Raw genomic sequence first — 57,142 nt, 5'->3', positions numbered from 1 at the left:
GGCTTGGAGATCGTGCGTGCCGGCAAGGCCGCTGGCGTTCAGGTTACCTGCGAGGCCACCCCGCACCACATGTTCCTGACCGAGAACGACCTGGACGAGACCTACAACACCTCGCTCAAGGTCAACCCTCCGCTGCGTACCGAGGAGGATGCCGAGGCCATCCGTCAGGGTGTCATCGACGGCACCGTCGACGCTATCGTCACCGATCACGCTCCCCACACCCCGTGGGAGAAGGCCCGCGAGTTCGAGCTCGCGCCCTTTGGCATGATCGGCCTCGAGACCTCCCTGTCGCTCGTACTCACCGAGCTGGTCAACACGGGCAAGATGAGCGTGGGCCGCATGGTCGAGCTCATGGCCATCAAGCCGCGTGAGATTCTGGGCCTCGACCAGGTTCAGGTCAAGGCGGGCTCCGTTGCCGACCTGACCGTGTTCGACCCCTCTGCCACCTGGACGGTCGGCGAGGACGGTTATGAGTCGCGCGCCGAGAACTCCGGTTTTGCCGGCCGCACGCTTACCGGTCGTGCCACCGATGTGTTTGTCGGCGGTAAACAGACGCTTGCCGACGGCTGCATCTGCTAGCATAGCCTTATCGCTTTTGTGCGCGGCGCCCTTGCGGTGCCGCGCTTTCTGTTCGTTTGGTCCATGCAACCGCATGGGGGATTGGAGCGTCTATGCCCACACCTTCCACTGCACGCATGCACGACTTCGAGGTCGTCTCGAACCAGGAGATCGCCGACGGCATCTTCTCGCTCGTCATCTCGGCCCCCAAGCTTGCAAGTGCGCTCAAGCCCGGTCAGTTTGTGAACATCGCCGTGCCCGGCGATGCGTCCTCGCTGCTTCGCGTGCCCCTGAGCTTCTATCGCGCCGACGCCCAGGCCGGCACCGTCGAGCTGTGGTACGCCGTCGTGGGCGACGACACCCGTCGTCTGTCGCAGATGGCCCCCGGCTCCAAGTCCAACCTGTTGGGCCCTGGCGGCCGCGGCTGGCTTGTTCCCGAGGGCACCAGGAAGGCGCTGCTCGTGGCGGGCGGCATCGGCGTTCCGCCCGTGCTCTGCCTCGCCGGCAAGCTTGTCGAGCAGGGCGTGGATGTCGACGTTTGCCTGGGCTTTGGCAACGCTTCCAAGGCCGTGGGTGTCGATGAGTTCCGCGCGCTGGGCGCCACGGTTAACGTGTGCACCGATGATGGCACGCTGGGCACGCACGGTTTTTGCACCGACCCGGCAGCCGAGCTGCTCGGAGAGGGCGGCTACGACTATGTGGCCAGCTGCGGCCCCGCTGTCATGATGAAGAAAGTCGCCGCCGCTGCCGCCGAGGCCGGTGCGTACTGCGAGGTGTCGCTCGAGCGCATGATGAGCTGTGGCTTTGGCGCCTGCAACACCTGCAATGTCGAGACGGTCGACGGTATGAAGGGTGCTTGCATGTGCGGCCCCGTGTTCGATGCTTCCAAGGTGGTGGTCTTCTAGTGGGTACCGTGAACATGGCCGTCGATTTCGGCGGCGTCAAGATGCAGAACCCCATCAACACCGCAGCCGGTACCTTTGGCTACGGTTGGCAGTTCCAGAACTTCTTCGATGTCTCCCAGCTGGGCGCCATCACCACCAAGGGCTGCGCTGCCGAGCCCTGGCCCGGCAACCCCGCGCCCCGTATGGCCGAGATTCCCGGCGGCATGATCAACTCCGTGGGCCTTCAGAACCCTGGCGTGGCTGCCTTTGCCCGTGAGTCCGGTCCGTGGCTGGAGCAGCTCTCCAAGGACGGTTGCCAGGTCATCTGCCAGGTTGCCGGCCACTCCGTTGACGAGTTTGTCCGCGCACTAGAGATGTATGTCGAGCTGTGCCCCTGGGCTGCCGGCTACGAGATCAACGTGAGCTGCCCTAATATAGCCGCCGGCGGTGCCGCCATGGGCTCCACGCCCGAGGGCGCCTCTTCCGTTATGGCTGCCTGCCGCAAGGTGACCGATAAGCCGCTGTTCGTGAAGATGGCGCCGGTCAACGTCGCCGAGATTGCCAAGGCCCTCGAGGCTGCCGGTGCCGACGGCCTGTCAGTCATCAACTCCATCCAGGGCATGGCCATCGACGTCCATACCCGCAAGTCCCGCGTGGCCAAGCCCAAGGGCGGCCTTTCGGGCCCGCTGTGCCACCACATCGCCGTGCGCATGGTCTGGGAGGTTGCCCAGGCCGTCGATATCCCCATCAACGGTGTCGGCGGTGTCATGACCGGCGAAGATGCGGCCGAGTTTATCCTGGCCGGCGCCACCTGCGTGTCGGTCGGCATGGCCAACTTCGTCGATCCGTGCGCTTCGCTCAAGATCGCGCACGAGCTCGAGGCCTGGGCCGAGTCTCAGGGCGTGAAGGACATCAACGAACTGGTAGGTGCGTTCGAATGCTAGAGACCGATGCCCGCGACCGTGTTATCGTCGCCCTCGACTGCGATCGTGAGCGTGCGCTCGAGCTCGCCCACGAGCTTTCTGGTCATGCCGCTTGGCTCAAGGTCGGCATGACGCTCTATTACGCTGAGGGCCCCGAGATCGTCAAGACGTTCAAGGACCTGGGCTTTAAGGTCTTCCTTGACCTTAAGTTCCATGATATTCCGCATCAGGTTCGCGGTGCCGCCCGCTCGGCCTCGCTTGCCGGTGCCGATCTGCTTTCGGTCCACGGCTTGGGTTCGGGCGCCATGCTCGCTGCCTGCCGCGAGGGCGCCGAGGAGGCGCGCGAGGACCGCGCCAAGCTCGTCGCCATCACCGTGCTCACGAGCATGAACCAGGATGCCTTGAGCGAGATCGGCGTCGAGTCGCCCGTGGCCGAGGAGGCCGCCCGCCTGGCAAAGCTCGCTCAGGCCAACGGCATCGACGGTATCGTGTGCTCGCCGATGGAGGCTCACGACATGCGTGAGCTGCTGGGTCCCGATGCCCTGATCGTGACTCCGGGTGTGCGTCCGGTGGGTGCCGCCCTTGGTGACCAGTCCCGCGTGGCGACGCCTTCCCAGGCTATCGAGCGTGGCGCAAGCCATATTGTGGTGGGCCGTCCCATCACCGGCGCCGACGATCCGGTTGCCGCCTTTGACGCCATCGTCGCCGAGCTGGTCGAAAACGTCGCGTAAAAGATTCCCCTAAGTCACCACTTTTGGGTCTCATTAGCACAAAATAGCCCCTGTGCCTGCGTAAACTTTCCCATCCTTTGTGTGGAATCGCAGGTCAGGGGCTTAACTTTGGGCGCAGTATATTGCACTTTTTGCGGGTATCGTCTAACCTATGGAGCCGCGATTGGGCATTTTGTACGTTCTACGTGCTAAAATGCCAATTATTGAATCAGATATAACCCAACTTTTTGGAGGTACGAATGGCACTCCCTCAGCTTACCGATGAGCAGCGCAAGCAGGCTCTTGAGAAGGCTGCTGCCGCACGTCACGCCCGTGCTGAGCTTCGCGAGCAGATCAAGAAGGGCGAGAAGTCCCTCGAGTCTGTGCTCAACTCCGATGACCCCATCGCTTCCCGCATGAAGGTTTCCACCCTCATCGAGTCTCTTCCTGGTTATGGCAAGGCCAAGGCCGCCAAGATCATGGAGGAGCTCGGTATCTCCGCTACCCGTCGCGTCCAGGGCCTCGGCGTCCGTCAGCGCGAGCAGCTCCTCGAGCAGCTGACCAAATAAGTGAGCGCTCAGGATTCCAAGCTCTTTGTGATTTCTGGACCGTCAGGCGCAGGCAAGGGTACGCTCGTCACTCGTGTGCGCGAGCGCCGCTCGAACCTGGGCCTGACGGTTTCGGCTACCACGCGAGCACCACGCAAAGGTGAGGTCGACGGCGTCAACTACTTTTTTCTGACGCGCGAGGAGTTCGACCGCCGCGTGGCAAACGGTGAGTTTGTTGAGTGGGCCGAGGTCCACGGTAACTGCTACGGCACGTTGGTGAGCGAGGTCACATCCAAGCTCGCCTCGGGCGCATCTCTGATTTTGGAGATCGATGTCCAGGGCGCCCTGCAGGTGAAGGAGCGTTTCCCCGAGGCCGTGCTGATCTTTATCAAGCCGCCTTCGCTTGAGGTGCTCCGCGAGCGTCTAGTCGGTCGCGGTACCGAGACGCCCGAGACGATTGAGCTGCGTATGGCAAACGCCGCCGATGAGCTTGCCCTTGCCGACCGCTACGACGACGTCGTGGTTAATGACGATCTCGACCGCGCGACCGATGAGCTCGTTCGCGTTCTCGATATGCATGAAAGGATCTGAGGTCCGTGTCCGTTGTAAAGCCTTGCATTGACGATCTTCTGGAGAAGACCGATCACAACCGCTTCCTGCTCGCTTCGCTTGCCTCCAAGCGCGCCTGCGACATCAATAGCATGCTGCGTGGCCAGCACAACCGCGTGCTTGCCGTCCAGGATGTCGATGACATCACCATCGGGCTTTCCGGTGCAGATACCATCTCGATGGCTATGGACGAGATTGTCGACGGCGACATCTCTTACGACGAGGCCCGTTACGAGAAGGCGCTCGGCCACAAGGTTGCTGAAGCCTAAATGGCGGCTCGCGTCTGCCTGGTCCACTATCACGAGGTTGGACTGAAGGGCAAGAACCGCGCACATTTTGAGCATATCCTCATGGATAACATTAAGGCGGCTTTGGCCGCCTTTTCCGTGAACGCCGTGTCTCGAATTTCCGGTTATATCCTCGTGACCTTTAACGAGCATCAGGCCGATGATGCGGCGCGTGTCATTCGCACCGTTCCCGGCGTTGCTCGTGTGTCTTTGGCGTATCACACCAACCGCGACCCGCAGGAGTACTGCGCCGCCGCCGTCAAGGCGCTGCGCGAGTTTGGTTCCTTCGATTCGTTTAAGGTGCACGCTAAGCGCTCCAATACCGACTATGAGCTCACCTCGATTGACATCAATCGTCAGGTGGGCGAGGTGTTGTGTGAGGCCTTCCCCGATAAAAAGGTTCAAATGCACGACCCCGATGCGATGGTGCACGTACTGGTGGTCCAGGGTAGCGTTTATGTGTACGCGCGTTCCGAGCGCGGCGTGGGCGGTCTGCCGGTGGGTTCTGCCGGCAAGGTCGTGACGCTGCTGTCGTCAGGTATCGATTCTCCGGTGGCGACCTGGATGCTCGCGCGTCGCGGCGCGGTGTGCGTGCCGGTACATTTCTCTGGTCGTCCGCAGACGCCCGATACGAGCGAGTATTTGGTGCAGGATATCATCCGTGCGCTTGAGCCGGGTGTCCAGATCGGCCGCCTGTACGTGGTGCCGTTTGGCGACTGCCAGCGTGAGATTTCGGTCACCTGTCCCAGCAACCTTCGCGTGATCATGTATCGTCGCATTATGTATTCGGTTGCCGAGCGCATCGCGCATATCGAGGGCGCTAAGGCCATCGTGACGGGCGAATCGCTTGGGCAGGTTGCCTCTCAAACGCTTGAGAACATCATGGCTGTTAACGAGGCCGTGAAGATCCCCGTGTTCCGCCCTCTCATCGGTTCGGACAAGCAGGAGATCATCGCGCGCGCTGAGGAGATCGGTACGTTCGATATCTCGACTGAGGCCGCTCCCGACTGCTGCACGCTATTTATGCCGCGCCGTCCCGAGACGCACGCTAAACTCGATGCTGTGCATGAGGCCTGGGAGTTGTTCGATCACGAGGAGATGATCGAGCGCCTGCTCAAGCAGACCGAGTACATCGACTTCGAGAGCAACACGTATAAGGCCCCTAAGACCTTAAAGCGCAAACATTCGGAGCTTGCTCCGCGTGAGATTTACCAAGATCACGAGTAATTTTGTGCATAGACCGACGATGCGTCTGCATCGTCGGTCTTTTGCTATCTGGGCATTTTGCGGCTAAGTGTTCATTTGCTGACGCGTGCTTGAATAAATGGACAGATTTGTGCAAGGTTTTGGTCAGCTTTTGGTTTGACCGCTAAAACCGGTTTTGGAGCGTGGCTGTTGCAGGGCTCTTTTCCTGACACGATGTTGTTGGGAGGTTTTGCTATGGCGCAGCGCGAACAACACGAACGGGTCAAACGGATGGACCGCTTGGCGGACAAGCTGCTCGGTCATAAGGCAGTGGTGATGGCGATACTGGTTGTCATTGCGATGGCGAGCGGCTTGGCGATGGCGAACCTTGGCGGCGGTGCTAGCGGCGTGTCTTTTGAGCGGACTGATGGTTCGGGCTCGTTGGTGGAGCCGGGATCCGGCGATGCTTCGAGCGGAAAGACATCCGAAGGCTCTTCGCCTAAGGCGTCTGCTGCGGCAGAGGTCTATGTCGATGTTGATGGCGCCGTTGTGTCGCCCGGCGTATATCGTCTCAAGGACGGCGCGCGGGTGGCTCAGGCGATTGATGCCGCCGGCGGGCTGGCGCCCGAGGCAGACGTTACGGGGCTCAATCGGGCATCTAAGGTCACTGATGGACAAAAAATCCATGTTCCAACGGTAGGGGAGCAGCAGGCGTCCATTGCGGAAGCCGGTGTTGATGGTGGGGTTTCCGCATCATCGGGCGCGGGTGGCGCAACAGGCCTAGTAAACATCAATACGGCAAGCGCAGAAGAGCTGCAGACGCTTTCGGGCATCGGCCCCTCCATGGCCCAGTCGATTATCGATGAGCGGACAAAGAACGGTGCTTTTTCTTCGGTTGACGATCTGATGCGTGTGTCGGGAATCGGCGAGAAGAAGCTTGCCAAAATCAAAGATTGCATCTGCGTATGAGTGCGACCGAGCGCGAGCACGTGATGCCTCCGCGGCCCCTGATGCCGTGGACGATGGCCCTGTGTGCCGGCATGTGCATGAGCTGCGTCTTGGTGCTCAACATGGTCGCTGATGCGCTGCTGAGGGAGCGGGCTCCGGCGGTCGGGCCGCTATGGGCCATTCCCGTTGCGGCGGCGGTATCCGTTGTGCTGGCTCAATCTTGTGCGCGGCTTACCCCTTGGAAGCGGTGGCTGTATGCCGCGTCCGTCGGTCTCGTGGCGGGAGCGGTCGTCTCGGTGTGGTGGGCTGTGGGCACGCTAGGCGCCTCGAAGGCGCTCGATGGTCGAGCGGCAAGCAGCCTCGAGTTTGTCGTGCAGGGTGATCCATCCATAAACGACGACGTGTATTCCTATACCTGCGAGGCACGCGCGGACGGTAAGAACCTGGCAACGGTTCGCCTATCGTTTGACCGCGAGCTCAAGGTCGGGGCGCACGTGCGTGTTATCGGTCGCGTTTCACGTTTTGAGAACGATGCGTATGGACGATCGCGCGTGCTCCGAGGCGAGGTGCGCAAGGTTAAAGCCGTTCGGATTGTGTCGGTCGATGAGGGCTTTCCGGGGCCGCTGCTTCGGCTGCGAAATGGGCTGCTTGCGTCCATCGCGGCTGCGACCGACCCGGCGCGTGCGCTCATAGCCGGTGTCGTCTGCGGTCGTTCGGCCGAGCTGCGCGCCCAGCCGGCGGGCGACTGGTTTTCGGTGACGGGAACGGCGCATCTTATCGCCGTCTCGGGCAGCCATTTGGCTATCGTGGGGTTTGTAATCGAGGGTTTATTGCAAAAGACTCGGTGCTCACGTGGTCTTCAGCGGGCGATACTGGCGATAACGCTTGTGGGCTACGCTGCCTTTACGGGCGCGTCTCCCTCGGCCGTGCGCGCGTGCTGCATGGTGTTCGCGACGCTTGTCGTAAACGGCGCGGGGCGTCGCCGGCACGGCGCATCGGCACTCTTTGTTACCATGTCCATCTTTGTGCTACTGAGGCCGACGGTGCTGTTCGAGATGGGCTTTCAGCTTTCATGTGCCAGCGTTTTTGCCATCCTGTGCTTTTGCCCGTACGCCACCTACGCTTTGGGTGAGCTAGGTGTGCCATCGGGCATTGCCAGTATGCTTTCCGTCACGCTGTGCTCGCAGTTGGCGACCCTTCCCATTACCATTCCTGCCTTCGGAACGTTCTCGCTCATTGCTCCGCTGGCAAATGCGGTCATCGGTCCGGTGGTGAGCGTACTGCTCGCTATGTCGATCGTGCTGGTTCCCTTTTCGCTCGTGGGACCGTTGCGGACTTTGGCGCTCGTTGTGCCCATGATTGCCGCCCGTTGCGCGCTGTTTTTCGAGCAGCTGTTTGCCGCCGTGCCGGGTGCATCCGTGAGCGTGCCGCCCGATAGCATGTGGATTTACCTAGTGCCGTGTTTGCTGGCGGTTCTGCTTGTCCGGTGGCCGCGTCCCCGTGCACGTCCTATGGCGGTGGGGCTTGCATGCCTGGTGCTCTTGGCTGCGATTCCGTACGTCTACTGGGATCGATTCGCTCCGCCTTCGGTGACGGTGCTCGATGTGGGCCAGGCCGATGCGATTCTTATCCGCCAGGGCGGCGCAGTAGCACTCGTCGACTGCGGACTCGACGAGCGCGTGGTGGCGGCGTTGGTCCGCAATAACGTGCACCATATCGATGCCGTCTTTGTGACGCATTGGGATGAGGACCACTGGGGTGGTCTTCCCGATGTGCTCGAACAGTTTTCGGTTGGAACGATTGCCGTTGCGGCCGAGGCGCTAGAGGATGCTCCTGCCGAGGTATTGAACCGACCTGGCGTGGAGTATCGGCAGGTGCGCCGTGGGGATACGGTCGATATCGGCTCATTTTGCGCCCGCGTGATGTGGCCATTCGAGTCCGTGGATGGCGAGGGAAATGAGGATTCGCTTGTCCTGCTGCTCTCTTATGTTCAGGAAGGCAAGGGTCTGCGTATGCTCCTCACCGGTGATGCCGAGCTCGACCAAGAACGGGAATTCGTGCAGGAGGTGGGGGATATCGATGTCCTTAAACTTGGGCATCACGGCTCTAAGGTTTCAGTTGATGCTGCGCTGCTGGAGATTCTGAGACCCGAGCTTTCCCTCGCGAGCGCGGGCGAGGGGAATCGATACGGGCATCCGTCTGATGCCTGCATTGATGCCGTGAAGGAAGCGGGTGGTGTGTTCGCGTGCACCATCGAACACGGCGACATTACCGTCACGCCAACTGCGAAGGGCTTTGCGATGCGATGCCAGCGACCGTGATGACATCGTTGGCGCGCGGCTGGCCCCTGGGCTAAAATGGCACGGTACGAATTCGAGAGTCTGCGAGAGGGGAGCGCTATGTCCGAAACCGGTCTGCTGCCGGCATATCTGATCGTCGGTACCGACGGAGTCAAGCGCGATCACGCCGTCTCGCGTATGAAAGCGCGTCTGGAAAAGTCGGGTATGGTCGAGTTCAACCTCGACGAGCGCGACATGACCAAGGACCCCGATATCGAGTCCATTATCGGATCGCTTAACACCTTTCCGATGGGCAGCGAGTTTCGCCTGGTAATCCTTGATGGCTGTTCAAAGCTCGCCAAAGCGGTCTCGGAGCCGCTCGTTGAGTATCTGGCAAGTCCCAGCCCCACAACGGTCTGCCTCATCATCGCCGACTCGCTTGCCAAGAACACGCGCCTGTATAAGGCGATCGCCAAGATCGACAAGAAGGCCGTTATCGACTGTTCGGGTACCAAGCGCTGGGAGCTCCCGCGCCGCGTTCAGCAGATGGCGACGCAGCACGGTAAGTCCATTTCGACGGCTGCTGCTGAGGAGCTCGTCTCGCGTTCGGGCGAAAACACGCGCATGCTCGATAACGACCTGGCAAAGCTTGCCCAGATGGTCGAGGCGCCCCAGATTGAGCTTGCCGACGTTGAGCGCTGGATTGTACGTACGGCCGAGGTTCAACCCTGGGACTTTCTCAATGCGGTCTCGGCCCGTGACATGCGACGCTCGCTCGAGCTCTTCAATCTACTGCCCGCCAAGAGCTACGTGTGGACTTACACATTGCTGTGCGGCCGCATCCGCGAGCTTATCGTTGCCAAGGCGCTCGATGCGCGCGGGCAGGGTCGCGAGCTCGCCGCCACGCTTAAGCTCCAGTCCTGGCAGGTCAAGAATCACCTGACCTGGGCACGTCGCTTTTCGATGGCAGAGCTCGTTGCCGCGCTCGAGGGCGCGGTCGATGTTGAGCTCGCGCTGAAGGGTTCGGCCGATTCTCAGACCGCGCTTTTGCTCTGGATTACGAACATCTTGAGAAAATCGTGATGATACCTGCCTATTTGACAAATTCGTTCTATCCCTTTGAGGGGGAGCGTGCTATAGTAGGCGCTTGCATGACCTCACCGTGTCTCAGAGGTGTCATACATTTTTTGCAAGGAACTCGAAAGGAACTCCAGAAGTGGCAAACATCAAGTCTCAGAAGAAGCGTATCCGCACCAATGAGGCAGCTCGCATGCGTAACAAGGCTGTCAAGTCCGAGCTCAAGACGCTGACCAAGCACGTCCAGTCTGCCGTCGCCGAGGGCGACGCCGAGAAGGCCCAGGCTGCCCTCAAGACCGTCACCAAGCGTCTCGACATGGCTGCCGCCAAGCATGTTATCCACAAGAACCAGGCTTCCAACCGCAAGTCCGGTCTTGCCAAGCTCGTGAACAGCATCAACGCCTAAGTTGTAAATTTCACACCACACAGATTACGCGCATAAATGGAGCCTGTTTTATGGAACAGGCTCCATTTTTTGTATCGCTCGGGTAAGATAGTCCGCATGAATACTTCAATTGACATTTCCCACATCCGCAACTTTTCAATTGTTGCGCACATCGACCATGGCAAGTCCACGATCAGTGACCGTATCCTCGAGCTCACCCATACCGTTGACGAGCGCGACATGGAGTCGCAGCTGCTCGACACTATGGATATCGAGCGCGAGCGCGGCATCACGATCAAGTCCAATGCCGTTCGCGTGTCCTATGACGCCGACGACGGCGAGACGTATCAGTTCAACCTGATCGATACGCCGGGCCACGTTGACTTTACCTACGAGGTCTCGCGTTCGTTGGCCGCCTGCGAGGGTGCGGTGCTCGTCGTGGACGCCACTCAGGGCGTCGAGGCGCAGACCGTTTCCAACGCGACGCTCGCCATGAACGCCAACTTGGACATTGTGCCGGCCATCAACAAGATCGACCTGCCCTCGGCTCATCCCGATGAGGTTAAGACCGAGATCGAGGATGACTTGGCGATCCCTGCCGATGATGCCGTGTGTGTCTCGGGCAAGACCGGCGAGGGCATCCACGATCTGCTGGAGTCCATTGTCTTTTTGATCTCGCCACCCAAGGGCGATGCGAATGCGCCGCTCAAGGCACTCATCCTGGATTCTTATTTTGATGAATACCGCGGCGTGGTTGCCACGGTCCGTGTTTTTGACGGCTCCATCAAAAAGGGCGATACCCTGCGCATGATGCAGGCCGAGGGCGACTTTTTGGTCGATGGCGTGGGCGTCAAGCGTCCCGCCGAGACCCCGGTCGATGCGCTGACCGTCGGCGAGGTCGGATACGTGGTCACGGGTCTGAAGGATCCCGAGGCCGTTCGCGTGGGCGATACCCTCACGTGGGCGTCGAATCCCTGCCCCGAGCCGCTTCCCGGCTACCGCGAGGCTAAGCCCATGGTCTATACGGGCCTGTTCCCGATCGATAACAAGGACTACGAGAACCTGCGTGACGCGCTCGATAAGCTGCACGTCAACGACCCGTCGTTGGTGTGGGAGCCCGAGACCTCGGTGGCGCTCGGCTTTGGCTTCCGCGTGGGCTTTCTGGGCCTGCTACACATGGAAGTCGTCAAGGAACGCCTGGAGCGCGAATTCAACCTGGACCTCATTGCCACGAGTCCCTCGGTGGACTATCACGTCTACAAGACCGACGGCGAAATGATCGATGTCCGCAGTCCGCAGGACCTTCCCGAGGCCACGCGCATCGAGCGTATCGAGGAACCCTACCTCAAGGCAAAGATCATCTGCCCGCCTGAGTACACGGGTGCCGTCATGCAGCTCGCTATCGAGCACCGCGGCGTCACGACCGACATGATCCACCTCACGAGCAAATCGGTCGAGATGCGCTTCGATATGCCGCTCGCCGAGCTCATCTTGGACTTCTTTGACCAGCTCAAGAGCCGTACCAAGGGTTATGCCTCGCTCGACTACGAGTTCAACGAGTACCGTCCATCCGAGCTTGTGAAGCTCGACATCTTGCTTTCGGGCGACGAGGTGGACGCGCTGTCGTTTATCGTCCACAAGGACAAGGCCTATGGCCTGGCCCGTGGCCTGTGCGACAAGCTTAAGGAGATCATCCCGCGTCAGCTGTTCGAGGTGCCCATCCAGGGTGCTATCGGCAACAAGATTATTGCCCGCTCCACCGTCAAGGCGCGTCGCAAGGACGTACTTGCCAAGTGCTACGGCGGCGATATCTCGCGTAAGCGCAAGCTGCTCGAGAAGCAGAAAGAGGGCAAGAAGCGCATGAAGGCCATCGGCTCGGTCGAGGTCCCGCAGGAGGCGTTTATGGCGATTCTCAAGGTGGACGAGTAGGTCTATGGCAATCTCCGAATATAGTCAGCGGCTGCTGGGTGCCTATGCCGAGCAGCCGTTCCTTATGGCTCCCATGGCGGGCGTGACCGATCCCGCCTATCGCATCATGTGCCGTCGCCGCGGTGCCAATCTTGCCTACAGCGAGATGGTGAGTGTGGCGGGCCTTGCCTATGCCAGCAATAAGACGTGGCGCCTGGTGCTACCGGCCGACGAGGAGCAGCAGATTTGCGTGCAGCTCTTTGGCTCCAAGCCCGATCAGTTTGCGAGCGCCGTCGCCGCCGTCGAGGAGCGCGTGGGTGACCGCCTGTCGCTCATCGATATCAACATGGCCTGCCCGGCCCGCAAAGTCGTCACCAAGGGCGAGGGCTCGGCGCTCATGCGCACACCCGACCTAGCCGAGAAGATCGTCCAAGCGGCGGTGGGCGCGGCGCATGTGCCCGTGACCGTAAAGATTCGCAAGGGCTTTTACGCCGAAGATCGCAATGCCGCGACGTTTGCCCAGATGCTCGAGGGGGCGGGGGCAGCAGCGGTGGCGGTGCATGGTCGCTGCGCCACGCAGCTCTATACGGGCCAGGCCGATTGGTCGGTCGTCGATGAGGTGGCCGACGCCGTCGAGATTCCCGTCATCGGTTCGGGCGACGTGTTCTCGGCTGAGGATGCCGCGGAGCATCTGCGCAACTCGGGTGCCAGCGCGGTGTTTATCGCGCGCGGTATCTATGGCAATCCTTGGGTGTTCGGTGATGCTCGCGCCCTTGCGCTCGATGGCATACCGGTGCCGGCTCGCAGCTCCGTTGAGCGCCTGGACGCCCTGCGTGAGCACCTAACGCTGACGCATGAGCTCCTGCCGCTCATGTCGCGTGCCCGCACGTACGCAAGCTGGTACTTAAAAGGCATGCCCCATGCTGCAGCCTGGCGCGCGCAGGTGGTGCGCTGCTCCACGTATGAGGAGTTCATGGCATTGGTCGATGATATCGAGCGTGATGTGGTGGCCCGCGAGGCCGCGCTTGCCGCTGGCGAGTCGGTGCCCGCTCACCCGTTGGAGGCCTAAGAGTGGCCGTTACCGCACTGTATGTGCACGTGCCGTTTTGCGCTCAAAAGTGCCGGTACTGCGACTTCGACTCACGGAGTGTGGCTCCGTGTGATCTGAGCGCTGCGCTCGATGCCTATTTTGAGCAGCTGTATGCGCGCCTCGATGCGTTTGGCGACGCCGGGGCGCTTGAAGGCATCCGCACCGTCTATGTTGGCGGCGGCACGCCATCGCTGGCAGGGGAGCGTCTAGTAGAGCTTGCCCGGCGTATCTCTCTGTGGTGTGAGCCTGCTGAGTTTACCTGCGAGGCCAATCCCGAGTCGCTGACCGTCGAGCTTGCCACTGCGCTTGCCAAGGTTGGTGTCACACGCGTTTCTCTGGGCGTGCAAACGCTCGATAACACCGAACTTGCCGCCATCGGCCGCATTCACGATGCCGATCGGGCGCTCGCTGCCATCGCGACGGTCAAGGACGCTGGGCTTGACGTGTCGTGCGACCTTATGTGCGGACTTCCCGGGCAGACCGCAGCGAGTTGGAAGCGTACGCTCGAGGGCGTGCTGGCGGCGGTTCCGCATCATGTGTCGGTTTACCCGCTCACGCTCGAGGTGGGGACGCCCCTCTATCGCATGGCGTGCCGTGACGAGTCGCTCGAGCCCGACGAGGATTTTCAGGCCGCCTGCATGGACGTGGCGCGCGAGCTCCTGGGTGCCGCCGGCTATCACCCGTATGAGGTGGCGAGCTATGCGCTCGACGGCCATGAATGCGCCCATAACATTGCCTACTGGACCGGACGGGGCTACCTGGGCCTGGGCCGTTCTGCCGCCGGTATGCTTGATACTGGGGATTTCGACCGTCTTGCAGGTTTGTTCCCCGGCGTGTCTGCTCGAGGTGACGCGTACCGTGTGCGTCTAGTGCAACGTGACGATGACGCGACGTCGTTTGAGGCCGAATACCTGTCGCAGCGAGAGGCTTCGGCCGAAGACCTGATGCTCGCCTGTCGCATGACGCGCGGTATTGCGTCCGATCTGTTGGTTCGTGCGACTTGCGTCATCCCAACGGGCGAGCTGGCAGCTGCCTGCGATCGCGCGCTCGAATTGGGTCTTGCCACTTGGGTGCCCGAGACGCTCGGGGTCCATGAGGGACCCTTCACTTCGGCAGATGTCGTCGCGGGCCATGTTCGAGCTCGTCTGGCGCCGACACACCTGGGCTGGCTCGATGGAAATGTTCTGTTCGAGCTGTTTTGGGATCTAGCTTAGGCCGCTCGGGTAGAATTACCGGAATATATACGCTGCTGTGAGCAGGAGGTTGCCGCGCATGGCGACGATGAACGAAAAAGATTACTACGAGATTCTGGGTGTCTCCAAGGACGCCACCTCGCGTGATATTCAAAAGGCCTTCCAGCAAAAGGCCCGCAAGCTCCATCCGGACGTCAACAAAGAGCCGGGTGCCGAGGAAAAGTTTAAAGAGGTTTCCGAGGCCTACGCCGTGCTTTCGGATGAGCAAAAACGTGCGCGCTACGATGCTATGCGTTCTGGCAATCCCTTTGCCGGAGCTCCTACGGCTTCGCCCTATGGCGGCGGCTACGCCGGCAGCGCGGGCTATGGCAATCCCTTTGAGGGCGGCTTTCCTTTTGGCGGTGCCTGGGGCCAGCAGCGTCACGGCCAGGCTGCCTACAATCCCGAGAACGGCGCCAACGTCGTCGTCGATATCAAACTCGACGCCAAGGAGGCCAAGGGCGGTGCCCGCAAGACCGTCCGCTACACGCGCTTCGACACCTGTAGCAACTGCGGCGGCTCGGGCTCCGTTTCGTCTGAGCATGCCCATACCTGCCCGAGCTGCGGTGGCCGCGGGCACATCGACGTCGACTTGTCCTTCCTGTTTGGTGCGGGCACGTTCCAGTCTGTCTGCCCCGAGTGCGGCGGTTCCGGTAAGGTCGTGGCCGACCCCTGCCCTGATTGCGGAGGCAGCGGTCGTACTCGCGTAACCTCCGAGCAGACGATTGAGTTTCCTGCCGGCACGCACGATGGCGACGAGGTCCGCATTAGCGGCATGGGTCACGCCGGCACTAACGGTGCCGCTGGCGGTGATCTAGTCGGCCGTGCCCATGTCGAGGCCGAGCGCTTGGAAAGCAAAGCTCGTACCGGTTTTTACCTGATGGGCATCGTGGCGCCGTTTTTGGTACTCTCGGCCATCTCGGGCGTGTTCTCGGCCTTTGCCGTGATGTGCTTTATTCCGTTTACCATGGGCCTGTTCATGGTGCTTTCGGACGGCGTGCTTCATCGCAGCCTGCTGTGGTGGAAGCGCGGTGCGATGCAGTTTGCCAACGGTTTTGCCAATGGCTTCATGTTCGCGCTCGTGTCGGTTTGGTTCGCGAGCTGCTCGCAACGGGCCATGCTTTCGCCTTACGGAATGCAATAACATCAAACCCTCTGTTTGCGGTCGGCCCAGCTTGGGTATAGGACGCACTGTGACAATAATGAAAGTCGGAAGGATTCGGTCGTGTCGGAAAATAGGGATTACTACGAGGTACTTGGCGTCGACAAGGATGCCGACGCGCGGACGATTAAGCGCGCGTTTCTAAAGAAGGCCCGTACCGTACACCCGGACGTTTCGGACGACCCCGAGGCCGAGGCCAAGTTCAAGGAGCTCAACGAGGCCTATTCCGTTCTTTCCGATGAGCAGAAGCGTGCTAACTACGACCGTTACGGCACTGCCGACGGCCCTGGTGGTTCGGGCTACGTCGATATCAACGATATCTTTGGTGGTATGGGCATGGACGACTTGTTCTCGTCGTTTTTTGGCGGCGGTGCCGGCGGTGGCGCCCGCAGCCGTCGCGAGCGTCGTCGCGGTCGTGACATGGCCATCTCGCTTTCGGTGACGCTCGAGGAGGCGGCGCTCGGCTGCAAAAAGACAATCAGCTATGACCGCCTTGCTCCTTGCGAGGACTGCAATGGCACCGGTAGGGCAGAGGGCGCACAGGAAAAGCAGTGCGGCCGCTGCCACGGTACGGGCTACGTCACGACGGTTCAGCGATCGTTTTTGGGCCAGGTTCAGTCTTCCTCGCCTTGCCCCGACTGCCATGGCGAGGGCACGGTTATCGACCATCCCTGCGAGACCTGCGATGGTCAGGGCCGCACGCCTTCGCATGAAAAGATTGACATCGATATTCCCGCCGGCGTTTCGACCGGTCGACAGCTGCGTGTGAGCGGCTTTGGCGAGGCCGGTCTTCGCGGCGAGCCTTCGGGCGACTTGATTGTCAACGTGCGCGTTGCCGACCATGAGCGCTTTAAGCGCAACGGTGACGACCTGTACCTGGTGAGCGATATCTCGATTGCTCAGGCTGCGCTCGGCTGCGAGATCGAGGTAGAGGGCATTATGCCCGACGAGGTCGTTAAGGTGACGGTTCCCGCCGGCGCCCAGTACGGCGACACCGTGAGCGTCAATAATTACGGCATGCCGCGCATTGGCGGTGGCGGTTCGCGTGGCCGCTTGATCGTGCAACTGCGCGTGGTCGTTCCCACCAATCTTTCCAATAAGCAGCGCGAGCTGCTCCGTGCTTTTGCCGATGAGATGGGCGATGACGTCGCTTTCGGTAAGAAGTCGGTGACCGACCGTATCAAGAGTGCCCTCGACGATATCCTCGATTAAGGAGCCCGCGTGCTCGCACCCCATATTTCCGTCGTCAACCTCGGCTGCCGTGTCAACCGGGTTGAATCTGACCGCATCACTGCCGATCTTATGCGCCTGGGCTTTGCCATGGTGGAGCCCCAAGATGCCGACTTGATCGTCATTAACACCTGTGCCGTTACGGGCGAGGCCGAGGCCAAGACCCGTAAGGCCGTCCGCCATGCGCTGGCCCATCCAAACGAGCCCTATGTGGTCGTGACCGGATGCGTGGTCAATTTGCATCCCGAGGAGTTGTTGGAGCTTTCGGATCGCGTGATCGCCGAGCCGTCCAAGATCGATGTCGCCGAACGTGTCTGCGAGGTGCTGGGCGTTGAGTCCGATAGCGTTCCCGCCTGCAGCGATGGCGAGGTGGTCGATGCACTCGGTCGCTCTCGCCTGGGCGTGAAGATTCAGGACGGCTGCAACCATCGCTGCACCTATTGCATTGTGTGGAAGGCACGCGGCCCCGAGCGCTCCGTGCCCGTCGAGTCCGTGCTCGAGCAAGTTCGCGAGGCCCAGGAGGCCGGCGTGCCCGAGGTAGTGCTGACCGGTGTGAACCTGGGTGCCTACGATGGCAAGAGCGCGACCGACGAGCATGTCGAAATCGATGAGCTGCTCGAGGCCATTATGGAGCGCACATCTATTCCGCATGTGCGCATTTCCTCGGTCGAGCCCATGGATATCTCTGAGCGCCTGCTTAAGGTTATGGCGCGCTATCCGCAGCGTATCGCCCCGTTTTTGCACCTGCCCGTGCAGTCCGGCTGCACGGCGACTCTGCATCGCATGGGCCGTCCCTATAGCGCCGAGGCCTTTGAGGACACAGTGCGTATGATTCGTGCCAATCTGCCGCAGGCGTCACTTTCTTGCGACGTTATTGTCGGCTTCCCCGGCGAGACGGACGAGGAGTTCGAGGAATCGCTAGCGCTGTGCCGCCGTGTGGGTTTCTCGCGTATGCACGTGTTCCGCTATAGCAAGCGCCCCGGCACCCTCGCCGCCGACATGCCCGACCAGGTACCACCTGAGGTCATGGCCGAGCGCAGCCGCCGCATGCGCGCGGCTGCTCAGGAGCTCGCCATTGCCGACGCTCGTCGTCGCGTGGGAACCGTTGAGCGCGCCGTGCTCGAGTATGGTGACAACCTAACGCTCGGCTCGTTCCATCATGCCCGTCTTGACGATACCTGTGGACTTACAGCCCCGTGCCTGCTCGATGTTGCTATCATCGAAGTTGATGATTCCGGCTTGATCCATGCGCGCAGGGAGGTTCATGGAAGCCTCGAAGATTAGACTTACCGTTCCCGAGGGGATTGATCCCTCGCGCGTTTTGGGCGCCGGCGACGGCGTCCTTCGTGCGCTCGAGAGCTTGGTTCGCGCCCATGTGGTCGCCCGTGGCGATAGCATCGCCGTGAGCGGTGACCCGGACGAGGTCGAGCTCGTGGCGCGCTTTTTCGAACATGCTTTTCGCGAGGCGGCGGCCGGCCGTACCCTTTCTGCCGACGATGTCTCGCGTTGCCTGGCCGTCTTGCGCGACGGCGAGCATGAGGCCACATCGCTTCGCGATGACGTGCTGCTTTCATACCGCGGCCGTGCCATTCGCCCCAAGACGCTCGGGCAAAAGCGCTATGTGGATGCCATCCGCTCGCATACCATCACCTTTGGCTTGGGTCCTGCCGGTACCGGTAAGACCTATCTGGCCATGGCGCTCGCCGTCGCCGCGCTTAAGCGTCACGAGGTGGGTCGTTTGATCCTGACGCGTCCGGTTGTCGAGGCGGGGGAGAACCTGGGCTTTTTGCCCGGCACCCTCGAGGAAAAGATCGATCCGTACATGCGTCCGCTCTACGACGCCCTTTTTGACATGATGGATCGCGAGCGCACCGATGAGCTTATGGAGCGCGGCGTGATCGAGATTGCGCCGCTCGCCTACATGCGCGGTCGTACGCTGAGCGATGCCTTCGTGGTGCTCGACGAGGCGCAAAATACCACGCCCGAGCAGATGAAGATGTTTCTGACACGCCTGGGCTTCAACTCCAAGTTCGTGATTACCGGCGACCTCAGCCAGCGCGACCTGGTGGGTCGTCGTGGCGGCTTGGCGGATGTCGAGAAGATTTTGGGCCGTGTCGACGATGTGGCATTTTCTCACCTCGAGCGTGCCGACGTGGTGCGTCATGCCCTGGTGGGTCGTATCGTCGAGGCATATGATGCTTATGATGACGTGCGTGAGCAGCGCTCGCGCGACCGAAAGGAGTCCCGTTGAGTGTATTGATCAGCAACGATGCCGAGCTCGATACGCTGCTCGACGCGCAGGAGGTGGAGCACATCTGCGAGGTTGTGCTTGCCGCTGAGGGCGTTGAACGTGAAGTCGAGATCTCCCTTTCGTATGTCGACGAGGACGAGATGCACGAGCTTAACCACGAGTGGCGCGGTATCGACCGCACCACCGATGTGCTTTCGTTCGAGTGCGATTCGGCCTTTGACGATGACATTCCCGCCGATGAGACGCTCGAGCTCGGCGATATTATCTTGGCTCCGCAGGTTATTGCCCGTCAGGCCCCCGGTTTTGGCAATAGCCCCGCCGATGAGTGCCGACTGATGCTCGTGCACGGCATGCTGCATCTGCTGGGTTACGACCACATCGAGGACGACGAGGCCGAGGTCATGGAGGCCCGTGAGGATGCCATCCTGCGAGATCTGGCGCTCGAGCGCGGCGAGGACCCCAAGTTGGTCCACGTCGGTCCCATCACCAACCATGCCCACGACTAGGAGCCGTCTATGATTCCCGGATCGAACAAGGACCATCCGTCTTTTTTAAAGTCGTTCTCCTACGCCATGGAGGGCTTCGTCACCGCCGTTAAAACCGAGCGTAATATCAAGGTCATGCTCGCGGCCGGCGTGTGTACCGTCATTGCCGGCTGCATCGTCGGCCTCGACATTGCCGAGTGGGCCACGGTTATCATCTGCTGCGGCCTGGTGATTCACGGCGAGCTGTGCAATACCGCTATGGAGGCGATCGTCGACCTGGCGACCCAGGAGCTTCATCCGCTGGCCAAGCGTGCGAAGGACATCGCCGCCGCCTCTGTATACGTTCTTTCCATCACCGCCGCGATTGTGGGCTTGCTGGTATTTGCCCACGCACTCGGCTTTATTTAGAAAGGGATTCCCATGTCCGACAATATGCAGCCTTCCGATGATATTTTGGACGACGAGTCCCTGGACGCGGTGGATACCGAGGAGCTCGAGGAGTTCGACCCGTTTGAGGGCATGAGCGATGAGGAACTCGACGCCCTATGCGACGAGGACGACGGTCCTATGGGCTTTGGTGACGTGGAACCCGGTTTCCGCAGCGGCTTCGTTGCCCTGGTCGGTCGTCCCAACGCCGGCAAGTCCACGCTGCTCAACGCCTGCTATGGCAAAAAGGTCGCCATCACCTCGCCTGTTGCCCAGACGACCCGCCGCCGCATGCGAGCCGTGGTTAACCGCCCCGGCTACCAGCTGGTCTTTGTCGATACCCCGGGTATTCATAAGCCCAAGGACGGTCTGGGATCCGAGCTCAACAAGAGCGCGTTGTTCGAGCTGAACGATGTCGACGTCGTTGCGTTTTTGATTGATGCCACCAAACCGATCGGCAGGGGAGACGCTTGGGTTGCCGAGCGCGTCAAGAGCGCCTGCTGCAAGAAGGTCCTGGTGCTCACCAAGGCCGATGAGGCCGAACCCGCACAGGTCATGGAGCAGCTTAAGGCCGCCCACGAGCTCATGGAATATGACGACGAGATCGTGACGTCGTCGGTCAAGAACTTCAACGTCGATGCCTTTATCGAGACCGTTGCGCACTTTTTGCCCGAGGGTCCGCGCTGGTTCCCCGAGGACATGGGCACCGATGCTTCCGACGAGACGCTCGTTGCCGAGTTTGTGCGCGAGAAGGTCTTGCGCCGCACCCGTGATGAGATCCCGCACTCCGTTGGCGTGATCTGCGACGCGCTCGAGCAGACCAAGAAGGTGCTGCGCGTGCACGCCACCATTTACGTCGAGCGCGAGGGCCAAAAGGGCATCATCATCGGCAAGGGCGGCGAGATGATCAAGCATATCGGTATCGACGCCCGTCGCGATCTTGAGCGCATCTTTGGCACGCAGGTCTTTTTGGAGTTGGACGTGAAGGTCAAGGCCGGTTGGCGCGACGACGAGGCTCAGATTCGCCGTTTTGGCTACAACGCCGAGGACTAAGGACGCGCAGCGCGCATGGCGGGCTCCCGGACATATCGCACGAAAGTGCTCGTGCTCGACAAGACCAAGCTCAAAGAGACGGACCTGATCCTGACGATGCTTGACGAGCGGGGTCGGCAGGTTCGTGCCGTGGCAAAGGGCGCCCGCAAACCCGGTGGGCGCCTGGCTGCGCGCTGCGAGCTATTCTGTACCGTCGATATGTTGCTCGCACATGGACGCTCGCTCGACGTGGTTTCCCAGGCCGAGCTTATGGAAGCGCCGCTCGGCGCCGCGCCCGATTACGAGACGACCTGCGCCGCAAGCGCGATTGCCGAGGTCGCGCGCGTGTGCTCATTCGAGGACGCCGAGGACCCGTTTACCTTTGCCATCACGCAGCGGGCGCTCGCCCTGGTGGGCAGCGGGCTCGACACGGCCCATATGGATCTGCTCGTGGCGGCATATGTCTTTAAGCTGCTGTCGCACGTTGGCTATCGACCCGATTTTTCGGCCTGCGTGCTGTGCGGAGACCCCATGCTGTCGTATTTTTCGCCCCAGGCGGGCGGTCTCATGTGCGGGTCGTGCGCATCGAGCGTTCCGGGTGCCGAGCTGGTGTCGACCGGTGAGGTCGCGTGGCTGCGCGCCCTCATGTCGATGACCTTCGATGCGCTTATGGCCGAGAAAATCGACCCGCATACGGCGGCGTTCTTGCTCGGGCTTTCGCATGTTTGGGCCGCCACGCACACCGATCAGCGCCTCCGTGCGATGGAATTCATGTTGGGTCGGTGATGATGCGCAGGCGCGGGCTGCTTGTGGTAACATACCGACCTGTTGGTACCTCGACCTTGGTTGCTCGCTCCACCGGCGGCTTCCCAGTCCGAGGCGAATAGAGTCGCCCGCGGGCGACGCGAAACGAAAGGTGAAACAATGACTGTTTCCAAAGAGCGCAAGGCGGAGCTGACCGCCCAGTTCGGTAACTCCCCGGTCGACACCGGCAACCCCAAGGTTCAGGTCGCCATCCTGTCCGAGCGCATCAAGGAGCTGACCGAGCACATGAAGTCCCACCAGAAGGATTTCCACACCCGTCGTGGCCTGCTCATGCTCGTCGGCCGTCGTCGTCGTCTTCTCTCCTACATCAAGAAGAACGACATCGTCGAGTACCGTGAGCTCATCAAGGCTCTGGGCATCCGCGACAACATCCAGTAAGGATTTGTACATGCTAAGAGCGTCCTGCGCAGCGGGGCGCTCTTTTTGTGTAAGGGCGCGAACAATCACGCTCTGAAGCGTGGCGGGGGCAGGGGGCCCGCGTCACATGAGAAGCCCGCAGGCAAGGGGCCTGTGGGGTAAAGGAGAACAATGACACTCGTATCCAAGACCTTTGAGCTGTACGGCAAGACCTACACCTTTGAGTCGGGCGAGCTTGCCAAGCAGGCCACCGGCGCCTGCCTGGTCAAGCAGGGCGACACCACGATGCTCGACACCGTGGTCGTCTCCAAGGAGCGCAAGAACTACGACTTCTTCCCGTTGACCGTCGACTTCAACGAGAAGATGTACGCCGCTGGCCGCATCCCGGGTGGCTACCTCAAGCGTGAGGGCCGTCCCAGCGAGAAGGCCACGCTCACCGCGCGCATGATTGACCGTCCGATTCGCCCGAGCTTCCCGGACGGCTTCCGCAATGAGGTCCACATCGTCGCCACCTCGCTCGTCGCCGACCAGGTCAACCCCTTCGACGTCATCAACGTCATGGGCGCTTCCCTGGCCATGACGCTCGGCGGCGTGCCCTTCGAAGGCCCGCTTGCCTGCGTGCGCATCGGCCGTAACGTGGAGACCGGCGAGTTTATCGTCAACCCCACCTATGAGGAGCGCGAGAACTCCGATCTGGACCTGGAGCTGGGCGGCTCTGCCGACTTCATCTCGATGGTCGAGGCCGGCGCCGAGGAGATCTCCGAGGACGACATGCTTGCCGCCATGAAGTTTGGCCAGGAGGCCCTTGCTGCCTTCTGTCAGGCCCAGGACGAGTTTGTCGCCGAGTGGGAGCAGGTCAACGGCCCCATCGTCAAGAAGGAGTACCCGCTCGACCAGCCCGTCGAGGAGGTTCAGGAGCGCATCTTCGCCCACTACGACGAGATGGCAGCCGCCCTGCGCGACGCCGACAAGCTCTCCCGTATCGGTAAGGTCGAGGCTCTGAAGGAGTCCATCCGCGCTGAGTTCACCGAGGAGGAGCAGGCCGCTTGGGAGCGCGAGATCCCCGTGGCGCTCAAGAAGCTCGAGAAGAAGGCCATGCGCACCATGGTCGTTGAGACCGGCGAGCGCGTCGACGGCCGTGCCGCCGACGAGATCCGTCCCATCATGGTGAAGGACAACTACCTGCCGCTCGTTCACGGCTCCGGTCTGTTCCAGCGTGGCCAGACCCAGGTGCTTTCCGTCCTGTCGCTCGGCATGCTCAACGAGGGCCAGCGTCTGGATACCATCGAGCCCACCGAGGGCAAGCGCTACATGCACCACTACAACTTCCCGCCTTTCTGCACCGGCGAGACCGGCCGCATGGGCAGCCCCAAGCGTCGCGAGATCGGCCACGGTAACCTGGCCGAGCGCGCCCTGCTTCCGGTGCTCCCCGACGAGAACGAGTTCCCCTACGCCATCCGCGTGGTCTCAGAGGTCATGGAGTCCAACGGCTCCTCTTCGATGGCTTCGACCTGCGGCTCCACGCTCGCCCTTATGGACGGCGGCGTGCCCATTAAGCGCCCGGTCTCCGGTATCGCCATGGGCCTGATCCAGGAGGAGGGCAAGACCGTGGTCCTGTCCGACATCCAGGGTCTCGAGGACTTCCTGGGCGACATGGACTTTAAGGTCACCGGCACTACCGAGGGCATCACCGCCCTGCAGATGGACAACAAGGCCACCGGCCTCACCTTCGACATCCTGGCCCGCGCCCTGCAGCAGGCCAAGGAGGGTCGTGCCTTCATTCTGCAGAAGATGCTCGACGTGATTCCCGAGCCGCGCCACACCACGCGCAGCACCGCTCCGCGCATCGTTTCCATCCAGGTCCCGACCGATAAGATCCGCGACGTCATCGGTTCCGGCGGCAAGGTCATCCGCGGTATCCAGGACGAGACCGGCGCTTCGGTCGACATCCAGGAGGACGGCACCGTCTTTGTCGGCGGCACTGGCGAGTCTGTCGACCAGGCTGTCGAGCGCATCAAGCTCATCATCAAGGTTCCCGAGCCGGGCGAGGAGTACACCGGTCGCGTGGTCTCCATCCAGCCCTTCGGCGCCTTCGTCAACCTGCTGCCCGGTAAGGACGGCCTGCTGCACATTTCCCGCGTTGCCAAGGGCCGCGTGGAGAAGGTCGAGGACGTCCTCAACGTGGGCGACGAGGTCAAGGTCGTCGTCATCGAGGTCGACGATCGCGGCAAGATCTCGCTCGATCGTCTGGATAAGCCCGAGGCCCCGGCTCGCGCCGAAGGTGCCTCCGAGGGCGACGGCGAGCACTTCCAGCGCCGCGAGCGTCCGCGTCGCGAGCGCTCCGAGCGCAGCGACCGTCCGCGCCGCCCCGGCGATAACGGAGGCCGCAAGCCCCGCCGTCACCACGACGCCGAGTAACAGCAACACATAAGCAGCTCAAAAAGGGCGACTCCGGACAGGGGTCGCCCTTTTGCTATTCCCGGCGGGGTCCGCGGGTAAAGTTTCCTGCTCTACAGTCCTGCTCGCACGGAGAGCACATTAAGTGCTCTCCGGCTCGTGCGGAACTCGCGATAAACTTTACCCGCGGCCCCCGCCGGGAATAGCAAAAGGTCTGGTTGGTGTGGGTTGCGATTGTGTCAGACAGTCTATTCAGTTATTTGAATTCAGATCTTTTGACAATCGCATGCGCGTCATTGCCCCAGATAAAACCGACCAAAATAAAGCTGTCCTATTTTGGCAGGTCTGATCTCAGCGGGCCCGGCACGGGCTAAGTTTATCGCGAGTTCCGCACGCAAAGGAAAGCACTTAATGTGCTTTCCGTCTTGCGCAGGACTGTAGAGCAGGAAACTTAGCCCGTGCCGGGCCCGCTGAGACCAGACCGGCGGGATAGACCGGTTCAGATGGGGCTTTGATGCATGGGTGGTCTGTTGTTGTGCAAATGGGTATCATACTGAGGTTACTGCATCGACTCTGTGATGCATGTTTGTACGTTCCCGGCGGTCGGTTTGCCAGAAGCGCCCCGTCGGTTGTTCCAGACCCGTTTCGAAGAAAGGAAACCACACGAACCTATGGCAGCTAAAAAACCATCTCCTTTGAAGATCATTCCGCTCGGCGGCCTTGACGGCATCGGCAAGAACATGACGGTCTTCGAATGCGGCGACGACATGGTGCTCGTCGACGCTGGCCTCATGTTCCCCGACGATTCCCAGCCCGGTATTGACCTGGTGCTTCCCGACTACACCTATGTTCTGGAGAACGAGGAGAAGCTCCGCGGTATCGTCGTCACCCACGGCCACGAGGACCACACCGGTTCGCTTCCGTACCTGCTGCAGGACCTCAACAATAAGGTGCCCATCTTTTCGAGCAAGCTGACGCTTGGCTTTATCGAGGGCAAGCTTTCTGAGTTCCGCATCCGCGCACCCAAATTCCGCGAGGTCAAGGGCGGTAGCCATGTCAACCTCGGCGGCATCTCGCTCGACTTCTTCTCGATGACGCACTCCATCCCCGGCGCTCTGGGCGTGTTCATCCGCACCAATCAGGGCACCGTTATGCACACGGGCGACTTTAAGCTTGACCAGACGCCCATCGATGGTGTCACGCCCGACTATGCCGCTATCAGCCGCTTTGCCAAGCAGGGCATCGACCTGCTGCTTTCCGACTCTACCAACGCCACGGTTCCCGGCTTTACCAAGTCCGAGGCCGAGGTTGGCCCCAATCTGCTGCATGCCATCAAGAATGCTCCGGGCCGCGTGTTCGTCGCGTCGTTCTCGAGCCACATCCATCGTCTGCAGCAGATCTGTGACGCCGCCCGCAAGTGCGGCCGTAAGGTCGTCGTGACCGGTCGTTCCATGCTCACCAACACACGCGTGGCGCGCGAGCTCGGTTACCTCAACATCGACGATGCCGATATTATCGATGCCTTCGACATTGACAACCTGCCCGACGACAAGATTGTCGTCATGTGCACCGGTTCGCAGGGCGAGCCTCTGTCGGCCCTTTCGCGCATGGCCAACGGCGAGCACAAGACGCTCTCCATCCACGAGGGCGATACCGTCATCCTCTCGGCAACTCCCGTTCCCGGTAACGAGAAAGCTGTCCAGCAGGTCGTTAACAGCTTGGCCAAGCTCGGCTGCGACGTGTGGGATAAGAACCGCGCTCTCGTCCACGTCTCCGGTCACGGTAGCCAGGAGGAGCTCAAGCTCCTGATGGCCATGGCCAAGCCCACGTACTTTATGCCGGTTCACGGTGAGGCCGTGCATCTGCGCGCTCATGCCCAGCTGGCCCGCAAGATGGGTCTCAAGGACGATCATATCTTTATCCTCGATAACGGCGACACGCTCGAGATGCGCGGTGGTATCGTCAAGCGCGGTACGCCCGTCGAGTCCGGCGTCGTCTACGTCGACGGCCTACGTATCGGCGATACCGACCCCATCGTTCTGCGCGATCGCCAGAAGCTCGCCAACGACGGTATGGTTACCGCTGTTGCCATCGTCTCGCTCAAGCACAAGAAGATCGAGGCCATCGAGTTCTCGGGCCGTGGTGTCTCGTTTGCCATCGACGACCAGTTCTCCGAGGATGCCTCCGCATCCATTATGAAGACGATCGAGAAGGGCAAGTTCAGCTTTACGAGCAGCGGTTCCGATGCCATTCGCAAGGCCGTACGCGATTCACTCTCCAACTTTATCTGGAGCCGTACGCGCACTCGTCCGATGATCATCCCGGTCGTCATGGAGGTTTAGTTTGGCGCGCGGATCAGCACAAAACGCCAAAGGCAATAAGGCCAATAACCAACCGGCATCTGCTAAGGGTGCCGGTTCCCATCTGCGTGCCAATAAGGGCCACGAGGCAGACTTCGATGATTTTGAGCCCTTGGTCGAGCCCTCAGCCAATCGCGATATCGCCGGCGTGGTCATTGCCGTTTTGGCGATTGCGTCCTTCATTGCCGTGATTTCGCCGGCGACCGCACCCGTTACGGCTGCGGTTGCCGGTTTCTACCACCTGGGCTTTGGTCTGGGCGCCTACGTTCTGCCGATCGTCATTTTGCTGTTTGCCGCCACGCTCTTTTTAGGCGAGGACTCGCCGCTCAACGTGCGCTCTGTTGCGGGCGGCGCCGTGGTCTTTATCGCCGTCGTCTCCATTCTTTCGCTGATGGTGCCGGGTACGAGTGGCTCGTGTGACCTCATGTTCACGCCGCAAAATCTGTCCGCCTCGGGTGGCTACATCGGTGCGTTTATTGCGAGTGCGCTGCAGAATGCCCTGGGTAAGCCTATCGCGATGGTAGTCCTGCTGGGCCTTGTCGTCGTGGGCCTGGTCATCATCGGCTTTTCGGTGGGTGGCGTGCTGCGCTCTGCTCGCGACCGTGCGGCCGATTTTGCCGAGCGCCGTCGTGCCGATGTTAACGCCAGCCCGTGGGGTGACGACGAAGCCCTGTCGGTGCCCGGCGTTGCCCGTCCGCACCTGAGCATTCTTCGTCAAAAGGGCTCCGATGCTGCCGTGACCACGGTCATGGGCAACGATGTGGACCCGGTTTTGGACGATGACGACGAGGACGATGATCCGTTTGTCGACGTGTCCGATGCCGTGGAAGCTGAGCGCGCTAAGACGACGCTGTTGCCGCGCCGCCATGGCAAGAAGGGCAAGGCTGCGCCTAAGTTGAATACAAGTGAGCCCGATCCGTCCTGGTCCGAGAGTGAGATTGAGCTCACCGAGGGCGATGACGAGGACGACGAGGTTCCGATTGTGACCGCAAAGACAACTTTGCTGCCGCGTCGCCATGTAAAGCGCGACCAGGTTACCGGTCAGCTTTCGATGGAAGACGACCCCGATAAGATCGACGAGTCCGAGCCGCCGTTTGCCGTGAATCCTGTCTCGGCAGCACCTCAGATTCCCGACTTTTTGAAGCATCCCAAGGTTGCAGATACGCCTGCCACGAGTGCTGTCGAATCGGCTATGGCTATCGATGGGGGAGCGGACAATGCCCCCGCAGATAACGAGGGCGAAGAAGAGGATGGCCTCAAGCTTCCGCCGCTCGAAATCCTGCACGCTAACCCGCAGTCGGCGTCCTCCGCGTCTTCTGATAAGGAGCTGGAACAGACTGCCGAGTCGCTTCAGTCCACCTTGCTGGAGTTTGGCCGCAGTGCTCGCGTGGTCGGCTGGATCGCCGGCCCTACGGTGACGACCTTTAAGCTGCAACCTGGCGAGGGCGAGCGCGTGAGCAAGATTTCGAGCCTCGAGGACGATATCGCGCTTTCGCTCGCTGCCCAGTCGGTGCGTATCTTTGCCCCGATTCCCGGCACCTCGCTCGTGGGCATCGAGATTCCCAACCGTAAGCGCCAGAACGTCAATCTGGGTGACGTGCTGCCCTATGTGAAGGGCGGTCCGCTCGAGCTCGCCATCGGCCGCGACGCCGAGGGCACGCCGGTTGTCGCCGACCTCGCCAAGATGCCTCACCTGTTGATTGCCGGTACGACCGGTTCTGGTAAGTCGGTGATGATCAATTCCATCATCACGACCCTGCTCATGCGCGCGCTTCCCGAGGATGTTCGCCTGATCATGGTCGACCCCAAGCGCGTCGAGCTCGCGGGCTATAACGGCCTGCCGCATCTCTATGTGCCGGTCGTTACCGAACCCAAGCAGGCTGCGAGCGCTTTGCAATGGGCCGTGTCCGAGATGGAACGTCGCCTGAAGGTCTTCGAGCGCCTTAACGTGCGTAAGATCTCGACCTACAACGAAAAGCAGGCCGCCGGCGAGTTTGAGCATTACGACAACCCGCCGCAAAAGATGCCCTACCTGGTCATCATTATTGACGAGCTCTCGGACCTGATGATGGTCGCCGGTAAGGATGTCGAGGCCTCGATCGTGCGTATTGCACAGCTGGGCCGTGCCGCCGGTATTCATCTTATCGTGGCTACGCAGCGTCCCAGCTCAAACGTGGTGACGGGTCTTATTAAGGCCAACATCACCAACCGCATCGCCTTTAACGTCGCCACGGGCATCGACTCGCGCGTCATCATCGACCAGATGGGTGCCGAAAAGCTCACCGGTTTGGGCGACATGCTGTTCTCAAAGGTCGACTGGGGCAAGCCCCGCCGTATCCAAGGCTGCTTTGTCTCAGACGACGAGATCAACGAGATCGTCGAGTTTGTTAAGTCGCAGAGTGAGCCCGACTACCACGAGGAGATCCTGTCTGCCGTGGCGCCCGCTTCCATGTCCATGGCGGGTGGCGGCGGCATTGTCCGCACCGGAGTCGCCGAGCCACAAGACGATGATCCGCTCATCTGGGAAGCCGCCCGTATTGTGGTGGAATCGCAGCTTGGCTCCACATCTGGCCTGCAACGTCGTCTGAAGGTTGGCTATGCGCGCGCCGGGCGTATTATGGACATGCTGGAAGAAAAGGGTGTCGTCGGCCCGCCCGACGGTTCCAAGCCGCGCGAGGTCCTGTTGGACGAGGAAGGGCTTGCCGCGCTGGAATCTGTCGACGCCGAGATGGCACGTGAAGATCGTGAGTTTGGAGGATTCTGATGGCTGCACGCTTTGGTGACATGCTGCTCGAGCAGCGTCGCCGAATGGGCCTTTCCATTCAGCAGGTCGCCAACACCATCAAAATCAGGCCGCAGATCATCGAGTTTTTCGAGACCGGTAACTTTGCTTCGATGCCGCCGCGCGGCTATGCGCAGGGCATGATTTCGAGCTATGCTCGCTTTTTGGGCCTCAATCCGCGCGAGGTCGTCAATGCCTACTTTGACGACCTGATGGCATACGAACGCGAGACGTCGCAGCAGGGCGGTCGTTTTCAGGACGCCGCCGGCTACGTCAATTCGCGTTCCTCGGTCGATAACGGGCGCTTCCTGATGGTTCAGGGCGGTCGTTCGACTCGCTATGGACAGCGTCCTCAGCAGGCCGGTTATATTACCGAGACGGGTTCGGGCGAGGAGATTCGCTCACAGCGTGACCGGTTCCGCAGTACGCCGATGCCCGAGGACCGTGCACTTCCCGCTGCCCGCGGCGTGGCGCGTGACCCTCGTGCCGGCTACGGCGACGGCGGCTATTCCGATCGCGGTTACCGTGGTGCCTCTACGGGACGCTCTCGCGGTGGCTATGCGGATGCCGATACCACGCAGGTGACGCCGCGTTTTCGCTCTCAATCACAGCCGTATGGCCAGCGCTCTTCGGCTCCGCGTTCGGGCCAGCGTGGCTATCAAGGCCGCGGTGAACTTGCGCCCCGCTCGGGTCAGCGCAGCCCTCAGGTCCAGGGTGGCTATCGCGGCCGTTTCGATAGCAATCGGGGTCGTATGCCTCAGGCAGGCGGCCGCAGCAGTTCCAGTCGTGGACGCGGCGGATCCCGTACTCCTCAAAACAACGGGCTCGATCCGCGTATCGTCTACGCCGGCATCGGCGCCGTTGCGCTGCTGTTGATTGTGCTCATCGTGGTGCTTCTGCGCGGCTGCGCATCTTCGGCGCCCGAGAACACGCCCGAGACGCCCACTACTACCAAGACGACGACCAAGAAGTCTTCTAAGAAGACCGAAACGATCGACGAGGACGAAGACACCGATGAGGCGACGGATGAGTCGACTGATTCGGACGCTACCAAGACGGCGGCCAAGAAGGAAGAGAACGAGGTCACGAAGGTTAAAGTCTCCGTTGCCAAGGGAAAAACCGCGTGGATTGAGGTCAAGGTTGACGGCAAGTCGGTCTATGGCGCCCAGGCGACTGGCCCCTTTGAGCAGGAGTACACGCCCGAGTCCTCGATCGAGATCACCACGTCCAAGCCTTCCGATGTCACCGTTACCAAGAACGGCGAAAAGGTCCGCTACGACACCAAGACCTCGGGCGTGGCGCGTGTGACGATCACCGTTCCCAAGAAGGAGACGTCTGATTCCAAGAATGGTGAAAGTTCTGATGGTACCGACACCACCGATGGTACCGATGCCACCGACGGTACCGATGCCCAGTCCACGGATGGCGCCGATACCTCAACTGACGGTCAGACGCCCACCGATTCTACCGACTATTCGTACGATAGCTACTAAGCCGCTCGTACGCGAAAGGAAACATCATGGCTAAAGATTCCAGCTTCGACGTCGTGTCCGAGGTCAACATGCAAGAGGTCGACAACGCCTTCCAGCAGACCACGCGCGAGATTTCTCAGCGCTATGACCTTAAGGATTCCGGCGCCACGATCGAGCTTTCGAAGGGCGACAAGCTCTTTACGATCAACGCCCCGGCCGACTTTGTCTCCAAGCAGATTATCGACGTGCTGAGCTCCAAGCTCATCAAGCGCGGCATCGACCTCAAGGCCGTGTCCTGGGATGCTCCGCAGGCGGCATCGGGCGGCACCGTGCGCGTGCTCGGCCATATCGTCGAGGGTATCGACCAGGCGACCGCCAAGAAGATCAACAAGGACATCAAGGACCAAAAGCTCAAGGTCAAGGTGACCATCGAGGCCGACAAGCTGCGTGTTTCCTCTGCTTCGAAGGATGCGTTGCAGACCGTGATCCAGTTCCTGCGCGACCAGGACTACGGCCAGCCGCTACAGTTCACCAACTACCGCTAATATCTTTCGAAAGGACCGCTCTCCAACATGGATACACCGTTGGGCTCCGTGCTCTATATCACCCTCGGGTGCGCTAAGAACGAGGTTGACACCGACCGCATGCGTTCTCTTTTGACCGCCGCAGGCTACGAGGAGGCATTCGACCCGCAGGATGCCGATATCGCCATCGTCAATACATGCTCGTTCCTCGCCTCCGCAACGTCCGAGAGCATCGAGACCACGCTCGAGCTCGCCAACGAGGTTCAGGACGGCGTTCGTTCTTGCCCCATCGTCATGTGCGGCTGTGTGCCGTCGCGTTATGGCGACGACCTGCCTGACGAGCTGCCCGAGATCGCTGCCTTTGTGAAGGCCGACGAGGAGGACGGCATCGTGGCGGTCATCGATGGCGTGCTGGGTGTCGAGCGTGAGATCGCAGCCTATATCCCGCAGGTCAAGCGTACCGTCGAGGGCGCTGTCGCCTACGTCAAGATCTCCGATGGCTGCAATCGTTTTTGCAGCTTCTGCATGATCCCCTACATTCGCGGTCGCTATCATTCGCGCAATGCCGAGAGCATTATCTCCGAGGTGCGCGACTTGGTTGCTGGCGGTGTGCGCGAGATCGTGCTGATCGGCCAGGACACGGGCATTTGGGGTAACGACTTTGCCGATGAGGACGCCGCCGAGGGCTCGCCGCGCAATCTGGCGCAGCTGCTGCGTGCCGTCGCCGAGGCCGTGCGCCCGCACAACGTCTGGGTCCGCGTGCTCTATCTGCAGCCCGAGGGCATGACCGACGAGCTTATCGATACGATTCGCGATACGCCCGAGGTGCTGCCCTATATCGATATCCCCGTGCAGCACTGCGACGCGCGCATCCTCAAGGCTATGCGCCGTTCCGGTTCGCGTCAGGAGCTCGAGGACCTGTTCCACGATTTGCGTGAGCGCATCCCCGGCATCGTGATCCGTTCCACGGCCATGGTCGGCTTCCCGACCGAGACCGACGACGAGTTCCGCGACCTTATCGACTTTATGGACACCGTCGGCTTTGACTACACGAGTGTCTTTGCCTACTCGCGTGAGGAGGGCAGCCTGGCCGCCAAGATGGAGGGTCAGCTCGACGAAGGGGTCAAGCTCGAGCGCGCCCAGGAGGCCATGGACCTGGCCGAGTCGCTCGGTTTTGCCGCCACCGCCGCACATGTGGGCGAGCGCGCCCAGGTGATCGTCGACGGCATCGAGGAGACCGAGGACGGCGCCGAGCTGATCGGCCATGCCTGGTTCCAGGCGCCCGATTCCGATGGCGCGGTGCACTTGGACGCCAGCGAGGCGTCCGTGGGCGATATTCTGACTGTCGAGTTTACCGATAGCTTCTGCTATGAGCTTATCGGCCATGTTGTGGAGTAGGAGAGCGTCGTGGCTAACGAGAGCAATAAGGAACTGACGAGTGTCTGGACGCCCGCCAACATCGTGACGTGCGTGCGCATCGTCTTTATCCCGGTGTTCATGATCGTCTCGGCGCTGTCTCACACGAGTGTTGCCGGTACGAATTGGAGCACCTTCGACGGCCCGCTCGCCGCCGCTGCCTTCATTCTGTATGTGATCCTGTCGTGCACCGATAAGGTTGACGGTTATCTGGCGCGCTCGCGCAACGAGATCACCGACTTCGGCAAGTTCTTGGACCCCATCGCCGATAAGCTGCTCGTGTTCTCGGCCCTGCTGCTGTTCTTGGATTTTGGCGCCGTAACCGTGTGGTCGGTGTTCATCATCCTGTTCCGTGAGCTGCTGGTGAGCGCCCTACGCATGGTCGCGAGTGCGGCCGGTGTGGTCGTTGCCGCCGACAAGCTAGGCAAGTACAAGACGGCGACCACGATGGTCTCCATCTGCGGTTACCTGTGCGTTTTTGCGATGGCCGGCTTGCACCTTGGCCCGGTGGCGCTGACGCTCGGCATCTACTCGGTGTCGCGCTTCCTGTATGCCGTTGCCGTTGTCTTGACCGTTATCTCGGGCGCCCAGTACTTCTGGAACTGCCGCAAGATCGTCTTTTCGGTCTAGGTCCTGGTGGGTATGACGGACTCTTTTGAGCAGATTTCCGCACATAACGAGGAGTTGGCGCGCGATATCGTCGAGCGCGCGAGCGCTCGGGGGGTGACGGTTTCGACGGCTGAGTCGCTGACGGCGGGTATGATCGCCTCGACGATTGCGGATATCCCGGGCGCCTCGGCGGTGCTGCGTGGCGGTGCGGTGACCTACTGCGATGAGATTAAGCATCGCGTGCTGGGTGTTGAGCAGGAGACGCTCGACCGCTACACCGCGGTGTCGCATCAAACTGCGCGCGAGATGGCGTCGGGTTCGCTGGAGCTGTACCAGAGCGATATTGCAGTGAGCGCAACGGGTTATGCCGGCCCCGGCGGTGGTACTGAGGACGATCCTGCGGGCACTTTCTATATTGGCTGGGCGCATCGTTCCGCCGATGGGGGAGTGCCGGTCGTGGACTCTGTGCGCTGCCACTATGAGGGCGACCGTTCGTGTGTTCGTGCCCATGCGGTCACGGAGGCATTGGGTCGCATTGCCCTTGTGCTCAACTCTATGGAATAGACGTGTTTTAAGGGGCCTTCGGGCCCCTTAATTGTGGAGATAGGGACCTTAGGCTTATTTGGCGTTTGTGCTGGTTGTAGACGTAATTTTGCCTGCCTTGTTCATATTTGGTCCTTTGTGGTCAAGCATTTGGTCAGTGTTTGGTCGGCGTTTGGTTGGGTTTTGGAAAGGTCGGCTGCATATGATTTATCTGAACGGTTGACCACGAACAGCCGTTCGTTTATTATCGATGCAGGTTGTTAAGAGGAGGGCTATTCATGGCCAAGAATTCAGGTCCCGTACGTACCGTTCATGCTCGCACGACGGGTAAAGAGCGCGATGAGATGATCGCCACCACCAAGGCCGAGATCGAGAAGAAATTCGGCCAGGGTTCCATCATGAGGTACGGCGACGGTGGCCCCGAGCTCGAGGTCGAGGCCATCCCTACGGGCGCTCTGGCACTCGATGCCGCACTGGGTATCGGCGGTGTGCCGCGCGGCCGAATCGTCGAGATCTACGGTCCCGAGTCCTCCGGTAAGACGACGCTTTCGCTCGAGATCTTGGCCGAGGCCCAGGCAATGGGTGGCGTTGTGGCATTTATCGATGCCGAGCACGCGCTCGATCCCACGTATGCCGCACGCATCGGCGTGGATATCGACGAGGTGCTCATTTCCCAGCCCGATACGGGTGAGCAGGCGCTCGAAATCGTTGACATGCTTGTGCGTTCCGGTGCCATCGATGCCATCGTCGTCGACTCCGTCGCCGCGCTGACCCCGCGTGCCGAGATCGAGGGAGAAATCGGCGACACTACGGTCGGTCTTCAGGCTCGCCTGATGAGCCAGGCGCTCCGCAAGCTCGCCGGCTCGCTGTCCAAGTCCAACACGACGTGCATCTTCATTAACCAGCTGCGTGAGAAGATCGGCGTCATGTTCGGCAACCCCGAGACTACGACGGGCGGCCGTGCCCTTAAGTTCTTCTCTTCGGTGCGTATCGACATTCGCCGCATCGACAGCATTAAGCTTAAGGACGAGGTTATCGGTAACCGCGTGCGCGCCAAGGTCGTTAAGAACAAGGTGGCAGCTCCGTTCCGTTCTGCTGAGTTCGACATCATGTACGGTACGGGCATCTCTAAGGAGGGCTCGATCTTGGACATGGCTGTCGAGTGCGGCATCTGCAAGAAGATGGGCTCCTGGTTTGCCTATGGCGAGGACAAGCTCGGCAACGGTCGCGAGGCCGCCAAGGCGTTCCTGCGCGAACACCCCGATTGCGCCGACGAGATTGAGCATAAGGTCCGCCTTGCCTGCGGGCTTGAGTTTGATGACGATGCTCCGTCCGAAGTCGAGCTGACCGATCAGCCTGCGCCTGAGGAGTTTGACGAGCTTTACGCCATCGATGGTTCCGCCATGCTCGATGATGACGACGAGTAGCGGTTACGCTCATGTCGTATACGGTGACCGAGGCCACGGTCGTCTTTCCCGATAAGAAGGCGGCCTCCTCGTTCTCGAGCGGGTATGCGTCCAAAAAGCCTTGCGCACGTATCGATTGCGAGCTTGAGGGCGGTTTTAAGCGGTCCATTTGGATTCCCGTGCGGGCCGCGCGCCTGTATGTCAAAAACCGCCCTGATCTTCCCTGTGATTGGGATAACTTTCGTGAGGCGGTTCAGCTCATCGAGCGTAAATGTGCTCTCACCATGGTGACCGAGATGTTGTCGCGCCGCGACCATGCGACGGGTGAGGTCCGTGACAAGCTGGCTCGCTACGGCTTTCATCAGCTCGCGATCGATTTCGCCGTCGAGCGCGCCACCGAGTATCGCTTTTTAGACGAGAACCGCTTTTGCTCGTACTTTATCGAGGAGCGCAAGCGGCGTGGCTGGGGACAGCGCAAAATCGAGACCGAGCTCAAGCGCCGTCATGTCGTGCTCGATGACATTCCCGGTTATCCCGAGGATTATTTTGCTGTCGAAGACGATTTGGCGCGTGCGTCAGCCCTGCTCGCCAAGCGGCGTGTTCCAGAGACGCGCGGATTCGAAAAACTGGTTCGGTTTTTGATGGGCAAGGGCTTCTCGTATCACATCGCCGCCGATGCCGTTAAGGCTCGTCTTAATGCCGAACGCGAGGAATGTGCGGTTTAGGCGTATGCGTTTTGTGGCCCTGCCGTTCACCGCGTTTTAGCCGCCGTGCTGGGGCCATTTATTTGACAGTTGTTGTGGTTCAACGTACGATAAACACTGTCATTTGCTTTGTGATATGTGCTCATCTGTGATGAGTTTGTTTATATGTTTATCTGTATCCGACCCGCATAAGCTGCGCCCATATTACTCAAATGTCGCGAGCCGTTCGTAAGGACGGTTCGCTTTGTTGTGTAACGAATCCATAAAAAGGAGTGAGCATGCCTATCATCGCAGCGCTCGTTGGCATCGTTTTGGGTGCCATCGCCGCCATTGCCTACATGCGCACCGCCAAGCAGGGTAGTCTTCACGAGGCCGACGAAAAAATCCAGTCGGCACACGCACAGGCTGAGTCCCTGATCGGTGATGCTAAGCGTCAGGCCGAGACCCTCAAAAAAGAGGCTCTGCTCGAGGCTAAAGAGGAGATCATCAAGAACAAGCAGGCCGCTGAGGCCGAGGACAAGCAGCGTAAGAACGAGATTCGTACGCTCGAGAACCGCGTGATGCAGCGCGAGGAATCCCTCGATCGCCGCAACGACGCTCTCGACAAGCGCGAGCATCAGCTGTCCAGCCAGGCCGGTCAGGTCGAGAAGCGCTCCCGTGAGCTCGAGGAGCTCTGCGCAAAGCAGACCTCCGAGCTCGAGCGTATCGCCGACCTTACCCGCGAGGACGCCCACAAGGAGCTCCTCGATAAGGTTCGCGGCGAGGTCACCCACGAGGCCGCCACGATCATTCGCGAGTCCGAGCAGCAGGTTCGCGCCGAGTGCCACAAGACCGCCCAGGAGATTCTGTCTCTGGCGATTCAGCGCTGCGCTGCCGATCACACTGCCGAGGTCACCGTTACCTCCGTGCACATTCCCTCTGATGACCTCAAGGGCCGTATCATCGGTCGCGAGGGTCGCAACATCCGGACCTTCGAGCAGGTTTCCGGCGTCAACCTCGTGATCGACGACACGCCCGAGACCGTCGTTCTTTCGAGCTTCGACCCGGTCCGTCGTGAGACCGCCCGTGTCGCCCTCGAGAACCTCATCGCCGACGGCCGCATTCACCCTGCCCGCATCGAGGAGATGTATCACAAGGCTGCCGACCTGGTTCAGCAGCGCGTGCGCGAGGCTGGCGAGCAGGCTGCCTTCGATACTGGCATCCACGACCTGCACCCCGAGATCGTCAAGACCCTTGGTGCCCTGCGCTACCGTACCTCGTTTGGCCAGAACGTGCTTCAGCATTCCCTCGAGGTCTCTGATCTGTGCGGTGTGATGGCTTCCGAGCTTGGCCTGGATGTTGTGACCGCCAAGCGTGCCGGCCTCCTGCACGACCTGGGCAAGGCAATCGACCACGACGTCGAGGGCCCGCATGCCGTTATCGGCGCCGAGCTTGCCCGCCGTTATGGTGAGAAGCCCGTTATCGTCCACGCTATCGAGGCTCACCATGCCGACGTCGACCCCAACACGGTGCTCGATGTCCTGGTACAGGCCGCCGATGCCGTCTCCGCTTCTCGCCCCGGCGCCCGTCGCGAGTCTGCCGAGAACTACATCAAGCGTCTTGAGAAGCTCGAGGAGATTGCCAACTCCCATGACGGCGTCGAGCGTACCTATGCCATGCAGGCTGGTCGCGAGGTCCACGTCATGGTTCAGCCGGACAAGATCTCCGATGCCCAGTCCACGGTCCTGGCTCACGATATCGCCCATCAGATCGAGGAAGAGATGGAATATCCCGGTCAGGTGCGCGTCGTCGTGATTCGCGAGAGCCGCGCTGTCGATATCGCTAAATAACATGAGCGACGCGAACGAGCTCATCTCATTTATCGCGTCGATGTCGGGGGAGGGCAACCTTCGCGTCGAGGAGAACCTTGGCGAGGGGTATGTCCGCCTCCGCGTTTCGGAGGCCGAGCGGCGCCAGGCAAAGCACGACATTCAGCATGTCGAGGATATCGTCATCGAAATGCTCCGTAATGCTCGCGATGCTGGCGCCGACAAGGTCTATCTCGCCACGACCAAGGAAGATGGCGTCCGCACGCTTGTCTTTCTGGATAACGGTTCGGGCGTTCCGCAGGACATGCAAGAGCGAATCTTCGATGCCCGCGTTACCTCCAAGCTCGAGAGCATGAAGATGGACCGTTGGGGCGTTCACGGTCGTGGCATGGCATTGTTTTCGATCAAGCAGAACACCGACGAGGCCCGCGTGGTCACGTCCGGTGTCGATCTTGGCTCAGCCTTTAAGGTGAGCGTTGCGGCCGACCGCCTCAGTGAGCGTGCCGATCAGTCCAGCTGGCCCCAGGCCGTCAAGGATGAGGACGGGCGTTATGTCTGTGCTCGCGGTCCGCATAATATTATTCGCGCTGCTTGTGAGTTTGCGCTCGAGGAGTTGCGTGGTTGCGATGTCTATCTGGGCTCTCCGTCCGAGATTGCCGCGACCCTTTATGCTCAGGCGTCAAGTCGGCTCGATACGTCTCGTCTCCTGTTCATTGATGACGAGAGTGAGCTTCCGGTTGTCGATCGTTTAGGCCTTGCCTCCGATGCCGAGGACTTTATCCGTATCTGTTCGGGTTTGGGTCTTGAGATGTCCGAGCGTACGGCCCATCGCATTTTGGCAGGGCAGATTAAGCCCGTTCGCGGTGTGACTGCGCGTCTGCTGCGCGAGCGTGACTCATCCTCGCATGCGCCGGCTCCTGTCGATCTCGCGAAGGATCGTCGTGGGCTACGTATTGCCAAGGATGACATGGCACAGTTTTCGCGCGCTGTGGAGCGCGACTTTAATGACCTTGCTGCCCGGTACTATCTCAACCTTTGCGGCGACCCAAAGATTCGCGTTTCGCGTGATCGAATCACCGTGACCTTTGATCTTGCCAAAGAGGAATAGTGCCTTTACCGAGTCCACTCGGTACGATACAGTTATTGCAGTTAAAACGTACTTTTAATCGCAGGAGTTTCTTCATGGATTGCCTGAAGGTATCAAGCAAATCATCGCCCGCGTCCGTTGCCGGCGCCATCGCCGGCATGGTCAAGGATGGTGTACCCGTCAACATCCAGTGTGTCGGTGCCGGTGCTGTCAACCAGGCCATTAAGGCCGTGGCTATCGCGCGCGGTTTTTTGATTCCAACCGGTTTTGATATTTCCTGCGCGCCCGTGTTCTCCGACATCCTCATTAACGGGGAGTCGCGCACGGCCATCCGCCTTTCTATCTACGTTCACCAGATCAATCGAGCTGCTATGGATAACGTCGTCATGGATGATGTTAAGCCTGTGGCATAGCTCCTGCTTGCCTCGATTCACCTCCCTTCCATCGTTAGGACTTATGCACATGGACCAGCGTTCCGTACGCGATATTCTTGCCGGTAAAACCTACTTTATCCGCACCTTTGGCTGTCAGATGAATCAGCACGATTCTGAGCGTGTGAGCGGTCTGCTCGATTCGTTTGGTTGTCTCATGGCGCTCGATCCCGAGCATGCCGATATCGTTGTCTTCATGACATGCTGCGTGCGCGAGGCCGCCGATACTCGCCTGTACGGCCAGTGCAACTCTTGCAAGAGCCTGCCGCCTTCGCCTTCGGGCAAACGTGTTGTTGCCGTTGGTGGTTGCATCGCGCAGCGCGATGGCGAGGGTCTGCTTACCAACGTCGATAACGTCAACGTCATCTTCGGTACACATTCCATCGCTCATGTGGCCGAGCTCATTGCCGAGGCGTTCCTTGATGGTAAGCGTCATATCCGTACCAATGAGCATGAGGATACGGATGCCATGAGCATGCCGTGGCATCGCGAGACCCAGTATCACGCTTGGGTGCCCATCATGACAGGCTGCAATAATTTCTGCACCTACTGCATCGTGCCGTACGTACGCGGTCGCGAAAAGAGCCGCCCCTTCGAGGAGATTGTCGACGAGGTGACCGGTCTGGTGCGCCAGGGCGTGCGCGAGATCACACTTTTGGGCCAAAACGTTAACTCATATGGTCGCGATCTGTTTGGCAAGCCGCGTTTTACCGATTTGCTGCGCGCCGTGGGCGATACGGGTGTGGAGCGTATCTTCTTTACGTCTTCGCATCCCAAGGATCTGTTGCCCGAGACCATCGACGCCATGGTCGAGACGCCTGCCGTTATGCCGCAGCTGCACTTGGCCGTCCAGTCAGGTTCGACGCGGATCCTCAAAGAGATGAATCGCCGTTATACACGCGAGGACTATCTGGGCCTGGTCGATCGCATTCGCAACCGCATGCCCGATATCGCGCTCTCGACTGACATTATCGTCGGCTTCCCGGGCGAGACTGAAGAAGACTTTGAGCAGACGCTCTCACTTGCCGAGACGGTCCGTTATGCTCAGGCCTATACCTTCATCTATTCCAAGCGCGCCGGTACCCCGGCCGCCGAGATTGACGATCCTACGCCGCATGAGGTTATTCTCGAGCGTTTCAACCGCCTGGTTAAGGTTATCGAGACCACGGCACACGAGTATAACCAGGGTGAGCTCCATACTGTGGTGCCGGCGCTCATTGAGGGAACGAGTAAAAAGAACGACGCGGTCCTGCTGGGTAAGAGTCCCAAGAATCAGACCGTGCATGCGCCCATCCCCGAGGGCTACAGCATCGATCAGCTTGTTGGCAAGATCGTTGATGTTGACGTTGACGTTGCCAAGACCTGGTATTTGTCCGGCTCCGTTGTGGGCGAGCCGCGCTAATGGTTTCTCCCGGGGCAGGTCTTTCCGCCGTTGCGATCGTCGGTCCGACGGCGGTTGGTAAGAGCGATGTTGCCGACCGTTTGGCAGCTTGTCTTTCGTCCGAAGTGCTGTCGTGCGATGCGATGCAAATCTATCGCGGCATGGACATCGGTACTGCAAAGATGGCGCCCGATGAGTGTACGGCGCCGTTGCGTCTCGTCGACATTGTTGAGCCGGGTGTGGCATATTCTGCTGCGCTTTATCAGGCTGACGCTCGCGCGCATGTTGAACGTCTCCTTGGTTTGGGTTGCCTGCCGGTTTTTTGCGGAGGTACGGGGCTGTATCTCAAGGCCGCCCTGGATGAGATGGATTTTCCCTCGGGCGAGCTTGAGGACGATCGTCGCGCGGGGTATCAGGAACTTGCCGAGCGCATAGGCGAGGAAGCGCTGCACGTGCTGCTTGCCGAGCGTGACCCAGAATCTGCTGCTGTTATTCATCCCCATAACGTGCGCCGTGTGATTCGTGCGCTCGAAATGCACGATGATGGTGTCTCCTATGCACAGCAAAAAAGTCAGTTTGGTGTTCCACGCGAGCATTATCATGCTCTATGGTTTGGTCTGACGCGTAATCGCGAGGTGCTCTACGAGCGCATTAACCTGCGCGTCGATCTGATGTTTGAGCAGGGTCTTGTCGATGAGGTCCGCGGTCTTATGGGCCAGGGGCTGGGTGATGCCCTGACGTCGATGCAGGCAATTGGCTATAAAGAGATCATCGATGCTTTCAATGGCGTGATGAGCATGGATGAGGCTCGCGAACTCATTAAGATGCGTTCGCGTCGTTATGCCAAGCGTCAGCTTTCGTGGTTTAAGCGTGATGACCGTATCGCGTGGTTTGATATGGATGAATGTACGATCGATGAGGTCGTTGAGGATATCCTGCATCGTATTGAGGCTGCCTAATGGCCCGTTTCCCCCTTGTTCCCACGGCACCCGAGCCCGAGCGTGCCATTTTAGTTGGTGTTGAGTGGTGCGACAATGCATGGCCGCTCGATCGCTCGCTTGATGAGCTGGAGCGTCTTGCCCACACAGCTGGTGCCCAGTGCGTGGCACGCTTGTCGCAGCGTTTGGTAAAGCCGTATCCTAAATCGTTTATCGGTTCCGGTAAGGTTGAAGAGCTGTGCGGCCTGGTGCATCGCATGGATGCCGATGTCGTTATTTTTGACGACGACCTGACCCCCTCGCAGCAATCCTATTTGGAGAAAGCCGTGGGCGAGCCGGTAAAGATTATCGATCGTACAGCACTGATCCTAGATATCTTTGGCCTGCATGCTCAGACGCGTGAGGGACGCCTGCAGGTACAGCTGGCACAGCTTCAATATTTGTTGCCTCGCCTGCGTGGCATGTGGAGCCATCTCGCCAAGGAGCAGACGCGCGGCGGCATCGGCTCACGTTTTGGTCAGGGCGAAAGTCAGCTCGAGGTCGACCGTCGCCTCATTCGTAATAAGATCGCTGCGCTTCGTCGTGAGCTCAAGCAGGTTGAACAGCGTCGCGATGTTCAATCCAAGAACCGCATTGAGTCACCGGCGTTTCGCGTCGCGTTAGCCGGTTATACCAATGCCGGTAAATCGATGTTGCTCAATCGTCTGACCGGCTCTACGGTACTTTCGCAGGACAAGCTGTTTGCTACGCTCGACCCGACGACGCGTTCGTATCGCCTGCCCGGCGGTCGCGGCATGACGATTACCGATACCGTCGGCTTTATTCAAAAGCTGCCGCATGGCCTGGTCGATGCCTTTAAATCGACGCTGTCCGAGGTGTTGGGTGCCGATCTAATTCTCAAAGTCGTAGATGCGTCTGACGAGGACTATGAGCGGCAGCTGGAGGCTGTCGACCGCGTGCTTGATGAGATCGGCGCCGGAGAGCGTTTGACGCTGACCGTATTCAATAAAATCGATCTTCTCGATAGCGTCGATCGATTGAGTTTCCGTCGTCGCTATCCGGAGGCCGTTCTGTTCTCGGCCCAAACGGGCGAGGGGCTCGACGATCTCGTCGACCGGATTGCTCGCGAGTCGGCTGCCACCGATGTGTTGCTCTCCGCTGATATCCCGTATCGCGAGGGCGCTCTCATCACGCTGGTGCATGAGCAGGGAACCCTTCTGCATGAGGAATATCTCGAGGACGGCGTTCGCATTGTGGCGAAGTTGCCGGCTCGTATTGCACCGCGGCTCGAGCGTTATCGCACCGAGTAGACGAGCTCCAAAATGCCCAGAATGATGGGCTGATGCAGCAGATAAAAGGGGAGAGCGTGACGTCCAAGGCTGGCGAGCGCCGGCAGGGGGTTGGCGTAGGCCCAGCTAGGGACGGTCTTATCGATTCCCTGCGCTATGTGTGCGGCGAAGTATCCTGTAAGATACATAAAGATAAACGGGATGATGGGGTAGTAATCACCTGAGATAAACCCAGGGCTCGGAAATCCCAGCCACGCCAGGTAGGGGACAGGGTAGATCGTTTTGGGGATGCTCCAGGTGATTGCGAACAACATAAGGCATAGGGGCATGCCCCATCTCGCCGTTATCTTCTTAAGGACGGGATCGGTCAACGCCACGATGCCGGTGCATGCGGCCATGCAGTAGATGATGCCAAAATTAACCGAATCGTCGACTGAGACAAGTGTTGTTGCCAACCAGACAACGAGTGCTGCTAAGGCGTATTTGGCGGCACGTTTGATATTGTTGCGCGAAAGGGTGCACATCCAACCGGCGATAAACAAAAATACCCAGCTGATGCTGGCGCGCCAGATGTCTTGAAAGGCTGACTGGGTAAACCAGGGCATATCCCAGCCGTACAGGTAGGCGAGATCATAGCAAGCGTGAAAACCTGCCATAGAAATCATCGTAAACCCGCGGACGGTATCAAATATGGTTATGCGTTTTTGCATTACGAGAACCGGCGCATCAAGCCGACGACTTTGCCCAGGATAACGGGATTCGTTGCATAGATAGGTTCCATGGTGTCGTTCTCGGGCTGCAAGCGCACACGCCCCTGCTCCTTGTAGAACGTCTTGACGGTCGCCGAACCATCAATCATGGCCACGACAATTTCGCCGTTCATGGCACTCTTTTGTTCACGGACGATGATGTAATCGCCATTGAAGATGCCGACATTGATCATTGAGCTCCCATGCACCTCAAGGATAAAGGAACCCTGATCAGTGGCGATTTCGGTCGGGATAGTAAACGTGTCTTCGATATTCTGCTCGGCCAGAATGGGAATCCCAGCCGCGACGCGACCAACGAGCGGTAGCGAGACCGTTCCGCGAGGTGCGGTGGGCTCGTCAGATTTAGAAATTGAGACAGAGGAACCATCCTCGTTAAAGAGTTCCAGGGCACGCGGCTTGGTGGCATCGCGCTTGAGCAGCCCGCGCGCCTCCAGGGCAGAGAGATGGGCGTGCACGGTGCTTGGGGAGGAAAGGCCCACGGCAGAAGCCATCTCGCGCACGCTGGGCGGATAACCCTTCTCCTGCTGATATTCCTTGATGAAGTCGTAAATTTGCTGCTGACGCTTGGTAATTTTGCGAGCCATCAGGGCATCCTCTCTACCCATGTCAAACAAATGTTCGAATTTTGCTTGACAGGAACAACTGTTCGAAGATAATAATAACCGAACATTCGTTCTCGCGCTAGACATTTTTGTCCGCGCGGCTTGATAAAACTGTTCTCAGCAAAACACGCGAGAGGAGAACATGATGAACGCAACGAATATGGTCCAGGGAAACCTCGCCCTTAAGCTCGAGACGCCTGCAGAACCCACTTTTACGGTTGTTCAGGGTGGCCGCTCCGGCATTCAACCTTTGACCGTAAAGCCTGCTCGCAATCAGCAGGCTGTAGTCGCGCCGGCCCGCGTTGCCCTGAAGGTTCCGACGATTGTCGCCGTCGCCGTTGCGCTTACGATCTTCTTTGTCCTCGCTACTTCGGTCTTTAGCGCTCGTCACGCCGCGTATGCCGAGTCCGTTTCCAACATTACTTACGAGACCATTCGCGTTCAGACTGGCGATTCTCTTTGGTCGCTTGCCGAGGAATATCCAATCGAAGGCCTTTCCACGCAAGAGACTTCCGACATGATCCGTAACGTCAATCATCTGGAGCATGGTTCGCTCGCCGCCGGTGCGCATCTTAAGGTTCCTGCTCGTTCGTAATCATTATCGCGCTGCGCATGGTACCCTTGTTATCGTTTAAGAGGAGGTACCATGCGCTGTCCCAAATGCGGCAAGGCACATACCCGCGTCGTTGATTCCCGTATGCAGGAGTCAAATAACACCATTAAGCGCCGTCGCGAATGTTGCTCGTGTAACTATCGCTTTACAACGTTCGAGCGATGCGAGGACCCTATCGAGGTCATTAAGTCAGACGGAACCAAGCAGCGGTTCGATCGCAATAAGCTGCTCGTCGGCTTGATGCGCGCCACCATCAAGCGCGATATCGACACTAAGAAGCTCAATGAGATTATCGACGACATCGAGGTCGAGCTGCGCTCTCGCACGCTGACGGCTGTCACGTCCCATGAGTTGGGTGACATGGTGCTCAAGCGCTTGGCCAAGATCGACAAGGTGGCCTACATCCGTTTTGCCTCGGTCTACCGTGATTTCAAAGACGTCGATGAGTTTCTGCAAGAGCTCGACAAGCTAAGGTGATTCCATGTCCAACATTACCGTCAACATAAAGCGTCTCGACCCCACCGTCGAGCTTCCCAAATACGCCCATCCCACTGATGCCGGCTTGGATTTGCGCTCCAACGAGGACTGCGTCCTGAAGCCCTTCGAACGCCGTCTGGTCTCTACTGGGTTGGCCATCGCCCTGCCCGACGGTTACGCCGGCTTCGTCCAGCCCCGCAGCGGCTTGGCCATCAAGCAGGGCCTGTCTATAGTCAATACGCCGGGTCTCATTGACGCCCACTACCGAGGAGAGCTCAAGGTTATCCTCATCAACCTGGATCCCTCCATTAACATTCAAATCAATAAAGGCGACCGCATAGCCCAACTCGTCATCCAAGAAGTCCCCACGGTCAACCTCATAGAAGTAGAAGAACTAGACAAAACCGACCGAGGCAAAGGAGGCTTCGGCTCCAGCGGCGTCGCCTAGGGACGCTCTTATCCCTCCCGCCCGCCTCTCACACATATCATTCCATGCTCAAACATTCTCGCGTCGCTTCGCTCGCTGCGAAACTGCGCGTGGAACGATATGTGTGAGAGGCGGGCGGGCGGTTACTAGCTTGAAAAATAAAAGCCTTTCTTTCTAGTAAGCCGATGCGATAAAGGGACACCTCCTTTCTCGCATCGGCTTACTATATTCATATTTTCTGATTTCGCCTTTGCAGGTTCTAGTGGTGGGGAATCTGGTAAAGCTGCTAGTACGTTAACGCAGCTTACCTGTGGGAGGCCCCTATATATCGTCCCGCGCGCAGTTTCGCAGCGAAGCGAGAATGTTTGAGCACGGGATGATATATAGGGGCCTCCCACAGGTAAGCGGACATTAAGACGCTACCTGATATGCGCAGGTTTTCCGCCCCAGTAGAAGCGGCAGAAGGCTCGTTTGCGCTTTTGGGGTTTGCCTACGAGCTCCATGGTTGCGATGGCTATGTCTTCGGCTGCGTGGGGGCGGCGTAGTACTTCTCCGTTGATGAGCAGTGCCTTGAGCGACTCAGGATGATCATGGAGATGACGCAACGTCACGATGAGCTCTCGTGCGGTGGTGACATGCATGCTGGCGCCCATGCCGGTGAGCATGGTGGTGTTGGCCTTTTCCTGGCCATAGGACTTGCCCAGCAGGATCATCGGCAGATGTGCGCATAGGCACTCGGTGACGGTGAGTCCGCCCGATTTGAGAATTGCCAGGTCGCAGCCGTGCATAAGCGCTGCCATATCATCGACATAGTCAAGAACCGTGACGTTCTCGAGTTTCATGGCCTCGAAGAGCGTTTTGAGACGGGCGGCGTATTCCTTATCCTTGCCCGGCAAAAAGACAAAGTGCATGTCTTCGAAGCTGCGTAGGAAGGGGAGGGTGCGGTCCATCTCCGCGCGAAAGCGAACGTACGGTTGAGGCAAGCTGGCACCGGCCATTACCAGCACGACGGTCTTGTCGGTGGGGAGGTTGAACTTAGCTAGCTCTTCCTCGCGATCGTAATCCGTGTCGAATCCGGCGCGAATGGGAATGCCGGTAATGCGAATCTTTGTTTCGAGCACCTTGCGCGGACGCAGCGTTTCGGCCATAAATTCGTTGGCAACACAGAATAAATCGGTGTCCTTGTGGGGCCACCATCCCTCGACTTCGTAGTCGGTCGGTACGCAGATGACCGGATAATCGATACCCGTAATTACGCGGGCGCCCACGGCAACATTGGCTGCCGTGATGTGCGTTGCAACCACGGCTATGGGCCTGCGGCTACGAATATATTCGTTGAAGGCGGGGAACATAATTCGCGACCATGCCGTTCCGCCACCCCAGAGAAGATGTCCCGTAAGCGTATATCGCCAGGTCAGGTCGTAAACGGGGCGCGTGGCTCCCGTAAAAGAAGCCGCGGTCTTATTGCCGTCGAATTTAATACGTCCAAAATCAAGGATATCGAGCACTTCAATCTCAATATCCTCGGGGATGCCATTGGTGCCGCGGATGAGGTCGAATGCCTGCGCAATCGCATTTGCGGCGGCCTTGTGGCCCGAGCCAACGGAGGCGTGCACGATGGTCACGAGAGGTTTTTGCTGAGCCAGGAGCGTGGTTTGCTCCGATTGGGGAGTGCTGTGCGTGAGCAGGGGAGCGTCGTCACTCGTCTGCGCCTGGTCCATCGATAACTCCCCTTCAGCTTTGTAATACGGATTTATCATTGTAGTGCATGAGTGTCACGTTCACGTAAATTTGGGTATGAGCGCAAAGAACGACAACGTTTCGACGAAAGGAGGCTTCATGACTACCGATAAGCCGATCGATGTTGCGATTATCGGTGGCGGCCCCGCGGGCTATGCTGCCGCCATTTATGCTGCGCGTGCCAACCTGACGACGACCGTGATTGAGCAGGGCATGTCGGGAGGGCAGATCGCCACAACCAATGAGGTCGAGAACTATCCGGGTTTCCCGCTCCTGAGTGGCGCCGAACTCGGCGAGCGTTTTCAGCAGCATGCAGAGGGCCTGGGAGCACAGGTTACATGGAGCATGGTTACGGGTATCGATTACGATGCCGATGCAGCGTTGTTTACGGTGCATCACGATATGGGCGATACGCTGGCCTCGAGCGTTATCGCTTGCATGGGTGCCATGCCGCGTCCGGCAGGTTTCGCAGGCGAGGATACGTATCGCGGTCGTGGCGTTTCATATTGCGCAACATGTGACGGCATGTTTTTCCGCGGCAAGCAGGTTTTTGTAATCGGTGGTGGCAATTCGGCATGCGAAGAGGCTCTGTTCCTGTCCGACCTTGCCAACAGTGTGACCATCGTGCTGCGCCGCGACCAGTTCCGTGCGCCCGATGGTGTTGTTCAGAAAGTACTCGCAAAGGACAATATTACAGTTAGGTACCAAACTAGTATTGTGGAGCTATCGGGCGAAGCCATGCCAACGACGATTACCTTTAAGGACAATGCATCCGGCGAGACTCATACCGAGTCATTTGAGCCCGGCTCGTTTGGCATCTTTGTTTTTACCGGAACGCAGCCCCATACCGAGCTTGTTGAGCATCTAGTCGATCTGGCGCCTGATGGCGGCATTCTGACTGATGAATCCATGGCGACCCGCACGCCAGGTCTATTTGCCGCTGGCGATATCCGTTCCAAACGTTTACGCCAGGTTGTGACCGCTGTTTCGGACGGAGGCATAGCGGCAACGAGCGCATACGCGTTTCTCCGTGGATAAGTACGATAATATATCTTATGTAAGGTTACTATCTTTAAACATAGTGGTTGGACAGTGCATCAATGTGCCGTCCAACCACTTTTACTTTGCGGCTATGTAGTATGCAAAACTATATAACCTAGAATACAATATAGAAAACGAACGGGGGCCTCTTATGAACCATGCTAAACATGTTATCCCGATGTCCGATACGTCGGTCAGCATTAAGCCTGAGGATATTCAGCCGACGGTTCTGCCGGATGCATTTATTCAGTCCGATATGGTGGGTAAACTCAACGCGTTGAGCCTGCCACGCTATGACCAGCTGCCCAACGTAACGCTCTATCGCGATCAGGTTATTGAATATGTTGCGCTGTGGATGGAGCCGCTTTCGATTTGCGTAGAGCAACCCGTTATCACGCCATCGATGATCAATAACTACGTAAAGGTCGGCCTCGTTCCTGCTCCGGTTAAAAAGCAGTATGGCCGTGAGCAGATTGCGCGTCTCATCGCCATTTGTATCTTTAAGCAGGTGCTGCCTATTGCTGCGGTGCAGGCGCTCTTTAACATTCAGCGTTTGAGCTACGATGCCCCGACGGCTTTCGATTATGTGGTCGATCAGCTCGAGGCATCGATTCGTTCGGCGTTTTCCGTCGAGCCGACGCCGGTTCCCGATACGGCGCATCAGGTAACGCGTGAGTCGCTGCTTGTGCGCAGTGCGGTTTCATCCTTCGTTTCGAAGGCGTACCTGATGAGCTATCTAAAGTTTAATGGGTTTAATAGCTAGCCGACGTATAAAACGGGCGGGACAAAGAGCCATCTGTCGCTTTGTCCCGCCCGTATTTTTGATTGGTTGGACTTTATTTGCCCGAAGCTACGCCCATGCCGTAGCCGATGATGAGGCCGTGCATCTCGGCGTAATAGGAATCCAGGCCGTTGCAGGGCATGATGATAGTCTTGGAGCCTGGCCAGCGCTCCACAATTCGGCTGGCAAGTGCTTGGGCGCCTGCCTCATTCTCGACATGGTCGATAACGACCTCGCCGCCCGTAAAACCTTCGGCTTCCATGGTGTCGATGATCTTGTTGAGCATCTTCTTTTCGCCACGCGTGTGCCCGACGAGCTCGATTTTACCGGCCTCGCTCGCCGTGCCCAAAATGCGAATATTGAGCTTGTTGGCAATGACGCCGGCTGCCTTAGGGATACGTCCGGCTTTGGCGAGGTTCTCGTAATTACACAGGCTAAAGAGGATCTTGCTGTTTTGCTCGAGGCTATCGAAGTATGCGCAAGCGTCCTCGAATGAGACATCCGGATTGCTTGCAAGATAGCGGTCGAACAGCAAGAAAATGAGGTCCATTTTGCCGCCAGCTGCGCGCGAATTGACTAGATGAATCTGCCGGTCGGGCTCCTCGGCAAGAACCATATCGCGAGCCGTGGCTGCCGCATTGTAGCTGCCCGACACGCCCTCAGAGATTGGCATGCAGATGGTCTTGTCTGCCAATTTGAAGAGCTCGGCCCACTCCCCTACGCTGGGACAAGCGCTCGAAGAAGCGTTCGTCTCCGCCTGAACAGCGCAGTTGAGCTCATGAACATCGAGCGAAAGGTCATCGATGAATTCACGCTCCCCCACTCGAATTTTGAGGGGCGCAAATGCAAAGGTGGTATGGGGCGCGGTCGGTTGCCAATCGCAGAGGTTGCAGCTTGAATCGGAGATAAGTGCCCAGCTCATAGAGGGTCCTTTCTAATTGTTCCTCAACAATTATAGCCATCTTGCAAACTGAATGTACGGCTATCTAGTTTTGAATACTAGATAGCCGTACAAGATTAGAGAAAAAAAGAATGGACCTCGCGACTTAAAGCCACGAGGTCCACATTCACACGCTGTGTAAGATGACTTAGTAACGCACGAAGATATAGTTGTTGTTCATGCCGGCTGCGACGGAACTGATGATGACGCCCGTTTTGTAGTCAGAAGCATGGATCATCTGACCATTACCGATATAGATGCCGGTATGGTAGGAGTTAACCACAACATCGCCGGGTTGCGGATCGGACACACGGGTCCAACCCATGAAGTCGACCGTGGTGCCCAGACGGCAGTAGCGTCCCGTGAGGCAATAGCTTACAAAACCGGAGCAGTCAAAGCTGTTCGGCCCAATGCCACCCCAAGAGTAAGCGTATCCGAGTTTGCTATAGGCACGCGAAACAACGGAACCGCCGTCAACGGACTGGCTCGGTGCGGAAGGCGTCGGAGCCGGAGCCGGAGCGGGCGTCGGGGGCTGCGGAGCGGGCGCGGGCGTGTTTCCGCCGTCGTTGGTCGTACCGCCACCCTTGTTGGTGTTCTCGGTCGTACCGGCGGTGTCGTTACTCACCGTGGCCTTTTCGGCGGTGCTGGCGTTTATACCAGCCTGCAGCGCGGCGTTGGCCTCGGCCTCGGCAGCAAGCTCGGCCTGCAGCTGTGAATCCAGGGAGTTCACGACGCTCTGGGCCTCAGCCTGCTGGGCATTGAGCTCGTCGACCTTCTTTTGCGTCGCGGCGACGTTCTTCTCCTGCTCGGCCTGCTTATCGGTGAGCTGCTGCTTAAGGTCCTTGACCTCCTGAATGGTTTGGGCCTGCTTGTCGGACACCTTGCCGTAGTAGAAGAGACGGTTGAGCATATCGCTCAGGTCATCGACGCCCGTCAAAACCTGAAGCAGGCTCAGACCGCCGGTTTTGTACTCGCCGGCGACATAGGTCGAGAGCTTGGCCTGGCCTTCGGCGATCTCCTGCTGCTTTTGCGTGATCTCGCCTGCAGTCTGATCAAGCTCCTGCGTCTGTGCGGAGAGTTCTTCATGAATTTGCTGGGTTTGCGTGCCGATCTGCTCGAGCTTGGTACGGGCAGCGGCAAGGTCGGATGCGGTATCGGCGTAGGCCGGAGCCACGAGGCCCAGGCCCAAAACACAAGCGAGGGTTGCCGTAGCAGCGCAGCGTGCCATGTTTCTGTGCGTGTTTGCTGTGCGCATGGAGCTTCCTTTCCGGTATCTAAGGGTAGCGGCTAGTCCACCGTTACCAGGCTAAAGAGCTCAACGTCCTCGTTAGAAGGCGTGAGCTTCTTGCGCGGGTTGAGAAACGCAAGCTCAAGGATACAACCGTAACCCACAAGCTTCGCGCCCATATCTCGCACCAGTTTACCTGTTGTCTCGACGGTTCCGCCCGTCGCGATCAAGTCGTCCAGAATCAACACGGTATCTTTAGAGCTGATAGCGTCGGCATGGATCTCAATTGAATCGGTGCCGTACTCGAGCTCGTAGCTCTGGCTTACGGTCTCGCGCGGCAGCTTGCCCGGTTTACGTGCGGGAACAAAGCCGGCGCCAAGGGCTACAGCCACCGGTACGCCAACCATAAAGCCGCGAGCCTCGGGACCCACGACCTTGGTGATTCCCATGCCGGCAAAGTGCTCGGCGAGGGTATCGGTCATGGCTTTGAGCGCCTCGGGATTGCCAAAGAGCGGCGTGATGTCTTTAAAGATGACTCCGGGCTCGGGATAGTCGGGGATGTCGACGATTTGAGATTCGAAGTCGTACATTGCATGACCTTTCAATGGGTTGCCGAAATATCAGCAGCGGTTATTTGCCCGCGGTGACGGTGCCGGATTGCGAAGGGGCGACGACCTTGAGCGGCTTTACGAGAGAATCCTCGTGCGAAGCCGGCGCGGCAGTTTCTTCGTTTTTGGCCTTGGTGGACTCGGAGCGAGCGATTTCCTCATCGAGTGCATCAATGTCCGCGTCCTCGACCACGGCGTTGAGCGACTCAAAAACGCGGTTCTTGAGCAGCGCAGTGTGCACACCCTCGGTCAGGTCGTGAAGCTTCTTAAACGCACGCTCGAGCTTGGCGTCGCGCTCGTCATCGGAGGTATCCATGCCGAGCATGCTCACGAGCACCTGCTCAAACATCGAGGACTCGCGGTTGGCGGAAGACACGTACTGACGCAGGTTGCGGGGCTCGATATGGAAGCGTGACAGCTCGGAGCAGTAGCGGATGATTGGAAAATCGCGACCATCGACGAGCTCACGATTCTGCGGACTCTTGATGATGCGAATGAGGTCGTTCTCGGCGAGCGAGCGGATAAACGAAATCTCGACGCCCAGCATATCGGGAATGGTCTCAATGGGATGCAGCTTTTGCTTAGTCTCCTTGGGCTCCGTCTTGAGCGGAACATCGGACAGCAAGCCCACCTCGTAAGCGAGCGTTGACAGGTCCGTGGCGTTTTCCAAGCGCTGCTTAATCACGTTGAGCGGCATGTAGCGGGTCTTCTGCAAGTGCAGAATGACCTCCAGGCGATCAACGTCCTCCTTGGAGTACTGACGGTATCCCTTAGGCGTACGATGAGGGGTAATGAGCCCCTCATCTTCTAGAAATCTAATTTTTGAGTTCGAAAGATCGGGGTATGCGCCTCGAAGAAGGTTGACGACTTGGCCGATACTCAGATAGTTGCGTTCGGCCATGCCCTACTCACCGGTTTCGATGCGCTCCGGCGTGCTCTCGTGGTAGATGAGCGTAAACGTACCGATCTGGACGGAAGAACCATCGTGCAGCGGGGCCGCATTGACAATGGCGCCGTCGACCCAGGTGCCATTGAGCGAGCCCAGGTCCTCAATGCGAGCGCCGAGGCCCTCGCGAATAATGCGCGCGTGGCTACGCGAAACGGTCATGTCATTGAGGAAGATGCCGTTCGCAGGATCGCGGCCGATGGTGGTCACGTCGTCCTCGAGCTCAAAGGCGGCACCAGTCTGCGGACCCTTGACGATGGACAGAACGGGGGCGGTGATGCGCACGTTGGCCATGAGGTCGGGAACGGTGACGTCGCTTGAAGGCACGCGGAATACGCAGGTAGCGTCAGCAGTCTTATCATTGTGAGGCATATTGTTAACCATGTTGTCCATGACAACCCCTAACTTATCGCGGACGTGCCGCAAATAATGAACCGTACGTAATCATACCCCAACGAATCAGTCTTCGATTTCAGGGTTCAGAAAGTCGATGTCCTCGTCCTCGGGATGCGTGAGAGCTTGTTTAATGGCCGCTCCGCCCTTAATGGAGTAGATGACAGCCGTGAGCATGGAGAAGATCACGCCGCCGTACACAAAGAAGATGCCGAGGGGCACCGAGCTTCCGTTGAGGCCCGGGAAGGCCGTAAGGGTTGAAGGTAAAAGATGCAGGCCGTCAATAACGGGGAACCCGAGCAGCATGAGCGAGAAGCCAGTCATGAGCAGTGCAGTGGCAATCTTTCCGGGAAAGACGACATCGATGGGGCGACGGTGATAATGACGCACGATAAGCGTGCCGATGCCCAGATAGATGTCGCGGCCAATAATGAGCACGCAGACCCAGATGGGCAGCTCTCCGCGGACCACCAGCCCAAGTACGCCGGTGAACAGCAGCGCACGGTCGCAGATGGGATCCATGACCTTGCCGAGCCACGAGACCGTCTTGGTCATGCGGGCGATCTGACCGTCCATCCAGTCGGTAGAGGCGGCAACGGCGTAGATAACGATGGCGATGACGCGGTTGTTATCCGTCACAAACAGGTACAGAAATACCAGGGTGAGGATCAGGCGCGTAAAGGTGATGAAATTGGAGATCGTAAAGATCTTATTCGACGGGTAATCGGAAGTGCCGATAAGCTCCTTTTTGATCTTCTTTTTGATGCCCACAGGACTCCCCCGCTGGTTAACGACAAAACTTTCGCTACTATACCCGTTCCGGCGATGTCTATCCAGCGTAAGCATAGAGAGTCCAGACATATGGAGGATGCTACTGGGTTGTGCGGGATTCTGCATTTGTGTACATCAGCCTCCAAATATGACATTTCCAGCATCTTTGATGGCTGACGTACACGTTTTGATTCGGTGATTACATCGATCGGGAAAGTTGTTGCTTTAAGCAAATTAATCATGATGTGCGGGTCGAGAAGGGTTGGCGCCAAAAGAACCCAACGGCCGTTACGGCTTCGTTAGAAACGCGCCCCACCATGGATGGTGAACCCGAAAGGTGAGGCGCGCGGGCACGGCGACTCGGCCCGCGCGCCCGGAAGAGAAAGGACGAACCCATGGGTTACATGCTCGAGACGCGCGGGCTCACCAAGCGCTTCGGCCGCGGCGACCAGGCGCAGGACGCCGTGGCCGACGTGAGCCTTCATATCCGCGAGGGCGAGGTGTACGGGCTGCTCGGCCCCAACGGTGCCGGCAAGTCGACAACGCTCAAGATGATCTGCGGGATGCTGCGGCCGACGGCCGGGGAGATCCTCTTTGCCGGGCACGCCTGGCGCCGCGAGGACCTCTACGCAATCGGCAGCCTCATCGAGGAGGCGCCGCTCTACCCCAACCTCACCGCGCGCGAGAACCTGCGCGTGCGCACCACGCTGCTGGGCCTTCCCGAGAGCCGCATAGATGAGGTGCTCGCCGCCGTGGACCTCGCGGACACCGGGAAGAAGCGCGCCGGGCGCTTCTCGATGGGGATGCGGCAGCGCCTGGGGCTCGCGTTGGCGCTGATCGCCCGGCCACGCCTGCTCGTGCTCGACGAGCCCACCAACGGCCTCGACCCCATCGGCATCGAGGAACTGCGCGACCAGATCCGCGGCTTCGCGGCGGCGGGTACGACGGTGATCGTCTCGAGCCACATCCTCTCCGAGGTGCAGCAGATGGCGGACACCATCGGCATCATCTGCGGGGGGCGCCTTGCCTACGAGGATGCGCTTCGTCCCGGGCAGGACCTCGAGGAACTCTTCATGAGCTTCTGCCGGGAAGGGCGACGAGCGCGCGGGGAGGTGGCGGCATGACGGGCGAGAAAGGCGGCCTGCTCGCGGGCCTGCGCGCCGAGGCCCTGAAGTCGCGCCACGCGGCACCGGTTCGCCTGGCCGTGCTCATGGCGCTGCCGATGCCGCTGCTCGGCGCGATGCCCTACCGGGGCGTGCAGATCTTTAGCGCGTGGAACTACTGGTACGCGCTCTTCCTGCCCGTGTCTCTCTCGCTTGTGGTGGCGTGCGTCGCGCGGGCGGACGCTCGCACGCGGATGCGGGGGCTTCTGGGCCTGGGCTTCCCGCTCGGGCGAGCCTGGTGGGCCAAGGCGCTCTGGTGCCTCGCTCTTTGCACGCTCTCGAACCTCGTGGTCTTCGGCATCTACCTCGCGGGATCGGCGTTCTCCTCGCAGGGTCTCACGGCCGCGGGCACGCTCACGATGCTCCTCTGCGCGCTCGCCAACACGGTGACCGCGGCGTGGATGATCCCCGCAGGGCTCTTCCTCACGGCGCGGCTCGGCATGCTCGCGGGCATCCTCTGCCCGCTCGTCGCGCAGCTCGTGGGTGGGTTCGCCTGGTCGTTGGTGCCGCTGCCGCAGCTTTTTCCGCCGTCGGCGAGCATGGTCATCCCCACGAGCTTCATCCCCGTGCTGCCGAGCGGCGAGCCACTCGCGGCGGACATGGCGCTCGGCGGGGCGCTCGCGGCGGATGGCATGCTCACGCTGGCGGGCCTTGCGGTCTGCGCGCTCGCGTTCGCCGCGCTCACGGCGGCGGGCGCGGCCTGGTTCGCGCGCTCCGAGGAGAGGTGATGGCCATGACACGACTCTCCGACCCGACGCCGCGCATGACTCTCCCGCTGGCCCTGCTCTCCGAGGCCCTTCGCCTGGCGCGCTCCCCGCTCTCGGCGGTGCACCTCGTCTGCTGCCTGGCAGCCGGTCTTGCCTGCGGCGAGTACTTCTCCGTAGCCCGATGGGACCCGGCGCTGGGCGCGGACGCCTACGCCCAGTTCCTCGGCGCCCTCATGCCGCTCATGTCCGCCATCGTCTGCGGGCTCGCCGTGGACGAGGAGCGCGCTGCCGGGCGCCTCGCCAACCTTACGGCGGTCCCCTCGCGCTGGCGCGCCGTCGCGGCGAAGCTGCTCGCCCTTGCGGCGCTCGGCGCCGCCGCGCTGGCCGTGGCGCTCGG

At 59.6% G+C, this 57,142-nt stretch carries 56 protein-coding genes and 1 pseudogene (1 of these 57 cut by a window edge); 48 read left to right on the top strand and 9 right to left on the bottom strand.

Going from position 1 to position 57,142, the window contains the following annotated elements; all coding sequences use genetic code 11:
• From DW136_RS03245 to hflX, 40 genes are all read left to right on the top strand, one after another.
• A protein-coding gene (locus tag DW136_RS03245) for a dihydroorotase (RefSeq protein WP_118289041.1) crosses the window boundary here: on the top strand, positions 1–579 show its final stretch. The gene continues 711 nt to the left of window position 1, outside the view; only the last 579 of its 1,290 coding nucleotides appear in the window; its start codon lies beyond the left edge, outside the window; its stop codon occupies positions 577–579.
• A gap of 116 nt (positions 580–695) precedes the next feature.
• Positions 696–1,463, top strand: coding sequence for a dihydroorotate dehydrogenase electron transfer subunit (locus tag DW136_RS03240; RefSeq protein WP_118289093.1), 768 nt, complete (start codon positions 696–698; stop codon positions 1,461–1,463).
• Between the two features lie 14 nt (positions 1,464–1,477).
• Positions 1,478–2,386 (top strand): dihydroorotate dehydrogenase, encoded by a 909-nt coding sequence (locus tag DW136_RS03235; RefSeq protein WP_006236128.1) that lies wholly within the window; start codon positions 1,478–1,480, stop codon positions 2,384–2,386.
• Positions 2,380–3,096: an orotidine-5'-phosphate decarboxylase gene (gene pyrF, locus DW136_RS03230; RefSeq protein WP_035138533.1), complete on the top strand. Its 717-nt coding sequence runs from the start codon at positions 2,380–2,382 to the stop codon at positions 3,094–3,096. Before DW136_RS03235 ends, pyrF begins: the two co-directional genes overlap by 7 nt.
• 239 nt (positions 3,097–3,335) lie before the next feature.
• Positions 3,336–3,644, top strand: a complete 309-nt coding sequence (gene mihF, locus DW136_RS03225; protein WP_006236130.1) for an integration host factor, actinobacterial type — start codon at positions 3,336–3,338, stop codon at positions 3,642–3,644.
• The gene (gmk, locus tag DW136_RS03220) at positions 3,645–4,214 is read left to right on the top strand and encodes a guanylate kinase (RefSeq protein ID WP_006236131.1); all 570 of its coding nucleotides are present in this window, start codon (positions 3,645–3,647) and stop codon (positions 4,212–4,214) included.
• Between the two features lie 5 nt (positions 4,215–4,219).
• Complete coding sequence (locus DW136_RS03215; RefSeq protein WP_035138532.1) at positions 4,220–4,501, top strand: DNA-directed RNA polymerase subunit omega; 282 nt, start codon at positions 4,220–4,222, stop codon at positions 4,499–4,501.
• Complete coding sequence (gene thiI, locus DW136_RS03210) at positions 4,502–5,746, top strand: tRNA uracil 4-sulfurtransferase ThiI (RefSeq protein WP_118289040.1); 1,245 nt, start codon at positions 4,502–4,504, stop codon at positions 5,744–5,746.
• 213 nt (positions 5,747–5,959) lie between these two features.
• Positions 5,960–6,673, top strand: coding sequence for a helix-hairpin-helix domain-containing protein (locus DW136_RS03205; RefSeq protein WP_117797773.1), 714 nt, complete (start codon positions 5,960–5,962; stop codon positions 6,671–6,673).
• Positions 6,670–8,973 (top strand): DNA internalization-related competence protein ComEC/Rec2, encoded by a 2,304-nt coding sequence (locus DW136_RS03200; protein WP_118289039.1) that lies wholly within the window; start codon positions 6,670–6,672, stop codon positions 8,971–8,973. The genes DW136_RS03205 and DW136_RS03200 overlap by 4 nt, the downstream gene beginning before the upstream one ends.
• 78 nt (positions 8,974–9,051) lie before the next feature.
• Positions 9,052–10,014, top strand: coding sequence for a DNA polymerase III subunit delta (holA, locus tag DW136_RS03195; RefSeq protein WP_118289038.1), 963 nt, complete (start codon positions 9,052–9,054; stop codon positions 10,012–10,014).
• Positions 10,015–10,147: 133 nt separating this feature from the next.
• Entirely contained in the window at positions 10,148–10,414 is a 267-nt protein-coding gene (gene rpsT, locus DW136_RS03190) for a 30S ribosomal protein S20 (protein ID WP_022094714.1), read from the top strand.
• Positions 10,415–10,510: 96 nt separating this feature from the next.
• Positions 10,511–12,322 (top strand): translation elongation factor 4, encoded by a 1,812-nt coding sequence (gene lepA, locus DW136_RS03185; RefSeq protein ID WP_117735177.1) that lies wholly within the window; start codon positions 10,511–10,513, stop codon positions 12,320–12,322.
• Between the two features lie 4 nt (positions 12,323–12,326).
• Positions 12,327–13,370, top strand: a complete 1,044-nt coding sequence (dusB, locus tag DW136_RS03180; RefSeq protein ID WP_118289037.1) for a tRNA dihydrouridine synthase DusB — start codon at positions 12,327–12,329, stop codon at positions 13,368–13,370.
• Between the two features lie 2 nt (positions 13,371–13,372).
• A complete protein-coding gene (gene hemW, locus DW136_RS03175; RefSeq protein WP_118289036.1) occupies positions 13,373–14,605 on the top strand; it encodes a radical SAM family heme chaperone HemW in 1,233 nt (410 codons plus the stop codon).
• 58 nt (positions 14,606–14,663) lie between these two features.
• Positions 14,664–15,767: a DnaJ domain-containing protein gene (locus DW136_RS03170; protein ID WP_199580144.1), complete on the top strand. Its 1,104-nt coding sequence runs from the start codon at positions 14,664–14,666 to the stop codon at positions 15,765–15,767.
• Positions 15,768–15,848: 81 nt separating this feature from the next.
• Positions 15,849–16,997, top strand: coding sequence for a molecular chaperone DnaJ (gene dnaJ, locus DW136_RS03165; RefSeq protein ID WP_118289035.1), 1,149 nt, complete (start codon positions 15,849–15,851; stop codon positions 16,995–16,997).
• Positions 16,998–17,006: 9 nt separating this feature from the next.
• Entirely contained in the window at positions 17,007–18,299 is a 1,293-nt protein-coding gene (locus tag DW136_RS03160) for a MiaB/RimO family radical SAM methylthiotransferase (protein ID WP_118289034.1), read from the top strand.
• Positions 18,280–19,266 (top strand): PhoH family protein, encoded by a 987-nt coding sequence (locus DW136_RS03155; protein ID WP_118289033.1) that lies wholly within the window; start codon positions 18,280–18,282, stop codon positions 19,264–19,266. Before DW136_RS03160 ends, DW136_RS03155 begins: the two co-directional genes overlap by 20 nt.
• Positions 19,263–19,772, top strand: coding sequence for an rRNA maturation RNase YbeY (gene ybeY / locus DW136_RS03150; protein WP_117654802.1), 510 nt, complete (start codon positions 19,263–19,265; stop codon positions 19,770–19,772). Before DW136_RS03155 ends, ybeY begins: the two co-directional genes overlap by 4 nt.
• A 9-nt stretch (positions 19,773–19,781) precedes the next feature.
• Positions 19,782–20,159 (top strand): diacylglycerol kinase family protein, encoded by a 378-nt coding sequence (locus DW136_RS03145; protein WP_118289032.1) that lies wholly within the window; start codon positions 19,782–19,784, stop codon positions 20,157–20,159.
• Positions 20,160–20,171: 12 nt separating this feature from the next.
• Positions 20,172–21,230, top strand: coding sequence for a GTPase Era (gene era, locus DW136_RS03140; RefSeq protein WP_233546521.1), 1,059 nt, complete (start codon positions 20,172–20,174; stop codon positions 21,228–21,230).
• Positions 21,231–21,245: 15 nt separating this feature from the next.
• Positions 21,246–21,995 carry a DNA repair protein RecO gene (recO, locus tag DW136_RS03135; protein WP_118289031.1) on the top strand — a complete coding sequence of 250 codons (750 nt, stop codon included), beginning with the start codon at positions 21,246–21,248 and terminating at the stop codon, positions 21,993–21,995.
• 138 nt (positions 21,996–22,133) lie between these two features.
• Positions 22,134–22,412 carry a 30S ribosomal protein S15 gene (rpsO, locus tag DW136_RS03130; RefSeq protein WP_006235963.1) on the top strand — a complete coding sequence of 93 codons (279 nt, stop codon included), beginning with the start codon at positions 22,134–22,136 and terminating at the stop codon, positions 22,410–22,412.
• A gap of 150 nt (positions 22,413–22,562) precedes the next feature.
• Positions 22,563–24,809, top strand: coding sequence for a polyribonucleotide nucleotidyltransferase (locus DW136_RS03125; protein ID WP_055309899.1), 2,247 nt, complete (start codon positions 22,563–22,565; stop codon positions 24,807–24,809).
• A 650-nt stretch (positions 24,810–25,459) separates the two neighbouring features.
• Complete coding sequence (locus DW136_RS03120; RefSeq protein ID WP_118289030.1) at positions 25,460–27,130, top strand: ribonuclease J; 1,671 nt, start codon at positions 25,460–25,462, stop codon at positions 27,128–27,130.
• Between the two features lies 1 nt (position 27,131).
• Positions 27,132–29,912 (top strand): DNA translocase FtsK, encoded by a 2,781-nt coding sequence (locus tag DW136_RS03115; RefSeq protein ID WP_233546520.1) that lies wholly within the window; start codon positions 27,132–27,134, stop codon positions 29,910–29,912.
• Positions 29,912–31,423, top strand: a complete 1,512-nt coding sequence (locus tag DW136_RS03110) for a RodZ family helix-turn-helix domain-containing protein (RefSeq protein WP_118289029.1) — start codon at positions 29,912–29,914, stop codon at positions 31,421–31,423. Before DW136_RS03115 ends, DW136_RS03110 begins: the two co-directional genes overlap by 1 nt.
• A gap of 26 nt (positions 31,424–31,449) precedes the next feature.
• Positions 31,450–31,947, top strand: a complete 498-nt coding sequence (locus DW136_RS03105; protein ID WP_022094699.1) for a YajQ family cyclic di-GMP-binding protein — start codon at positions 31,450–31,452, stop codon at positions 31,945–31,947.
• Between the two features lie 27 nt (positions 31,948–31,974).
• Positions 31,975–33,324, top strand: a complete 1,350-nt coding sequence (gene rimO, locus DW136_RS03100) for a 30S ribosomal protein S12 methylthiotransferase RimO (protein WP_118289028.1) — start codon at positions 31,975–31,977, stop codon at positions 33,322–33,324.
• 99 nt (positions 33,325–33,423) lie between these two features.
• Positions 33,424–33,972: a CDP-diacylglycerol--glycerol-3-phosphate 3-phosphatidyltransferase gene (pgsA, locus tag DW136_RS03095; protein ID WP_233546526.1), complete on the top strand. Its 549-nt coding sequence runs from the start codon at positions 33,424–33,426 to the stop codon at positions 33,970–33,972.
• A gap of 12 nt (positions 33,973–33,984) precedes the next feature.
• Positions 33,985–34,515, top strand: coding sequence for a CinA family protein (locus DW136_RS03090; protein WP_118289026.1), 531 nt, complete (start codon positions 33,985–33,987; stop codon positions 34,513–34,515).
• A 257-nt stretch (positions 34,516–34,772) separates the two neighbouring features.
• Entirely contained in the window at positions 34,773–35,921 is a 1,149-nt protein-coding gene (gene recA / locus DW136_RS03085; protein WP_022094695.1) for a recombinase RecA, read from the top strand.
• Between the two features lie 11 nt (positions 35,922–35,932).
• Positions 35,933–36,625 (top strand): regulatory protein RecX, encoded by a 693-nt coding sequence (locus DW136_RS03080; protein WP_118289025.1) that lies wholly within the window; start codon positions 35,933–35,935, stop codon positions 36,623–36,625.
• Between the two features lie 257 nt (positions 36,626–36,882).
• Positions 36,883–38,433: a ribonuclease Y gene (rny, locus tag DW136_RS03075; protein ID WP_089573375.1), complete on the top strand. Its 1,551-nt coding sequence runs from the start codon at positions 36,883–36,885 to the stop codon at positions 38,431–38,433.
• 1 nt (position 38,434) lies between these two features.
• Positions 38,435–39,520, top strand: coding sequence for an ATP-binding protein (locus DW136_RS03070; RefSeq protein WP_006235981.1), 1,086 nt, complete (start codon positions 38,435–38,437; stop codon positions 39,518–39,520).
• Between the two features lie 74 nt (positions 39,521–39,594).
• Complete coding sequence (locus DW136_RS03065) at positions 39,595–39,912, top strand: stage V sporulation protein S (protein WP_006235982.1); 318 nt, start codon at positions 39,595–39,597, stop codon at positions 39,910–39,912.
• Between the two features lie 49 nt (positions 39,913–39,961).
• Positions 39,962–41,332: a tRNA (N6-isopentenyl adenosine(37)-C2)-methylthiotransferase MiaB gene (gene miaB, locus DW136_RS03060; RefSeq protein ID WP_118289024.1), complete on the top strand. Its 1,371-nt coding sequence runs from the start codon at positions 39,962–39,964 to the stop codon at positions 41,330–41,332.
• On the top strand, positions 41,332–42,270 hold the full coding sequence (gene miaA / locus DW136_RS03055; protein ID WP_118289023.1) for a tRNA (adenosine(37)-N6)-dimethylallyltransferase MiaA: 939 nt from the start codon (positions 41,332–41,334) through the stop codon (positions 42,268–42,270). The genes miaB and miaA overlap by 1 nt, the downstream gene beginning before the upstream one ends.
• Positions 42,270–43,559, top strand: coding sequence for a GTPase HflX (gene hflX / locus DW136_RS03050; protein ID WP_118289022.1), 1,290 nt, complete (start codon positions 42,270–42,272; stop codon positions 43,557–43,559). Before miaA ends, hflX begins: the two co-directional genes overlap by 1 nt.
• Here the strand turns inward: hflX and DW136_RS03045 are convergent.
• Together DW136_RS03045 and lexA are read right to left on the bottom strand one after the other, a co-directional pair.
• A complete protein-coding gene (locus DW136_RS03045) occupies positions 43,544–44,248 on the bottom strand; it encodes a heparan-alpha-glucosaminide N-acetyltransferase (RefSeq protein ID WP_118289021.1) in 705 nt (234 codons plus the stop codon). The genes hflX and DW136_RS03045 overlap by 16 nt on opposite strands.
• Entirely contained in the window at positions 44,248–44,892 is a 645-nt protein-coding gene (gene lexA / locus DW136_RS03040; RefSeq protein ID WP_040359862.1) for a transcriptional repressor LexA, read from the bottom strand. The genes DW136_RS03045 and lexA overlap by 1 nt, the downstream gene beginning before the upstream one ends.
• A 163-nt stretch (positions 44,893–45,055) precedes the next feature.
• On the opposite strand from lexA, the gene DW136_RS03035 reads away from it, so the two are divergent.
• The 3 genes from DW136_RS03035 to dut are packed head-to-tail and all read left to right on the top strand — an operon-like array spanning position 45,056 to position 46,448.
• Entirely contained in the window at positions 45,056–45,505 is a 450-nt protein-coding gene (locus tag DW136_RS03035) for a LysM peptidoglycan-binding domain-containing protein (RefSeq protein ID WP_158571427.1), read from the top strand.
• Between the two features lie 51 nt (positions 45,506–45,556).
• Positions 45,557–46,000 carry a transcriptional regulator NrdR gene (gene nrdR / locus DW136_RS03030; RefSeq protein WP_022093781.1) on the top strand — a complete coding sequence of 148 codons (444 nt, stop codon included), beginning with the start codon at positions 45,557–45,559 and terminating at the stop codon, positions 45,998–46,000.
• Positions 46,001–46,004: 4 nt separating this feature from the next.
• Positions 46,005–46,448 carry a dUTP diphosphatase gene (gene dut / locus DW136_RS03025; protein ID WP_118289019.1) on the top strand — a complete coding sequence of 148 codons (444 nt, stop codon included), beginning with the start codon at positions 46,005–46,007 and terminating at the stop codon, positions 46,446–46,448.
• Between the two features lie 398 nt (positions 46,449–46,846).
• On the opposite strand, the gene DW136_RS03020 is transcribed toward dut, so the two are convergent.
• Positions 46,847–48,148 (bottom strand): glycosyltransferase, encoded by a 1,302-nt coding sequence (locus tag DW136_RS03020; RefSeq protein ID WP_118289018.1) that lies wholly within the window; start codon positions 48,146–48,148, stop codon positions 46,847–46,849.
• Positions 48,149–48,266: 118 nt separating this feature from the next.
• On the opposite strand from DW136_RS03020, the gene DW136_RS03015 reads away from it, so the two are divergent.
• Both DW136_RS03015 and DW136_RS03010 read left to right on the top strand, forming a co-directional pair.
• Entirely contained in the window at positions 48,267–49,205 is a 939-nt protein-coding gene (locus DW136_RS03015; protein ID WP_118289017.1) for an NAD(P)/FAD-dependent oxidoreductase, read from the top strand.
• A 154-nt stretch (positions 49,206–49,359) separates the two neighbouring features.
• The gene (locus DW136_RS03010; protein ID WP_199580142.1) at positions 49,360–49,971 is read left to right on the top strand and encodes a DUF1836 domain-containing protein; all 612 of its coding nucleotides are present in this window, start codon (positions 49,360–49,362) and stop codon (positions 49,969–49,971) included.
• A gap of 73 nt (positions 49,972–50,044) precedes the next feature.
• Here the strand turns inward: DW136_RS03010 and DW136_RS03005 are convergent, their stop codons facing one another.
• From DW136_RS03005 to DW136_RS02980, 6 genes are all read right to left on the bottom strand, one after another.
• Positions 50,045–50,911, bottom strand: coding sequence for a DegV family protein (locus DW136_RS03005; RefSeq protein WP_118289016.1), 867 nt, complete (start codon positions 50,909–50,911; stop codon positions 50,045–50,047).
• A 166-nt stretch (positions 50,912–51,077) separates the two neighbouring features.
• Positions 51,078–52,184, bottom strand: coding sequence for an NlpC/P60 family protein (locus tag DW136_RS03000; RefSeq protein ID WP_118289015.1), 1,107 nt, complete (start codon positions 52,182–52,184; stop codon positions 51,078–51,080).
• Between the two features lie 32 nt (positions 52,185–52,216).
• The gene (locus DW136_RS02995) at positions 52,217–52,747 is read right to left on the bottom strand and encodes an adenine phosphoribosyltransferase (RefSeq protein WP_118289014.1); all 531 of its coding nucleotides are present in this window, start codon (positions 52,745–52,747) and stop codon (positions 52,217–52,219) included.
• A gap of 40 nt (positions 52,748–52,787) precedes the next feature.
• Positions 52,788–53,666: a MerR family transcriptional regulator gene (locus tag DW136_RS02990; RefSeq protein WP_055250118.1), complete on the bottom strand. Its 879-nt coding sequence runs from the start codon at positions 53,664–53,666 to the stop codon at positions 52,788–52,790.
• Positions 53,667–53,669: 3 nt separating this feature from the next.
• The gene (locus DW136_RS02985; RefSeq protein WP_199569376.1) at positions 53,670–54,104 is read right to left on the bottom strand and encodes an FHA domain-containing protein; all 435 of its coding nucleotides are present in this window, start codon (positions 54,102–54,104) and stop codon (positions 53,670–53,672) included.
• A gap of 66 nt (positions 54,105–54,170) precedes the next feature.
• Complete coding sequence (locus DW136_RS02980; protein ID WP_117817337.1) at positions 54,171–54,875, bottom strand: CDP-alcohol phosphatidyltransferase family protein; 705 nt, start codon at positions 54,873–54,875, stop codon at positions 54,171–54,173.
• A gap of 395 nt (positions 54,876–55,270) precedes the next feature.
• Between DW136_RS02980 and DW136_RS02975 the strand changes: the two genes are divergently transcribed.
• The 3 genes and pseudogenes from DW136_RS02975 to DW136_RS02965 form a co-directional block, all read left to right on the top strand.
• Complete coding sequence (locus tag DW136_RS02975) at positions 55,271–55,999, top strand: lantibiotic protection ABC transporter ATP-binding protein (RefSeq protein WP_055250122.1); 729 nt, start codon at positions 55,271–55,273, stop codon at positions 55,997–55,999.
• Positions 55,996–56,766: a hypothetical protein gene (locus DW136_RS02970; protein ID WP_118289013.1), complete on the top strand. Its 771-nt coding sequence runs from the start codon at positions 55,996–55,998 to the stop codon at positions 56,764–56,766. The genes DW136_RS02975 and DW136_RS02970 overlap by 4 nt, the downstream gene beginning before the upstream one ends.
• Positions 56,766–57,142 (top strand): annotated as a pseudogene (locus DW136_RS02965) (lantibiotic ABC transporter permease); the annotation flags it as partial. The gene DW136_RS02970 and the pseudogene DW136_RS02965, both read left to right, overlap by 1 nt.

This window comes from Collinsella sp. AM12-1 (assembly GCF_003472325.1).
Lineage (GTDB): Bacteria > Actinomycetota > Coriobacteriia > Coriobacteriales > Coriobacteriaceae > Collinsella.
This window is presented reverse-complemented; position numbering and strand designations above follow the sequence as displayed.

Excerpts from the sequence above, each read along its gene's own strand:
- DW136_RS03240 (WP_118289093.1), top strand. The coding sequence starts at position 696 with ATGCACGACTTCGAGGTCGTCTCGAACCAGGAGATCGCCGACGGCATC.
- DW136_RS03235 (WP_006236128.1), top strand. The coding sequence starts at position 1,478 with ATGGCCGTCGATTTCGGCGGCGTCAAGATGCAGAACCCCATCAACACC.
- pyrF (WP_035138533.1), top strand. The coding sequence starts at position 2,380 with ATGCTAGAGACCGATGCCCGCGACCGTGTTATCGTCGCCCTCGACTGC.
- mihF (WP_006236130.1), top strand. The coding sequence starts at position 3,336 with ATGGCACTCCCTCAGCTTACCGATGAGCAGCGCAAGCAGGCTCTTGAG.
- thiI (WP_118289040.1), top strand. The coding sequence starts at position 4,502 with ATGGCGGCTCGCGTCTGCCTGGTCCACTATCACGAGGTTGGACTGAAG.
- DW136_RS03205 (WP_117797773.1), top strand. The coding sequence starts at position 5,960 with ATGGCGCAGCGCGAACAACACGAACGGGTCAAACGGATGGACCGCTTG.
- DW136_RS03200 (WP_118289039.1), top strand. The coding sequence starts at position 6,670 with ATGAGTGCGACCGAGCGCGAGCACGTGATGCCTCCGCGGCCCCTGATG.
- holA (WP_118289038.1), top strand. The coding sequence starts at position 9,052 with ATGTCCGAAACCGGTCTGCTGCCGGCATATCTGATCGTCGGTACCGAC.
- lepA (WP_117735177.1), top strand. The coding sequence starts at position 10,511 with ATGAATACTTCAATTGACATTTCCCACATCCGCAACTTTTCAATTGTT.
- dusB (WP_118289037.1), top strand. The coding sequence starts at position 12,327 with ATGGCAATCTCCGAATATAGTCAGCGGCTGCTGGGTGCCTATGCCGAG.
- DW136_RS03170 (WP_199580144.1), top strand. The coding sequence starts at position 14,664 with ATGGCGACGATGAACGAAAAAGATTACTACGAGATTCTGGGTGTCTCC.
- DW136_RS03155 (WP_118289033.1), top strand. The coding sequence starts at position 18,280 with ATGGAAGCCTCGAAGATTAGACTTACCGTTCCCGAGGGGATTGATCCC.
- DW136_RS03145 (WP_118289032.1), top strand. The coding sequence starts at position 19,782 with ATGATTCCCGGATCGAACAAGGACCATCCGTCTTTTTTAAAGTCGTTC.
- era (WP_233546521.1), top strand. The coding sequence starts at position 20,172 with ATGTCCGACAATATGCAGCCTTCCGATGATATTTTGGACGACGAGTCC.
- recO (WP_118289031.1), top strand. The coding sequence starts at position 21,246 with ATGGCGGGCTCCCGGACATATCGCACGAAAGTGCTCGTGCTCGACAAG.
- rpsO (WP_006235963.1), top strand. The coding sequence starts at position 22,134 with ATGACTGTTTCCAAAGAGCGCAAGGCGGAGCTGACCGCCCAGTTCGGT.
- DW136_RS03125 (WP_055309899.1), top strand. The coding sequence starts at position 22,563 with ATGACACTCGTATCCAAGACCTTTGAGCTGTACGGCAAGACCTACACC.
- DW136_RS03120 (WP_118289030.1), top strand. The coding sequence starts at position 25,460 with ATGGCAGCTAAAAAACCATCTCCTTTGAAGATCATTCCGCTCGGCGGC.
- DW136_RS03110 (WP_118289029.1), top strand. The coding sequence starts at position 29,912 with ATGGCTGCACGCTTTGGTGACATGCTGCTCGAGCAGCGTCGCCGAATG.
- DW136_RS03105 (WP_022094699.1), top strand. The coding sequence starts at position 31,450 with ATGGCTAAAGATTCCAGCTTCGACGTCGTGTCCGAGGTCAACATGCAA.
- rimO (WP_118289028.1), top strand. The coding sequence starts at position 31,975 with ATGGATACACCGTTGGGCTCCGTGCTCTATATCACCCTCGGGTGCGCT.
- pgsA (WP_233546526.1), top strand. The coding sequence starts at position 33,424 with ATGATCGTCTCGGCGCTGTCTCACACGAGTGTTGCCGGTACGAATTGG.
- DW136_RS03090 (WP_118289026.1), top strand. The coding sequence starts at position 33,985 with ATGACGGACTCTTTTGAGCAGATTTCCGCACATAACGAGGAGTTGGCG.
- recA (WP_022094695.1), top strand. The coding sequence starts at position 34,773 with ATGGCCAAGAATTCAGGTCCCGTACGTACCGTTCATGCTCGCACGACG.
- DW136_RS03080 (WP_118289025.1), top strand. The coding sequence starts at position 35,933 with ATGTCGTATACGGTGACCGAGGCCACGGTCGTCTTTCCCGATAAGAAG.
- rny (WP_089573375.1), top strand. The coding sequence starts at position 36,883 with ATGCCTATCATCGCAGCGCTCGTTGGCATCGTTTTGGGTGCCATCGCC.
- DW136_RS03070 (WP_006235981.1), top strand. The coding sequence starts at position 38,435 with ATGAGCGACGCGAACGAGCTCATCTCATTTATCGCGTCGATGTCGGGG.
- DW136_RS03065 (WP_006235982.1), top strand. The coding sequence starts at position 39,595 with ATGGATTGCCTGAAGGTATCAAGCAAATCATCGCCCGCGTCCGTTGCC.
- miaB (WP_118289024.1), top strand. The coding sequence starts at position 39,962 with ATGGACCAGCGTTCCGTACGCGATATTCTTGCCGGTAAAACCTACTTT.
- miaA (WP_118289023.1), top strand. The coding sequence starts at position 41,332 with ATGGTTTCTCCCGGGGCAGGTCTTTCCGCCGTTGCGATCGTCGGTCCG.
- hflX (WP_118289022.1), top strand. The coding sequence starts at position 42,270 with ATGGCCCGTTTCCCCCTTGTTCCCACGGCACCCGAGCCCGAGCGTGCC.
- DW136_RS03045 (WP_118289021.1), bottom strand. The coding sequence starts at position 44,248 with ATGCAAAAACGCATAACCATATTTGATACCGTCCGCGGGTTTACGATG.
- lexA (WP_040359862.1), bottom strand. The coding sequence starts at position 44,892 with ATGGCTCGCAAAATTACCAAGCGTCAGCAGCAAATTTACGACTTCATC.
- DW136_RS03035 (WP_158571427.1), top strand. The coding sequence starts at position 45,056 with ATGAACGCAACGAATATGGTCCAGGGAAACCTCGCCCTTAAGCTCGAG.
- nrdR (WP_022093781.1), top strand. The coding sequence starts at position 45,557 with ATGCGCTGTCCCAAATGCGGCAAGGCACATACCCGCGTCGTTGATTCC.
- dut (WP_118289019.1), top strand. The coding sequence starts at position 46,005 with ATGTCCAACATTACCGTCAACATAAAGCGTCTCGACCCCACCGTCGAG.
- DW136_RS03020 (WP_118289018.1), bottom strand. The coding sequence starts at position 48,148 with ATGGACCAGGCGCAGACGAGTGACGACGCTCCCCTGCTCACGCACAGC.
- DW136_RS03015 (WP_118289017.1), top strand. The coding sequence starts at position 48,267 with ATGACTACCGATAAGCCGATCGATGTTGCGATTATCGGTGGCGGCCCC.
- DW136_RS03010 (WP_199580142.1), top strand. The coding sequence starts at position 49,360 with ATGAACCATGCTAAACATGTTATCCCGATGTCCGATACGTCGGTCAGC.
- DW136_RS03005 (WP_118289016.1), bottom strand. The coding sequence starts at position 50,911 with ATGAGCTGGGCACTTATCTCCGATTCAAGCTGCAACCTCTGCGATTGG.
- DW136_RS03000 (WP_118289015.1), bottom strand. The coding sequence starts at position 52,184 with ATGCGCACAGCAAACACGCACAGAAACATGGCACGCTGCGCTGCTACG.
- DW136_RS02995 (WP_118289014.1), bottom strand. The coding sequence starts at position 52,747 with ATGTACGACTTCGAATCTCAAATCGTCGACATCCCCGACTATCCCGAG.
- DW136_RS02990 (WP_055250118.1), bottom strand. The coding sequence starts at position 53,666 with ATGGCCGAACGCAACTATCTGAGTATCGGCCAAGTCGTCAACCTTCTT.
- DW136_RS02985 (WP_199569376.1), bottom strand. The coding sequence starts at position 54,104 with ATGGACAACATGGTTAACAATATGCCTCACAATGATAAGACTGCTGAC.
- DW136_RS02975 (WP_055250122.1), top strand. The coding sequence starts at position 55,271 with ATGGGTTACATGCTCGAGACGCGCGGGCTCACCAAGCGCTTCGGCCGC.
- DW136_RS02970 (WP_118289013.1), top strand. The coding sequence starts at position 55,996 with ATGACGGGCGAGAAAGGCGGCCTGCTCGCGGGCCTGCGCGCCGAGGCC.